Source organism: Nocardia higoensis NBRC 100133 (genome assembly GCF_000308595.1).
GTDB lineage: Bacteria > Actinomycetota > Actinomycetes > Mycobacteriales > Mycobacteriaceae > Nocardia > Nocardia higoensis.
This window is the reverse complement of record NZ_BAGA01000025.1, coordinates 1-57538: the sequence shown is the minus strand read 5'-3', so window position 1 is coordinate 57538 and position 57538 is coordinate 1. Positions and strand designations below refer to the sequence as shown.

52 protein-coding genes (1 of these 52 cut by a window edge) are annotated in these 57538 nt (G+C 69.4%); 20 read left to right on the top strand and 32 right to left on the bottom strand.

Annotation, left to right across the window (positions count from 1 at the left end; all coding sequences use genetic code 11):
- The 7 genes from ON26_RS03565 to ON26_RS03535 all read left to right on the top strand — a co-directional run.
- Positions 1–5675, top strand: the 3' portion of a protein-coding gene (locus ON26_RS03565) for a toxin glutamine deamidase domain-containing protein (RefSeq protein ID WP_157171772.1). 3253 nt of this gene lie to the left of the window's left edge; the window shows 5675 of its 8928 coding nt (coding positions 3254–8928); its start codon lies off the left edge, out of view; its stop codon occupies positions 5673–5675.
- Between the two features lie 130 nt (positions 5676–5805).
- Positions 5806–7317: a hypothetical protein gene (locus ON26_RS03560; RefSeq protein WP_245545703.1), complete on the top strand. Its 1512-nt coding sequence runs from the start codon at positions 5806–5808 to the stop codon at positions 7315–7317.
- 143 nt (positions 7318–7460) lie between these two features.
- Positions 7461–9374, top strand: a complete 1914-nt coding sequence (locus tag ON26_RS03555; protein WP_051026613.1) for a non-ribosomal peptide synthetase — start codon at positions 7461–7463, stop codon at positions 9372–9374.
- Positions 9375–9431: 57 nt separating this feature from the next.
- Positions 9432–9821: a hypothetical protein gene (locus ON26_RS03550; RefSeq protein WP_040794504.1), complete on the top strand. Its 390-nt coding sequence runs from the start codon at positions 9432–9434 to the stop codon at positions 9819–9821.
- On the top strand, positions 9818–10006 hold the full coding sequence (locus tag ON26_RS03545) for a hypothetical protein (RefSeq protein WP_040794503.1): 189 nt from the start codon (positions 9818–9820) through the stop codon (positions 10004–10006). The genes ON26_RS03550 and ON26_RS03545 overlap by 4 nt, the downstream gene beginning before the upstream one ends.
- 44 nt (positions 10007–10050) lie before the next feature.
- Positions 10051–10614, top strand: coding sequence for a DUF4352 domain-containing protein (locus ON26_RS03540; RefSeq protein WP_083883701.1), 564 nt, complete (start codon positions 10051–10053; stop codon positions 10612–10614).
- A 218-nt stretch (positions 10615–10832) separates the two neighbouring features.
- A complete protein-coding gene (locus tag ON26_RS03535) occupies positions 10833–11189 on the top strand; it encodes a DUF2834 domain-containing protein (protein ID WP_040794501.1) in 357 nt (118 codons plus the stop codon).
- A 10-nt stretch (positions 11190–11199) separates the two neighbouring features.
- Here ON26_RS03535 and ON26_RS03530 read toward each other — a convergent pair whose 3' ends face one another.
- From ON26_RS03530 to ON26_RS03505, 6 genes are all read right to left on the bottom strand, one after another.
- Positions 11200–11811, bottom strand: a complete 612-nt coding sequence (locus ON26_RS03530) for a dihydrofolate reductase family protein (RefSeq protein ID WP_040794500.1) — start codon at positions 11809–11811, stop codon at positions 11200–11202.
- 515 nt (positions 11812–12326) lie between these two features.
- Positions 12327–12512, bottom strand: a complete 186-nt coding sequence (locus ON26_RS03525) for a type Z 30S ribosomal protein S14 (protein WP_011207308.1) — start codon at positions 12510–12512, stop codon at positions 12327–12329.
- A 3-nt stretch (positions 12513–12515) separates the two neighbouring features.
- The gene (gene rplE / locus ON26_RS03520) at positions 12516–13079 is read right to left on the bottom strand and encodes a 50S ribosomal protein L5 (RefSeq protein WP_040794499.1); all 564 of its coding nucleotides are present in this window, start codon (positions 13077–13079) and stop codon (positions 12516–12518) included.
- 2 nt (positions 13080–13081) lie between these two features.
- The gene (rplX, locus tag ON26_RS03515) at positions 13082–13396 is read right to left on the bottom strand and encodes a 50S ribosomal protein L24 (RefSeq protein WP_040794498.1); all 315 of its coding nucleotides are present in this window, start codon (positions 13394–13396) and stop codon (positions 13082–13084) included.
- Position 13397: 1 nt separating this feature from the next.
- Complete coding sequence (gene rplN, locus ON26_RS03510; RefSeq protein ID WP_014981702.1) at positions 13398–13766, bottom strand: 50S ribosomal protein L14; 369 nt, start codon at positions 13764–13766, stop codon at positions 13398–13400.
- A gap of 241 nt (positions 13767–14007) precedes the next feature.
- The gene (locus tag ON26_RS03505) at positions 14008–15861 is read right to left on the bottom strand and encodes an ABC transporter ATP-binding protein/permease (protein ID WP_040794497.1); all 1854 of its coding nucleotides are present in this window, start codon (positions 15859–15861) and stop codon (positions 14008–14010) included.
- 197 nt (positions 15862–16058) lie between these two features.
- Between ON26_RS03505 and ON26_RS03500 the strand changes: the two genes are divergently transcribed.
- The 5 genes from ON26_RS03500 (at position 16059) to ON26_RS03480 (ending at position 21879) form a co-directional block, all read left to right on the top strand.
- Positions 16059–17036, top strand: a complete 978-nt coding sequence (locus ON26_RS03500) for an ABC transporter substrate-binding protein (protein WP_051026611.1) — start codon at positions 16059–16061, stop codon at positions 17034–17036.
- A 38-nt stretch (positions 17037–17074) separates the two neighbouring features.
- Positions 17075–18508 carry a nitroreductase family protein gene (locus ON26_RS03495; protein WP_040794495.1) on the top strand — a complete coding sequence of 478 codons (1434 nt, stop codon included), beginning with the start codon at positions 17075–17077 and terminating at the stop codon, positions 18506–18508.
- Positions 18509–18618: 110 nt separating this feature from the next.
- A complete protein-coding gene (locus tag ON26_RS03490; protein ID WP_040794494.1) occupies positions 18619–19998 on the top strand; it encodes an alpha/beta hydrolase family protein in 1380 nt (459 codons plus the stop codon).
- 60 nt (positions 19999–20058) lie between these two features.
- Positions 20059–21018 carry an RluA family pseudouridine synthase gene (locus ON26_RS03485; RefSeq protein WP_040794493.1) on the top strand — a complete coding sequence of 320 codons (960 nt, stop codon included), beginning with the start codon at positions 20059–20061 and terminating at the stop codon, positions 21016–21018.
- A 117-nt stretch (positions 21019–21135) separates the two neighbouring features.
- On the top strand, positions 21136–21879 hold the full coding sequence (locus ON26_RS03480) for a CPBP family intramembrane glutamic endopeptidase (protein WP_040794516.1): 744 nt from the start codon (positions 21136–21138) through the stop codon (positions 21877–21879).
- Between the two features lie 66 nt (positions 21880–21945).
- Here the strand turns inward: ON26_RS03480 and ON26_RS03475 are convergent, their stop codons facing one another.
- Together ON26_RS03475 and ON26_RS03470 are read right to left on the bottom strand one after the other, a co-directional pair.
- Positions 21946–22383 (bottom strand): type II toxin-antitoxin system VapC family toxin, encoded by a 438-nt coding sequence (locus ON26_RS03475; RefSeq protein WP_040794492.1) that lies wholly within the window; start codon positions 22381–22383, stop codon positions 21946–21948.
- Complete coding sequence (locus ON26_RS03470; protein ID WP_040794491.1) at positions 22380–22604, bottom strand: ribbon-helix-helix domain-containing protein; 225 nt, start codon at positions 22602–22604, stop codon at positions 22380–22382. Before ON26_RS03470 ends, ON26_RS03475 begins: the two co-directional genes overlap by 4 nt.
- Positions 22605–22755: 151 nt before the next feature.
- Between ON26_RS03470 and ON26_RS03465 the strand changes: the two genes are divergently transcribed.
- The gene (locus ON26_RS03465) at positions 22756–22986 is read left to right on the top strand and encodes a hypothetical protein (protein ID WP_040794490.1); all 231 of its coding nucleotides are present in this window, start codon (positions 22756–22758) and stop codon (positions 22984–22986) included.
- Positions 22987–23092: 106 nt separating this feature from the next.
- On the opposite strand, the gene rpsQ is transcribed toward ON26_RS03465, so the two are convergent.
- The 11 genes from rpsQ to rpsJ are packed head-to-tail and all read right to left on the bottom strand — an operon-like array spanning position 23093 to position 28360.
- Positions 23093–23368, bottom strand: a complete 276-nt coding sequence (rpsQ, locus tag ON26_RS03460; RefSeq protein WP_040794489.1) for a 30S ribosomal protein S17 — start codon at positions 23366–23368, stop codon at positions 23093–23095.
- Complete coding sequence (gene rpmC, locus ON26_RS03455; protein ID WP_040794488.1) at positions 23365–23604, bottom strand: 50S ribosomal protein L29; 240 nt, start codon at positions 23602–23604, stop codon at positions 23365–23367. Before rpmC ends, rpsQ begins: the two co-directional genes overlap by 4 nt.
- Positions 23604–24020 carry a 50S ribosomal protein L16 gene (gene rplP, locus ON26_RS03450; RefSeq protein ID WP_040794487.1) on the bottom strand — a complete coding sequence of 139 codons (417 nt, stop codon included), beginning with the start codon at positions 24018–24020 and terminating at the stop codon, positions 23604–23606. Before rplP ends, rpmC begins: the two co-directional genes overlap by 1 nt.
- 3 nt (positions 24021–24023) lie before the next feature.
- Entirely contained in the window at positions 24024–24818 is a 795-nt protein-coding gene (gene rpsC / locus ON26_RS03445; protein ID WP_040794486.1) for a 30S ribosomal protein S3, read from the bottom strand.
- Positions 24819–25220 carry a 50S ribosomal protein L22 gene (gene rplV / locus ON26_RS03440; RefSeq protein ID WP_040794485.1) on the bottom strand — a complete coding sequence of 134 codons (402 nt, stop codon included), beginning with the start codon at positions 25218–25220 and terminating at the stop codon, positions 24819–24821.
- Positions 25217–25498, bottom strand: coding sequence for a 30S ribosomal protein S19 (gene rpsS, locus ON26_RS03435; protein WP_014349056.1), 282 nt, complete (start codon positions 25496–25498; stop codon positions 25217–25219). The genes rplV and rpsS overlap by 4 nt, the downstream gene beginning before the upstream one ends.
- 15 nt (positions 25499–25513) lie before the next feature.
- A complete protein-coding gene (gene rplB, locus ON26_RS03430; RefSeq protein WP_040794484.1) occupies positions 25514–26350 on the bottom strand; it encodes a 50S ribosomal protein L2 in 837 nt (278 codons plus the stop codon).
- Positions 26351–26383: 33 nt separating this feature from the next.
- Positions 26384–26689 (bottom strand): 50S ribosomal protein L23, encoded by a 306-nt coding sequence (gene rplW, locus ON26_RS03425; RefSeq protein ID WP_040794483.1) that lies wholly within the window; start codon positions 26687–26689, stop codon positions 26384–26386.
- A complete protein-coding gene (rplD, locus tag ON26_RS03420) occupies positions 26686–27378 on the bottom strand; it encodes a 50S ribosomal protein L4 (protein WP_040794482.1) in 693 nt (230 codons plus the stop codon). The genes rplW and rplD overlap by 4 nt, the downstream gene beginning before the upstream one ends.
- Entirely contained in the window at positions 27375–28040 is a 666-nt protein-coding gene (gene rplC, locus ON26_RS03415) for a 50S ribosomal protein L3 (RefSeq protein WP_040794481.1), read from the bottom strand. The genes rplD and rplC overlap by 4 nt, the downstream gene beginning before the upstream one ends.
- Before the next feature lie 14 nt (positions 28041–28054).
- Positions 28055–28360 (bottom strand): 30S ribosomal protein S10, encoded by a 306-nt coding sequence (gene rpsJ, locus ON26_RS03410; RefSeq protein WP_003938093.1) that lies wholly within the window; start codon positions 28358–28360, stop codon positions 28055–28057.
- Between the two features lie 480 nt (positions 28361–28840).
- Here rpsJ and ON26_RS03405 point away from each other — a divergent pair, with 480 nt between their 5' ends.
- The 3 genes from ON26_RS03405 to ON26_RS03395 all read left to right on the top strand — a co-directional run bounded on the left by ON26_RS03405 (position 28841) and on the right by ON26_RS03395 (position 31477).
- On the top strand, positions 28841–29866 hold the full coding sequence (locus ON26_RS03405; protein WP_040794480.1) for a DUF2804 domain-containing protein: 1026 nt from the start codon (positions 28841–28843) through the stop codon (positions 29864–29866).
- Between the two features lie 53 nt (positions 29867–29919).
- Positions 29920–30396, top strand: a complete 477-nt coding sequence (locus ON26_RS03400; protein ID WP_040794479.1) for a hotdog fold domain-containing protein — start codon at positions 29920–29922, stop codon at positions 30394–30396.
- Positions 30397–30598: 202 nt separating this feature from the next.
- Positions 30599–31477 (top strand): sulfurtransferase, encoded by an 879-nt coding sequence (locus ON26_RS03395; protein WP_083883700.1) that lies wholly within the window; start codon positions 30599–30601, stop codon positions 31475–31477.
- Positions 31478–31529: 52 nt separating this feature from the next.
- Here ON26_RS03395 and ON26_RS03390 read toward each other — a convergent pair whose 3' ends face one another.
- The 7 genes from ON26_RS03390 to ON26_RS03360 are packed head-to-tail and all read right to left on the bottom strand — an operon-like array spanning position 31530 to position 40541.
- Positions 31530–32543 (bottom strand): aldo/keto reductase, encoded by a 1014-nt coding sequence (locus ON26_RS03390; protein WP_040794477.1) that lies wholly within the window; start codon positions 32541–32543, stop codon positions 31530–31532.
- Positions 32543–33916 carry an NtaA/DmoA family FMN-dependent monooxygenase gene (locus ON26_RS03385; protein ID WP_040794476.1) on the bottom strand — a complete coding sequence of 458 codons (1374 nt, stop codon included), beginning with the start codon at positions 33914–33916 and terminating at the stop codon, positions 32543–32545. Before ON26_RS03385 ends, ON26_RS03390 begins: the two co-directional genes overlap by 1 nt.
- Before the next feature lie 17 nt (positions 33917–33933).
- The gene (locus ON26_RS03380; protein ID WP_040794475.1) at positions 33934–35385 is read right to left on the bottom strand and encodes an NtaA/DmoA family FMN-dependent monooxygenase; all 1452 of its coding nucleotides are present in this window, start codon (positions 35383–35385) and stop codon (positions 33934–33936) included.
- 19 nt (positions 35386–35404) lie between these two features.
- Positions 35405–37072: a dipeptide ABC transporter ATP-binding protein gene (locus tag ON26_RS03375; protein WP_040794515.1), complete on the bottom strand. Its 1668-nt coding sequence runs from the start codon at positions 37070–37072 to the stop codon at positions 35405–35407.
- A gap of 7 nt (positions 37073–37079) precedes the next feature.
- Entirely contained in the window at positions 37080–37997 is a 918-nt protein-coding gene (locus ON26_RS03370) for an ABC transporter permease (protein ID WP_040794474.1), read from the bottom strand.
- A complete protein-coding gene (locus ON26_RS03365) occupies positions 37994–38935 on the bottom strand; it encodes an ABC transporter permease (protein WP_083883699.1) in 942 nt (313 codons plus the stop codon). The genes ON26_RS03370 and ON26_RS03365 overlap by 4 nt, the downstream gene beginning before the upstream one ends.
- 7 nt (positions 38936–38942) lie before the next feature.
- Positions 38943–40541: an ABC transporter substrate-binding protein gene (locus tag ON26_RS03360; protein WP_157171770.1), complete on the bottom strand. Its 1599-nt coding sequence runs from the start codon at positions 40539–40541 to the stop codon at positions 38943–38945.
- 562 nt (positions 40542–41103) lie between these two features.
- Here ON26_RS03360 and ON26_RS03355 point away from each other — a divergent pair.
- Positions 41104–42294 carry a lycopene cyclase family protein gene (locus ON26_RS03355; RefSeq protein WP_040794472.1) on the top strand — a complete coding sequence of 397 codons (1191 nt, stop codon included), beginning with the start codon at positions 41104–41106 and terminating at the stop codon, positions 42292–42294.
- 151 nt (positions 42295–42445) lie between these two features.
- Here the strand turns inward: ON26_RS03355 and ON26_RS03350 are convergent, their stop codons facing one another.
- The 3 genes from ON26_RS03350 to ON26_RS03340 are packed head-to-tail and all read right to left on the bottom strand — an operon-like array spanning position 42446 to position 45155.
- Positions 42446–43342: an ABC transporter permease gene (locus tag ON26_RS03350; protein WP_040794513.1), complete on the bottom strand. Its 897-nt coding sequence runs from the start codon at positions 43340–43342 to the stop codon at positions 42446–42448.
- Complete coding sequence (locus tag ON26_RS03345) at positions 43339–44151, bottom strand: ABC transporter permease (protein ID WP_040794471.1); 813 nt, start codon at positions 44149–44151, stop codon at positions 43339–43341. The genes ON26_RS03350 and ON26_RS03345 overlap by 4 nt, the downstream gene beginning before the upstream one ends.
- Complete coding sequence (locus tag ON26_RS03340) at positions 44148–45155, bottom strand: ATP-binding cassette domain-containing protein (RefSeq protein WP_085998942.1); 1008 nt, start codon at positions 45153–45155, stop codon at positions 44148–44150. Before ON26_RS03340 ends, ON26_RS03345 begins: the two co-directional genes overlap by 4 nt.
- Positions 45156–45569: 414 nt before the next feature.
- Between ON26_RS03340 and ON26_RS03335 the strand changes: the two genes are divergently transcribed.
- Positions 45570–47096, top strand: a complete 1527-nt coding sequence (locus ON26_RS03335; protein WP_083883697.1) for an aldehyde dehydrogenase family protein — start codon at positions 45570–45572, stop codon at positions 47094–47096.
- A gap of 254 nt (positions 47097–47350) precedes the next feature.
- Here the strand turns inward: ON26_RS03335 and ON26_RS03330 are convergent, their stop codons facing one another.
- Positions 47351–48667, bottom strand: coding sequence for a TetR/AcrR family transcriptional regulator (locus ON26_RS03330; RefSeq protein WP_083883696.1), 1317 nt, complete (start codon positions 48665–48667; stop codon positions 47351–47353).
- Positions 48668–48802: 135 nt separating this feature from the next.
- On the opposite strand from ON26_RS03330, the gene ON26_RS03325 reads away from it, so the two are divergent.
- The gene (locus tag ON26_RS03325; protein ID WP_040794468.1) at positions 48803–49615 is read left to right on the top strand and encodes an enoyl-CoA hydratase-related protein; all 813 of its coding nucleotides are present in this window, start codon (positions 48803–48805) and stop codon (positions 49613–49615) included.
- Positions 49616–49793: 178 nt separating this feature from the next.
- On the top strand, positions 49794–50963 hold the full coding sequence (locus ON26_RS03320) for an SDR family oxidoreductase (RefSeq protein ID WP_051026606.1): 1170 nt from the start codon (positions 49794–49796) through the stop codon (positions 50961–50963).
- Between the two features lie 83 nt (positions 50964–51046).
- On the opposite strand, the gene ON26_RS03315 is transcribed toward ON26_RS03320, so the two are convergent.
- On the bottom strand, positions 51047–52069 hold the full coding sequence (locus tag ON26_RS03315) for an alpha/beta hydrolase (RefSeq protein WP_040794510.1): 1023 nt from the start codon (positions 52067–52069) through the stop codon (positions 51047–51049).
- A 169-nt stretch (positions 52070–52238) separates the two neighbouring features.
- Positions 52239–57538 (bottom strand): non-ribosomal peptide synthetase (locus ON26_RS03310; RefSeq protein ID WP_157171769.1); only part of this gene is annotated, 5300 nt, incomplete at its 5' end.

The window sequence follows — 57538 nt, the reverse complement described above, 5'->3', positions numbered from 1 at the left end:
CGGGTCAGCCGGTATCGGCGGGCGGGCACGCCAACGTCATCGTCTTCCCCGAAGGCGCCGACGCCCCACTCTGGTGGGACCCGCAGAGCGGTACCGTCAGCAGCTCGTACTCGCCGGACGAGATCGACAGGACCGTGTCCATCAGTTTCCTGCCGATCCCGCCCGGCCGGGAGATCGGCGACGGATTCTTCGGACTCGACCCCGACAACCCGCGCATCGCCGCCGAACCGTCCGTTCCGGTGCCGACCGAGGCGATCACTCTGCCGCATCCCAGCGGCAGCCGCACCTTCGGCCCCGGCCACCTCGCACCACTGGAGAACCCCGCATACCAACAGCGCCTCGAACAAGCGCTCGACGACGGCAACGGCGGCTACCTCCGCTACGCCGACCCACGCAGCAACGAATACGGCCGCCTCGTCAACGGCGACGGCCACACCGTACGCGGCCGCAACAACAACCCCATCGACGCCACCATCGCCGCGATCTCCTCCTTCCACGGCGTCCCCCAGGTAGCCATGCCCCGCTACCCCGACATCATCGACGGCCACCTCCTCACCACCGGAGAAACCGACGGCCTCGCACGCATCGACACCTGGGTGGGCCGCGAATCCTCGAACTTCGTATTCGAACACGACAGTCTGACCATCGCCGAACAGATCTGGTCGGTACACGAATTCGTCCGCGATCTCGGACCGGGATCCGCGGCGATCGCCGCCGTGCACAACGGGGTGATCGACCCGGCGACCGGGAACCCGACCGTCGACGAGAACGGGAATCCGGTGCAGGGGTCCACCACTCTCCTCGCCGTCGTCTTCCCCGTCGGCGAGGGCATCGACGGTCCGGTGTGGTGGTCACCGGCTCGCGCCATGGTCACCGAAACTCCCACCCAGGTACTCGGCACCGCCATCGGCATCGAGTTCTGGCCGATCCCGGCGGGCAGTTCGGTCGCCGACGGTCCCGTGGTCACGCCGCGTCCATCGGCCCGACCGGCCACTCATGTGCCCGGCAGCCATCCGCCGGCTTCCGCGGCGGACACAGCGGCGCAGAGCGGACCGCCGAAGCGTTCCGCCTCTCCCGCCGACGACGGTCCGGCCAAGCGAGCTCGTCTCGATTCCCCCGAGGATCTCGATGTCTCCTCGACACCCAGCTCGCCGGCGCCGCTCGCACCGTCGCTGGACCCCCTGCCGACGAAAGCGCATCCGGTCCCCGCAGATCGCGAACTGCCGCCGCTGTCGAGGACCCGCCCGCTCGGTCCGGGCGACTACGCGCCCGTCGAGAACCCCCGGCACCAGAGACAACTCGAACAGTTCCTCTCCGACGGCAACGGCGGTTTCCTCCGTCATGTCGACCCGACCAGCACAGACGACAACGGTGTCGTCGACTACGCCGATCTCATCAATCCCGACCGCGACAGCCACCCAGGACGAGCCACCAACCAGCTCGAAACCACGCTCGCCGGCCTGGCCACCTACCTCGGCGCCCCCACGGTCGCCGCACCCCGCTACCCCACCATCACCGCCGACGGCAGCGCATTCCACTACCCCACCGAACCCACCGGCCGGAGCGTGCAGCGCATCACCGACTGGCTCGGTGTCGATTGGCACAGCTATCGCGGCGTGCCCGTGGCGGATCAATACCGGAACTTGTTCGCCGCAGTCGAGGACATGGGAGAAGGGTCGGCGGCGCTCATCGTCAGCATCCATCCCCGCCTCGACGCCACCGGAGCCCCGCTACACGATCCCGGCACCGGTCGCCCGGTCCGCTACGCCAAGTACTCGCTGGCCCTCTACCCGCCCGACAGGTACCACACCATCTGGTGGAGCCCGCACGACAATCGCGTGTCCGACGAAGGGCCACCACCCGATATCGTCGCCGACACAGAGGGTTTCAACTTCATCCCCATTCCGTCCGACTGGACCGTGTCCGTGGATCCCGCCCTGGACGGGCAGTCCCCGAAGCCGGGTACCTCCACCACAGCCACGCGTCTGGGTCCCCCCGTAGCCGTGTCCTCCACCGGACATCCGAAAATCTCGGCTTCCCCCGTCGCCGACCGCGCAACCGACAGCGCCCCGGGCGCCCGCGACACCGGCCCGGCGGCCCCGGAGCCGAGAACGAGCCGGCGACCGCCGCTGTCGGGAGCTCCGATGCTGCGCCCGCCGGCGAGCAGCGCCCCCGTCGACGCCTCGACGGCCGACGCATCGGCCTCCCCCGCTACCAGCCCGGATCGGGATTCCGAGCCGGGATCGACGCCGGACCGCTCGGATACACCCGAAACGCCCGAGGTCACGCTCACACCGGTGATCCCGCTGACCGATCCGCCGATGCGCCTCATCGATCCCTCGACTCTGCGCGCGTTCGGGCCGAACTTCCTCGCCGGCGTCGAGAACGCCTCCTACCAGCGGGATCTGGAGGCCGCACTCAGCGACGGCCAGGGCGGGTTCCGACGCTACGTCGACCCGCGCACCGTGCCACCGGGCGGCGACAAGCCGATCGCCGAACTCGTCAACGGCCCCGGCATCCAGGCACCGGGCCGCAACACCAACTGTTTCGACGCCAGCCTGTCGGCCCTGTCGACCTTCCTCGGCAAACCCTTGGTCGCCGCACCGGCCTACAACTCGCATTTCGGGCTGGAAGGTCCCGCCGGGGACACGCTGCTGAACCGGGCGACCGTCTGGCTCGGAGTCGAGGAGCCGTCCTACTTCCACGACGGGCACGCGACGATGGCACAGGAATACGACGCCATCTACCGGCATGTCGCCTCGCTCGGTCCGGGCTCGGCGGCGTATGTGCAGTACCGCTGGGCGGCAATCGATCCCGAGACGGGCGCGAAGATCATCGACCCGGACGGGCTGCCGAGGATGGCGGGCGGGCACGCCAACGTCATCGTCTTCCCCGAAGGCGCCGACGCCCCACTCTGGTGGGACCCGCAAACGGGTGAGGTGCGCACTTCGCCCGCACAGGCCGATATCGACAAGACCGCGTTCATCAGATTCATCCCCATCCCGCCCGGCCGGGAAGTCGGCGACGATTTCTTCGGACTCGACCCCGACAACCCGCGCATCGCCGCCGAACCGTCGGATGCCGTATCGACCGAGGCGATCGCCCTGACACATCCCAGCGGCAGCCGCACCTTCGGCCCCGGCCACCTCGCACCACTGGAGAACCCCGCATACCAACAGCGCCTCGAACAAGCGCTCGACGACGGCAACGGCGGCTACCTCCGCTACGCCGACCCACGCAGCAACGAATACGGCCGCCTCGTCAACGGCGACGGCCACACCGTACGCGGCCGCAACAACAACCCCATCGACGCCACCATCGCCGCGATCTCCTCCTTCCACGGCGTCCCCCAGGTAGCCATGCCCCGCTACCCCGACATCATCGACGGCCACCTCCTCACCACCGGAGAAACCGACGGCCTCGCACGCATCGACACCTGGGTGGGCCGCGAATCCTCGAACTTCGTGTTCGAACGGAACGGTCTGACCATCGCCGAACAGTTCTGGTCGGTACACGACTACATCCGCGATCTCGGGCCCGGATCGGCCGCGATCGTGGTCTTCGACAGAGGAATCGTCGACCCGGCGACCGGCTCGCTGGTGGTCGACGAGGACGGCGATCCGGTGACCGGCTCCACCAGCATCCTCGCCGTCGTCTATCCGGTGGCCGAGGGCGTCGACGGGCCGGTGTGGTGGGACGCGACCCATGCCACGATCACCGCGACACCCGCGCAATTGCTCGACTCGGCGATCGGTATCGAGTTCTGGCCGATCCCGGCGGGCAGTTCGGTCGCCGACGGCCCCGTGGTCGCGCCTCGTCCGGCGCCGCCCGTCGCCGACCGACCGGACACGCCATCGGAACCGGCGGACCGGCCGTCCAAACGTTCCGCCGATTCCCCCGACGACGCCGGTCCGGCCAAGCGCACCAGGACCGATACGGCGGCGGCCGACGCGTCGGCAGGACCGAGCAACGCACCAGCCCCGGCCGCGGCACCCGGCGCGCAGCAGCAGCAGATGGCGCCCGCCCTCGATCCCCCGCCGGTGGTCCCCATCTCGCTTCCCGCCGACAGGGAACTTCCACCGCTGTCCACGGTCCGCCCACTCGGCCCGGGGCATTTCGCGCCCCTGGAGAACCCCCGGTTCCAGCGGGACATCGAGAAGGCGCTCGCCGACGGCAGCGGCGGATTCGCCCGCCATGCCGACCCGTGGGCCCATACCGGCGCGGCCGAGCACGCCTACGCCGATTACCTGAATCCCGGCCGCGACACCATCGCCGGCCGAGCAGGCAATACCGTCGACACCACCCTCGCGGGCTTGTCGTCCTATCTCGGCCGGCCCACCGTCGCCGCACCGCGCTTTCCCGGCATCAGCGCCGACGGCAGCGCATTCGCTTACCGGCCGGAGAGTTTCCCGGAGGGATACCAGCGGATCAGCACCTGGCTGGACACGCCGTGGCTCAGCTACGCCGGACCGGAGACCACGATCGGCGAGCAGTACGACTCCGTCACCACCGCCGTGGAGAACATGGGTGAGGGGGCTGCCGCCGTCATCGTCAGCATCCACAGTGTCGGCGACGGCGATCCGTCGCAGAATCCGCGAGGCGAAGTCCGGTACTCGCTGATCCTGTTCCCCGAAGGTGGCGACGGGCTCGTGTGGTGGAGCCCCCACGAGGATCGGCTGGCCTACGACGGCCCCCCGGACGAGATCGTCGACAGCACCACGGATCTGCGATTCATCCCGATCCCGCCGGGATGGACCGTCGCGGCCGACCCCGCCCCCGCGGACAACGCCGGGCACATCCCACCGGACGCCCCCACCGGCAACCCGAGACGCGAACATCCGACGCCACCGACCGAAGGAGGAACTCGTGACCGCTCCCCTGGAGACCAGCGATCAGGTCAGGCAGTACATCGAGGAGGTCCTGCCGACCGAGCGGACCTTCCACATCGGCCGGATGCCGGTGGGAGCCTGGCTGCTCCAGCCGCTCACGACACCACAGGAGCGGGACAGCGGAGCGGCGATCGGCCTGACCACTCTGGTGGTGATCCCGGACAGCGGCGTGGTCCTCGAGTACCCGAGTTGGCCGGGGAACAAGGTGATGGACGACTACACGAGGTCGGTGCGGGAGGGCACGCCGCCCCGCGCCCGACAGATCCATCCGCCCCAGCACCGGATAGACCTGCAACTGATCCGCGAGAACCCGGACCGGATCGAGTACCGGATGATCGCGACATCCCCGCTGCATCCGACGATCGAGTACGCGGTGGAGATCCGGAAGCAGCCGCTGAGCTACACCCCGGTGAACACCGACGTGACGATGGCCGTGGCGTGGGCCCACTGGAAACAGGAGCAGGACGGAGGGACCTGGCCGAGCACGGGGACGACCTGGTACTGACCCCCGAGGACGCTCCCGCAGCCTCCTCGCCCGCAACCCCGCCGGTCTTCCGGCATGTTCCCGGCACGCCACGACCGCAGCGCTGGTGGCCGTCCGACGACCGGTCGCAGGCGCCCGGCTACCGGGCCCCGGTCGACACGGGACATTCCTGGCTGCCCGGCGAACAGGCGCCGACCACGGGCTCCCCGCGGGACGACGATCAACAGGGTGACCAGCACGGGCCTGACGAGCGGCCGGGCGACCGAGCGCCTGATGTCGACGTGCCCTTCACCCTGCGCTGAGCCCATCGCACGCGCCGGAACATCCGGCGGCGCACGGGCCGGTCGGCCCTCCGGCAGCGTCGGCGCGCCCGATGTGGCACACTCGGCGAGCACACGGCCCGGACCGCCGTGTCGGAAGGTGTAGCGAGAGTTGAAGATCGCGATGGAACTGAGCGCGATCGAGCGCCAGGTGGCGGTGGATCGCAGCGCGGCCAGGGATCGCACGGCCGAAAGCGAACTGGCGCTGGCGGCCTCGCTGTGCGAGCTGGCCAAGGCACTGATCGCGACCAGGACCAACGGCGCGCCGCGCGACCGCACGTCCGAGGCGATCGCCCCGGCTCAGGAGTCCGTCGGCATCCGGCTGCACTGGCTGATGAACGGCTATGTCACCGCCCAGCACGCCGGAGCCGTGCAGGAATCGCTGCGCGTCTTCGAGACCGTCACCCGTCAGACCGGTCATCGCGAACTGGCGGTCAACACCATTCGCAATGCCTGCCACACCTACCGTGAGGTGGCCCAACACTATCCGCACGTGGCGGGCACCTGCGCCGACGGTCTCGGCAAGTGCGGGGTGTGGCTGGGCAGGCTCGATCAGGACTCCGCCGTCGCCGCCACCGTGGACGCCGCGCGCATCCGGGCCGAGCTGGCCGCCGCCAATCCCGAACTGGCGGGCAAGTACCTGGCCAGCCTCAGCACGCTGCTGCGCACCCTGATGGTCGGACGCTCGCGTAAGCAGGCGATCTCGATGTACCGGGAGCGGTATTCGGCGTTCACCCCGATGAGCCTGCAGATCCGGTTGCGCGCCTGCGGAATCCGCGACCTCGATCTGACCCCGAAGTCGCTCGCCGCGCTGACCGAACTGGAGTGCCGCACCCTCGAGGCGGCGGGCAGGCTGACCCAGCAGCAGATCCTGCGCAAGACCTCCGGCGATCTGTCGACCGTCGAGGAGATCAACTGGCGGCTCGCCCTGGTCGGGCTGCGACCGCTGGTCCCCGGCTCCGATCCCGAGCCGCCGTCCATGCCCGTGGAGATCGGCCCCACCTTCGGCGCGCTCGGCGTGCGCTGCGCCGATCGCGACGCCGTCGACCAGATCAAGAAGGCCATCGTGGCCGCCTACGCGATGGACGACGCGCGGCCGGTGGACTCGAGCACCTTCCGCGCGGAATCCGACTCGTACTGGGCGATCGGCGAGGCACAGATCAACCGCGCCACCGCGCTCGGCGACGATATCGTCCTCATCGAGATGTCCTACGGCGGCTGGGTCACGGTGATGAGCCTGAACTGGGAACTCACGCCGGTCGGCATGCATCCGCTGGCGCTGCGGCTGTCCACCCAGTGGCCGGTGGTCAGCGTCTGCGCGACCGAGAACACCACCTACGAACTGTGCCGCTACGACCAGGGCAAGCCCATCCAGTACGCCGCGCTGGGCCGGGTGCCCGGCGGCGGCACGACCGAGCCGCTCGGCCCGCTGGATTTCGAGTGGCTGGCCACCTACGGCGCGCATTTCGCCACCGAGAACAAGCTGCGGGTGGCCTTCGGCAACACCCAGAGCTTCGCCAACCTCACCTACCTGCCCGGCAACGGCCTGCGCCAGATCCGCAAGACCATGCCGCTGATCGACCACGACCACGTGCTCTTCTTCCGCACCGATCCCGTGAACTGAGTTCCGCCACAGGCGAATTCACCGCACGGTCACCTCCGGTTCGACTTCCCGCCCCCAGCGGGTCGCCCGTCGCGGCGACGCTGGTCGCCAGGCCGGGCGATGCGCGCTGTCCGGCATCCGTTGCCGCGCAGAGGAGGAACGGCGTGCTCGGTGGGCCGCGGACACTGACCGAACTGCTGGAGACACTGCACCACAGCGAGCACACCGTCACCTTCGCCGACAGCGGGCTCACCCTCGCCCACCGGGACCTGCCCGCCGGGGCACGGCAGGTCGGATCGCGGCTCCGCGCCCTGGGCGCCGGTCCCGGCGACATCGTCGGTCTGCTCATGCCGACCTGTCCGGCCTGGGTGACCGGGTTCTTCGGCGCGGTCACCGTGGGCGCGGCGGTCACCGGATTGCCACTGCCGCCGGTCGCGCCCGCGGCCGCGACGGCGCAGCTCATGGCGATCGTACGGGCGGCCGGTGTGCGCTACCTGCTCGCCGCGGGGGCGGGTGTGCCGGTGGCCGTGGCACTGGTCGAGCAGGTTCCGGGACTGCGCTACATCGACCTCGACGAGCCCTTCGACGGGACCCACGATCGCGGTGCCGAGCCCGCCGCGATCGAGCCGGACGCCCTCGCGGTCGTGCAGTTCAGCTCCGGCAGCACCGCCCGCCCCAAAGGTGTGCTGCTGACCCACGCCCAGTTCCTCAGCGGCGTCACGGCGCTGATCGAGCACACCCTGCTCACCGGCGACGACGTTCTCGTGCAATGGGTCCCGCTGTTCCACGACATGGGCCTGGTCTCGCTGATGACCTCGCTGCTCACCCCCTACGACGCCCACCTGTTCATCGCGAAGACCTTCATCACCGATGCCGCCGAGGTGCTGCGGTACACCGCGCGGGTGGGCGGCACGCGTATCTCCGGGCCGAATTTCTCCTACGACCGGTTCATCGCCGCCGCGGCCGAGGCCTTCGACGGCACGACCGGCGAGCCGTTGGCACGCTGGCGGACGGCGGTCAACGGCGCCGAGCCGGTGCGTCCGCACACCGTGCGCGAATTCGCCCGCGTCTTCGGGCCACTCGGGGTGTCCGAGGCCGTGATGACTCCCTGTTACGGCATGGCCGAGGCAACGCTCGCCGTCACCATCCCGCACCCGGACACCCCACCACGCATCCTGAGCGTCGACCGCGACGCCTTGGTGCCCGGCCACCCGTACCGACCGGTGGCCGCGGACGCGCCGAACGCGCGGGAACTCGTCGGCGTCGGTGTGCCGGTGCCGGGTATCTCGTTGCGTATCACCGACTTCGACGGCGCGCCGCTGCCCGACGGGTACGTGGGCGAGATCCGCGTCCGAGGGCAGGCGGTCACCTCCGGATATCTCGGTGACGACGAGACCACGGCGGCCACCATCGTCGACGGCTGGCTGTGCACCGGCGACCTGGGCTTCCTCGCGGACGGCGAACTCGTCGTCGCGGGCAGGCTCAAGGAGATGATCATCGTCGCGGGCCGCAATTTCTTCCCCGATGACGTGGAAGAGGCCGCGCGTGTGGTCCCCGGGGTCTTCCGAGGCCATTGCGTCGCCGTGGCCGATACCGAGGCCGAACGCATGATCGTCGTCGCCGAGACCGAGGCCGGGCCGGGCAGCCCGGAGGCCGACGCCGCCGCCGAGGCGATACGGCGCGCGGTGTCCGGCGCACTCGCGCTGTCGGCGGTCACGGTGCTGGTCGTGCCCGCCCGGGCGCTGCCGCGCACGACCAGCGGTAAATGGCAGCGCGCCGTGATCGCCGAACTCGCTCTCACCCATATGGCCGACCGTTCCCCCGCCGAGGTCACCCGCGTGCTGCGCGAGGAGCTGGCGCGACGATTCCACTGCCGGGTCGACCGGATCGATCTGGGCTCGCCCCTCACCGATATGCCCGGCGCGGATTCGATCCGGATCCTGGAGACGGTAGTGGCCTGCGAGAAGCGCTGGAAGATCCGCTTGGACGAGGACGCACTGGCCTTCGTGCACACCGGCGTGGATCTGCGCGATCTGCTCGTCCGCACCCTGGCCGCCGCGTCCTCGATGCGGATGTGAACCGAACTGTGACCGGCTCGTCGGAAAGGACCGGCCTGTCGAGAGAGGAGGGCGGCAATGGCTGATCGCATCGAGGTGGACCCCGAGGAACTGGGCAAGGCAGCCGAGGTGACCGGCAGTGTGGCGCGCGGAGTCGAGGCGGTGGGAGCTCGGCTGCGCAGCCGGCTCGACGCGCTCGAGAATCCCGCCTCGGGGCAGCCGTGGGGCGACGACAAAATGGGCAGGTCGTTCGTCGACGGCAAGAACGCCGACGGCTACGGCGCGGCCAGGACCAACCTACTGACCGGCCTGGACAATGTGGGCGCCACACTGACCGCGTTCGCCGAGGGTCAGAGCGACGCGGTCAGGACGCTCGTCGATCTCGAGGACGGCTCGACCGTCAACTTCGACACGCAGGTCGGCAATCGTGGCGGCCGCCGCCACGGGGCCGGCACGCCGTCGGAGTGACCGGCCGGAGTCTCCCCCTCGCGCTGCTGTCGATGAAGCGCGCCATCGACCGCTCCTCCGCGGACACGACCGAGGAACTGCGCCACCGCGTCGCCCATCGAACCCTGATCGGAAGGTACGGCGGCGAATCCGGTGTGCGCGCCCATAAGGGCGGTTACAGTGCTGTCGCGGCCGACCCGTGGTGACCGGGAGGCCGTGCCGTAACCGCTACAACAGTGAGAAATGTGTGATGAAGCCGCGCAACACAGTTCCCGGAGCCCTGCGAAGAACCGACGGCAGGCTTTTCCCCCGGCTCGTGCCCACCTGGATCGTGCTCGTGCTCAGCGCGGTGTGCCTGTTCGGTGCCGGCTGCGGCAGCGACTCGAACGCCGCATCCCAGGGCAAGCCCACCCAGATCCCGGTGCCGGCTCGCAGCAGCTTGCCGATCAGCGACGGCCAGTTCGAATTCATTCTCGCCCGCACCGAAATCGGCGTGGGCAAGATCGGCGGACCCACCTCCGGGCGCGAACCCGACGGCCAGTTCGCCGTCGTCCATGTCCAGGTCACCAACACCGGCGCCACCCGCAGCGTCTTCGACTACTCCTATCAGGAACTCGTCGACGACAAGGGCGCCACCTACGCCCCCGATCTCGTCGGCAACATGTCCCTCAACGGCGAATTCCGCCACGAGTACAACCCCGGCGCGGCCACCACCCTGCAACTGGCCTTCGACATCCCCGCGGACGCGACCCCGGCCACCCTCGTCATGCACGCCACCGAGAGCTCGCCCGGCGCCCGCATCGCCCTGTCCTGACCCGGCCCCGCGCCTGCCTCGCCCCGCCGGGCGGGCGCGGTCGGCCCGGCGCCACCGGAAATCGTGACGACGATCGGTGAGCGGGAGATCCTGAACCCGCCGCCGTGATCTGCTGTCGAGCCCGATTCCGTCGCATCGGGCACCGGCCGTGTCAGTCTTGCGAGACAGTCTGTTCGACGACTGCTCACTCACCGCGAAACGAATCGGGAGAACACACGATGCCGACCCTCGACGTCGCGCCGGCCTGGCGCGAACGCGCACTGCTGGTCATCTTTCTGACCGCCTTCATCGGCCAGAACGCGATCGCCATCCCGTACGTGCAGAAGAACGGCCCGCGATCGGTCGCCGACTTCTTCGTCGGCGACATCCTCCGGACGACGCCGGGCCGCTTCGCGATGACCGACCTCGGCTTCGTCGTCGTCGGCTTCCACACCTGGGCCTTCGGCGAGGCCAAGCGCCTCGGCATCCTCCGGTGGTGGGCAGCGTCGATGGTGCTCACCTTCGGTGTCGGCATCGCGACGGCGATCCCGTTCTTCTTCCTCGCCAGGGAACGCGCGCTGACACGGACCGTGTGAGCCCGATCCGCTACCGCGAGGCCTCGGCCAGGTGGACGCGGGCGTCCTCGTAGCTCCCGTCACCTGCCGCGGCGCGGGTGTAGACCAGGTTCAGCACGCCGGTGCCGAAGGTCCGCGACGACAGCAGCCGCAACGGCATGGTAGAGGTCCCGTCCTCGAACAGCCGCTCCCCCTTGCCCACCACGATCGGATGCACCAGCAGGTGCAATTCGTCCAGCAGCCCGGCGGCCAGTAGTTGCCGCACCACCGACACCGACCCGCTCATGGCGATATCGCCACCCGGCTCGTTCTTCAACGCGGTCACGGCCTCGATCAGCTCGCCACCGATGACCTCGGAGTTGCGCCAGTGGAACTCGAGGTTCTGCCGAGTGACCACGATCTTGCGGGCATCGCCGAGCTTCGCGGCGAAGGCGGCATCGTCGCCGCCCGCCGCCTCCCGCTCCGGCCACGCACCCGCGAAACTGTCGTAGGTCTTGCGACCCAGCAGCAACGTGTCGGCACTGCCGAGCTGGGCGTCCACCGCGGCCCCCATGTCGTCGTCGAAATAGGGGAAGTGCCAATCCTGCGGGTCCTCGACCACGCCGTCGACCGCAATGAACAAGCCCGCGGTGATCTTCCGCATCGTCTACTCCTCTGTCGGTGAATCGCTGTCGAGAGTTCAGACGAAGCGAGCGACAGGGATTCATCGGCGCCGGGAACGCGATATCGGCCGCGGCCGTGCCTGCCCTTCGTCTCGGTTGGATGGCGAACGGAATCGGCTGCGCGGGTTCAGAACTCGAGTTCCGACCAAGGGATGCGGATCGGGAAGGGAATGTCGAGGTCGATCCCGTCCGACGCCCCCATGTCCATGTGCCGACCAGCAGATAGTCGGCCGGATACAGCGGACGCACGCCCGCGGGCAGCCGCCCGTGGGTGGTCTCCAAGGCATAGGCGTGGACGTAGCGGAGGGCACTGCGCTCGCGGTCCAGCGCTACCTCCCAGTACCAGGGGATGCCGTCCTTCGCGTAACACCGCGCGCAGGCTGCGCACCTGCCGGCTGCGGCGCGGATCGCTCCACCGACGCACGAGGGCACGGACTTGTCGAAAGTCCGTGCCCTCGTGGATGTTCAGTTGGTGACGCCCGGTCCGGGCGTCAGCTCACCAGGAGCTCTTGTGCACGCCGGGCAGCTCGCCCTTGTGCGCCATGTCGCGCAGGCACACGCGGCACAGGCCGAACTTGCGGTAGACCGCGTGCGGCCGGCCGCAGCGCTGGCAGCGGGTGTAGGCGCGAACCGCGAACTTCGGCTTCCGGTTGGCCTTGTTGACCAGAGCTTTCTTCGCCATGGCTCAGTTCTCCTTGAACGGGAAGCCGAGGTGCTTCAGCAGGGCACGGCCTTCTTCGTTGTTGGTCGCGGTGGTGACCACGGTGATGTCCATACCGCGCGGACGGTCGATGGAGTCCACGTCGATCTCGTGGAACATCGACTGCTCGCTCAGACCGAACGTGTAGTTGCCGTTGCCGTCGAACTGCTTCGGCGACAGGCCGCGGAAGTCGCGGATACGGGGCAGCGCGATGGAGACCAGGCGGTCCAGGAACTCCCACATGCGGTCGCCACGCAGGGTGACCTTCGCGCCGATCGGCATGCCCTCACGCAGCTTGAACTGCGCGATGGACTTGGTGGCCTTGCGGACCAGCGGCTTCTGGCCGGTGATGAGGGCCAAGTCCTCGACGGCGCCGTTGATCAGCTTCGCGTCACGGGCGGCGTCGCCGACACCCATGTTCACGACGACCTTCACCACGCCCGGGATCTGCATCACGTTGGCGTAGTCGAACTCGTTGTTCAGCGCGTCCCTGACCTCTTCGCGGTAGCGAACCTTCAGGCGCGGCTGGGTCTTCTCAGTCGTAGTCATGCTCAGATGTCCTTCCCGTTGCGACGGGAGATGCGGACCCGCTTGCCGTTCTCGTCTGTCCGGTAGCCGATGCGGGTCGGCTTGCCGTCGGAGTCGACGACCATCACGTTGGACACGTGGATGGGGGCTTCCTGGGTCACGATGCCGCCGGAGGAGGCGCCGCGCTGGTTGGCGGAGTCCGCGACATGCTTCTTGATCCGGTTGACGCCCTCGACGAGGACGCGGTTGTCCTGCGGGTAGGCCTGGATGACCTTGCCCTTGGCACCCTTGTCCTTACCCGAGATGACGAGCACGGTGTCGCCCTTGTGCACCTTCATGTCAGAGCACCTCCGGAGCCAGCGAGACGATCTTCATGAACTTCTTGTCGCGCAGCTCGCGGCCGACGGGGCCGAAGATACGAGTGCCGCGCGGATCGTTGTCCGCCTTGATGAGAACGGCGGCGTTCTCGTCGAACTTGATGTAGGAACCGTCCGGACGGCGGCGCTCCTTGACGGTGCGCACGACGACGGCCTTCACCACGTCACCCCGCTTGACGTTGCCGCCGGGGATGGCGTCCTTCACGGTGGCGACGATGATGTCGCCGATACCGGCATAGCGACGCGACGAACCACCGAGAACGCGGATGCAGAGGATTTCCTTCGCACCCGTGTTGTCGGCGACGCGCAGTCGCGACTCCTGCTGAATCACTTCAGCCTCCTTGACCTGGACGTAAAAGCACGCCGGATTTCCGACCCGACGGGCATGGTCGTGTCACCCTCCGGGCGCGCGCCTACCAGCGGTATTCCTGGATCCGAACGATTACTCCGGAGCCCACCACCGGGGGTTCGCGGCCGAATTGCGGGCAGAGCTCCCGCAGGCAACCGGTCAAGTGTAAACGAGGGCCCGGGCCGACCCAAATCCGGTATCGGCCCGGGCCGAGGTCATCGGGCTAGGCGTCGACCGTCACCGACTCGAGGGTCCACGCGCCGTCGCCCCGGAGTTCCAGCTTCCGGGTGTGGTGCTGGTCCACGGTACTGCGATGGGCCACGCTGACGACCACGGTCTCCGGCAGCTCGGTGCGCACCAGCTTGTACAGCGAATACTCGAGGCCCTCATCGACCGCCGAGGTGGCCTCGTCCATGAACACGACCTTCGGCTTCAACAGCAGCACGCGCCCGAACGCCAGTCGCTGCTGCTCGCCCGGAGACAAGATCTTGGCCCAGTCGGCTTCCTCGTCGAGCCTGTTCACCAGGTGTCCGAGATGCACCTTCTCCAGCACGGCACGCAGCTGATCGTCGCTGATGTCCTCCGGCTTGCCCGGATACTCGGCGGCGACGCGCAGGTCACCCAGCGGCAGATAGGGGACCTGCGACAGGAACAATGTGTCGTCCCCGGCCGGCCGATCGATCCTGCCGTCCGCGTAGGGCCACATCTGCGCGAGCGCCCGCAGCAGCGTGGTCTTGCCGCTACCCGACGGCCCCTTCACCACGAGCGCGTCGCCGGGGTCGAGGGTGAGGGTGAGGTCGTCGATGAGCACGTAGCCGTCCGGCTTGCGCACATCGACCTTGTCCAGCCGCACACCGTCGGCGATATCACCCGCGGCCATCGCGGGCAGTTCGCGGGACTCGTCGCCGGCGACCAGCAGGCCGTCGAGGCGGATCAGCGAGGCCCGGTAGGCCGCGAAGTCGTCGTAGGCGTTGCGGAAGAACGACAGCGAATCGTGGATGTTGCCGAAGGCCGAAACCGTCTGGTTCACCCCGCCGAGGCTGACCGCCCCGTCGAAGAAGCGCGGAGCCTGGATCAGATAGGGGAAGATCACCGCGGCCTGCGAGACGGTGAAGTTCCAGCCCTGGAACTTGAGGTAGCGGAAGACGTACTGCCACTGCACCCGGATCACATCGGCGAATCGGGCGAGCAGACCGCGGCGCTCGGTCTCCTCACCGCGATAGAACGCCACGCTCTCGGCGGAATCGCGCACGCGCACGAGCGCGTAGCGGAAGTTGGCGGTCATCCGCTCGAGCAGGAAGTTGATCCGGATCAGCGGGCGGCCGATCCAGAAGGCGATGAAGGTGGTGAGCAGGACGTAGATGAGGACGCAGAAGACCGCATCGCGCGGAATCGTCACACCGAAGAGCGTCATCGGCCCGGACAGATCCCACAGGATCTTGGTGAACGACACGATGGAGACCACCGCTTCCACCGCACCGAGGGACAGCACCCGCGACTGGGTCACGAATGTGGTGATGTCCTGCTGCACGCGCTGGTCGGGATTGTCGATGGTGTTGTCGATGAACCGGGACCGGTAGAACGCGCGATCACGCAACCAGTCGGTGGTGACGTGCTCGGTCAGCCACACGCGCCAGCGGATGTCGAAGGCCAGCGAGGCATAGAGGTTCAGCAGCTGGTTGACGATCCAGATCGCGATGAGCACCGCGAACACGATCATCGACTTCCAGAAGGCGTCCTCGGCCTCGGACAGGCCGGCGGAATCGCCCGAGGCGAGAGCGGAGCCGCCCGCCTGCAGCGAGCTGAACATGTCGTTGCCCCAGTAGCTGAGCAAGACGTTCAATCGGACGACCACCAGCGTCATGAACAGCAGCGCCGCGACGAACAGCAGCGTCCGCCAGGCACCACTGCCCCGGAAGTAGCCTCCGGCGACCGACCAGAACTGCCTGCCCCACCTGGTCAGCGTGAGCAGCAGCGCCACCACGACAGCGAAGCCGACGGCGGTGATGGTGAAGGCGATGCCCAACCACTTCAGGGATTCGAGGAGCTCGTTGCCCCAGTCCCTTGACGTTTCCAACCGAGTTCCCCATCCCGCGACGAGCACAAAGTCGGCGAAGTCTAACCCGCGCCGCGACTGCGCGCTCCTCGTCGGTCCATCCGGAAAAGAGCAGGTGACCACCTGGCGGGCAGGTTGGATAGGTTAGCCTCAACTCAGTTGGTTTCGGAACTGCCGGGCCGTCGAGCGAGGTTCTCGGAATAAGGAGAGTGCAAACGATGAGGTCTGTCGGTAGAACTCGGGTGTGGGCACGCGCCGCGGTCGCCGCGGTGGCCGGCGCGCTCGTGCTCGGCGTGGCGGCGTGCGGATCGTCCGAGGACAGCGGCGCCGGAGCGGGCACCACCATCACCCACGGGCGCGGTGAGACCGTCATCGAGGGCACCCCGGGCAAGATCGTCGCGCTGGGCAACCAGTGGCTCGACACCGCGCTGGCGCTGGGCGTCACCCCGGTCGGCTATATCGACAATGTCGCGGTCACCGCGCAGAACGCCTCGCCCTGGCAGCCCCCGGGCGCGCTGAACTCCGCGACCGAGATCAGCACCACCGGCAATATCGCCGAGCAGGTCGCCGCGCTGGAGCCGGATCTGATCCTGGCCGATCCCTTCATCGCCGATCAGAAGACCTACGACGACCTCAGCAAGGTGGCCCCGGTGCTGCCCGGCCTGTCCGACTCGATCATCACGCCCTGGCAGGATCAGGTGAGCACCCTCGGCCGGGTGCTCGGCAAGCAGGACGAGGCGAGCAAGGTCATCGCGGACGTCGACGAGAAGATCGCCGCGATCACCGCGGCCAACCCGGATCTGGCGGGCAAGACCTTCGTCAGCACCTGGCTGGCCAGCCCCTCGCAACTGATGGTGCTCACCGACCCGAAGGACGGCTCGTCGAAGCTGTTCGCCGATCTCGGCATGACCATCCCGCAGAACCTGCAGGCGCTGCCCGCCAGCCAGGGACGCGTCGCGCTGTCGCCCGAGCGGGTCGACGAGCTGACCGCGGATCTGCTGCTGGCCGGCTACTCCCCCGGGATGGACGTGCGCTACCGCCAGCTGCCCGGCTACAACGAGCTCCCCGCGGTGCGGAAGGGTTCGGTGGTGTACCTGACCACCCAGGAGATCAGCGCGGTGAATCAGCCCACGGCACTGTCGGTTCCGTACATCCTGGACAAGCTGGACCCGGCGTTCGCCGCCGCGGCGAAGTAAGAGTCAGAAAGTTCAGTTCCACACGCGGAGGTCAGCGGTTGCCCACCGTCACATATTCCGAACAGACCCGATTCGCACTCTGCGACGGCGTCACCCTCAGAGCTACCTCCGCGGGTGCCAGCCTGCACGCCCCACCGCGCAATGTGGAACTGACCGACCTGGCCGACGGCCAGGTGCGCGCCCTGAGCACGCTGAACCAGGGCCCGAAGACGGTCTCGGAGATCGCCGCGCAGGCCGGCGGCGCGGACGTCGCCACGCTGATCGACCGCCTGGCCGACGGCGGCTGGCTCGCGGTCACCGTGCGCGACGCCGGGCGCGATCTCTACACCATCCGTCCGTTCGCCCAGCCCGTGCCGCGACCCGACCACCCGCTGCCCTCGTGGTCGGCGACGCTGTCGAAGTTCGCGGTGCTGCACCGTGATTCCGAGGGCTTCGTGCTCGAGCACCCCCGGTCCTGGTGCACCCTGCGCATCCACGATCCCCGGCTGCTCGCCCTGCTGGACGGTCTCGGTTCGGCGGACGCGAACCTGCCGATCGCGGTCAAGAGCCAGTTCGCCGAGGATCTGCACTGGTGCGGGTTCCTGGTCGCGGACGGGTGGGCCGAGGAGAACGAGCCGGGCGCACGAAACTGGAGCGCCGCCGACCTGTGGTTGCACCGGCGTAGCACGCTCGGCGCGCACGCCGGGACCATCGCGGCGAGCGAGAACACCGCGCCGCCCGCCCGCAGGCAGAACTACCTGGGTGAGCCGGTGCGGCTGCCCGCGCCCGATCTCGCGGCGGCGCGCGCGTCCGACCCGACTCTTGCCGCGGTGATGGAGGATCGGGTGTCCACCCGAGCCTTCGACGACGCGGCGCCGATGACGATCGAGCAGCTCGGTGAGCTGCTGTACCGCACGGCGCGCAGCCGCGCGGTGGATGCGCAGTCGCCGTCGCGACCGTATCCGTCCCGGGGCGGCGCCTACGAACTCGAGCTGTATCCGGTGGTGCGCGAGGTCGCCGGGCTGGCGGCGGGCATGTACCACTACGACTCGTTCGAGCACGTGCTGCGACCGGTCGCGCCCGCGGATTCGCCGTCGGTGCGGCGGATGCTGGCGTCGTCCGCCGCGGCCCTGCACACCGACGCCGCGTCCCCGGGCAGTTCGGCGCTGTCGGGCAGCGCCACCGCGCAGGCAGCGGACACCCGGCAGATGGGTGACGCCGCGCCTGTGGTGCGCGAACCACAGGCGCTGATCGTCGTCGGCGCGCGTGCCGGACGGGTCATGCGCGACGGCGATCAGGCCGGGTACGCGACGATCCTCCGGCATGTCGGCGTGCTCACCCAGACGCTGTATCTGGCGGGCACCGCGATGGGCCTGGGAGTCTGCGCGCAATCGTTCTCCGGCACCGAGGCATTCGCGACGGCGACGGGCAACGACGAGCTCGAGGAGTGCGGCGTCGGCGCGATCGTCGTCGGGACGCCCGCGCGCCGGTAGGGTGGCGTTCGACCGACCGGACGGGGGCGGTCAGTCGATCAGGGGCGGTTCCGGACGGGCTGTGGCAACGCGCGGCCGGCGCGGCGCCGTGACCACGAAACGAGCCGGTGATGTCGACCTTCGACGTGATTCTCGTCGCCCTCACCCTGGCCCATGCCGCCGCCACCGTGGCGACGCCGCGGGTGGCGATGTTCGCGCTGCCGGTGGTGGCGCCGCTGCTGTTCTTCGGCTGGGTGGGCCAACTGCTGCTCGAGCGCTTCTACTGGCAGTTCCTCCCGCTCTACCTGGTGTTCCCGCTGAGCGCGGCGGTGGCCGTCGTGCTGGGGATCCGGCCGCGAACCGGTGTGGGTCCGGTCGCCGCGCGGGTCGCGGTGGCCGTCCTCGCGGCGCTGGCGGTACCCGCGCTCGCTCCCGTCCCGGTGCCACGACTGCCCGAACCCACCGGCCCCTACGCGGTGGGCTCACAGATCTTCCGGTGGGTCGACGACGCGCGCGCCGAGCCCGCGGATCCGGCCGAGCGACGCAATGTCGTCGTGCAGGCCTGGTATCCGAGCAGCGGAATGTCCGGGCGGCGGTACGTCTACCTGGACGGCGAGGGTGAACTTCCCGGCAGCGTCGCGGGTATGCCCGGCGCGCTGATGCGCGGATACGAGTCGATCGACACGCACACCTTCGCCGATGTGGCCGTCAGCGGCGATCGGGAACGCTGGCCGGTCGTGCTGTTCTCCCCCGGCTACAGCGCGCCCCGCGCCTTCTACACCGCGCTGCTCACCGACCTGGCCTCCCGCGGTTTCGTGGTCCTCGCCGTCGACCACCCCTACGACTCGGCGGTGGTGCGCCTGGCCGACGGCCGGGTCGTGACCGCAGAGCCCGACGTCTCCGCCGACGACACCGAAGCCGCCGCGGCGATGGCCGACCGGCAGCGCATCCGCGCCGCCGATCTGCGCTTCGTCGTCGACCAGCTCGCCCGCCCCGACCTGCTCGGCACCCTGGCCGACCGTCTCGACACCGACCACATCGCCGCTGTCGGCCACTCCCTCGGCGGCGCGAGCGCGCTGGCCGCCCTCGCCGACGACGCGCGCATCGTCGCCGCGGTCGACATCGACGGCACCCCCTACGCCGAACTCCCCGACCGCGCCCTGTCCCGCCCCGTCCTACTGCTGGAAAGCGACCACGACCGCACCGGCCACTCCCGGCGCTACCTCGACGGCAACCGCACCCTGCTCGGCAATCTCACCGCGCCGGGCCATCGCTACGAAATCGCCGGCACCGACCACTACGGCTTCACCGACGCGCCCTTCTTCCTCGCCCGGCCCGCCCGCTGGGCGCTCGCCGGCTTCCTCGGCGGCCCACGCGACCCCGCCGATACCCAGCACACCACCAACGACCTCATCGAAGCGTTCCTCCGCGAACCGCTCGGCGGCCCGCCCGCCGACCTCGCCGCCACGGCCGCAGGGCTCGACGGCGTCACCGGCGGCTCGGTCCGATAGCCCCTGCCGATCCGACCTGGGCGGGTGGCCGGGGCGGCGCGGCCGATAGAGTTCGGGTCGATGAGACGCAGGCAGCAGCCGCCGTTGCCCAAACGGCACGGCCTGGATCCCGCCCGGCTGCGGATGCCGGAAGCGGGCGATTGGGCGACGATCCGCGACCATCTGGTGGAGCGGTTGCCGCGCGTCTCGCCCGACCGCATCGACGAACTGCTGCACGCCGGGGCGATCGTCGATCTGGCCGGCCCGATCGCGCCGGACGCCCCGTACGTCCCCGGCGGCGCCGTCTGGTTCCACCGTGATCTACCCGACGAGGTCGACGTCCCCTTCGAGATCACCGTGGTGCATCGCGACGACACCGTGCTCGTCGTCGACAAACCCCATTTCCTCGCGACCATTCCGCGCGGGCAACACATCCGCCAGACCGCGCTGGTTCGCCTGCGCGAACAACTCGGGCTGCCCGACCTGATCCCGGCGCACCGCCTCGACCGGGTGACCGCCGGGCTGATCTTGTTCGTCGTCGACCCGGCCCGCCGCGGCGCGTATCAGACCATGTTCCACAAGCGCACCGTGCGCAAGCAGTACGAGGCGATCGCCCCCTACGACCCGCAGCTGTCGCTGCCGCGCACTGTGCGCAGCCGCATCGTCAAGGAGAAGCACGTGCTCGCCGCCCAGGAGGTCGAGGGCGAACCGAATGCCGAGACACTGGTCGAGCTGATCGAACATCGCGACGGCCTCGGCCGCTACCGCCTCAGCCCGCACACCGGCCGCACCCACCAGTTGCGCCTGCACATGAACGGCCTCGGCGTGCCCATCCTCGGTGACGACTTCTATCCGGTCCTCACCGACAAGCCGGTCGACGACTTCACCCGGCCGCTGCAACTGCTGGCCTCGGTGCTCGAATTCACCGACCCTGTCACCGGCGCCACGCGTCGCTTCGAGACCACCCGCTCCCTCCAGGCCTGGACCGACCACGCGGGCTGGGCGGGCGCGGGTCCCGCTCGACCAGCGCCGTCGTCCTGACCCGACGATTCGCGTCCTGCCCCTCGCGGCCGCCGGCGCCGTGGCGAACGCCGCAGTGCGCGCGACCGTGCGCTCCGTACACTGGAGCCAATGCACGTACCCGACGCCGTGGCCGTGATGGAACCCCGAGCCGTGACCGCGCCCGAATCCGGTCGCCGTCGCCCGCACGCCTATATCGATGTGGCCGTGGTGGTCGTCGTGCTGACGGGCACCAACCTCATCGCCCACTTCACCACCACCTGGGCGAATATCGTCAGCGTCCCGATCGCCGCCGTCATCCTGCTCGCGATGGTCCGCAGACGCGGCCTGGGCTGGGCCGAACTCGGCCTCTCCCCCCGGCACTGGCGACGTGGTTCGCTCTACGCGCTCGCGGCCGTCGGCCTGGTCCTCGCGGTTGTGGCCATCGGCGCGCTGCTGCCGGTCACCAGGCCGTTCTTCCTCGCCGACCGGTACGCCACGGTCTCCGGCGCCCTGATCGCCTCGATGATCGTCATCCCGCTGCAGACGGTGATCCCCGAGGAACTCGCCTTCCGCGGCGTTCTGCACGGCACTCTCGACCGGGCCTGGGGCGCCCGCGGCGTCTTCGCGGCGGGTTCGCTGCTGTTCGGTCTCTGGCACATCGCGTCTTCCTTCGGCCTCACCAGCGGCAACCAGGGCCTGAGCGGCATGCTGCCCGGCGGCGTCGTCGGTCAGGTGGTTGGCATCGGGCTCGCCGTGCTGGCGACCGCCGGCGCGGGCGTGGTCTTCACCTGGTTGCGCCGGCGCAGCGGCAGTTTGCTCGCGCCCATCGCGCTGCACTGGTCGCTCAACGGGCTCGGCGCGCTCACCGCCGCTGTGGTCTGGCACGTCACCCTCGCCTGACCGTTCAGGACGTCACCGGCTCCCGAACCGGTGGGTCCCGATCCGGACGGAGCCCGATGCCGCCCTTCAGTGGGAGTCGTCCGGCAGGATACGAAAGGCCGGGTACCGGCTCAGCGGGCGAATGACCCGGAAGTCACGACGATCGAGCGTCAGGATCGCATCCGTATCGAACTCGTCCGCCAACGCGACGCACACGGCGTCGACGATGTCCAGATTCAGGCCGTCGTACTTCGCGCGTACATCGACCGCCGTTCGGAGCTGGGACGCGGTCGTCTCACCGAGGACGATGCGGGTCGACGCGATTCGGTCGGCCAGCAGCCCGAGGATGGCATCGGCAGCTCCGCGACCGGCACGGACGCTCGCGACGTGATGGACTTCGGTCAGCGCGAGCGGGCTGACCACGAGCGCTCCGGCTCCATCGGCGGCCCTGCGCACGGCGAGATGCTCGGGATCAGAGCGATTGAACAGGGCCAGCATTCCCGAGGTGTCCGCAACGACGATCATGCGGGTCGGTTCATCGCGTCGCGAATGTCGTCCTTGCCTATGGGCCCACCCAGATCGAAAGTCTGGTCGTCGCTCAGCAGCGGGGTCTCCCAACGCCGATGGCGCATCAAGTAGTCACGGACGGCATCGCGCGTGATCTCCTGCTTCGAGCGCCCCTCCGAGTCGGCTTGTGCCGTCAGCGCCGCCTCTTCCTCTTCCGACAGTCGCATGGTCCAGGCCATGCCACGATGATACCAGTACCGATACCACACCATCCAGTCCCTGCCGGGCGCAGACCGCGCCGCCCTCTGCGTAAACGTTCGCGGGTTGCTGCTCGATCAACATGCCCCACCGTGTCGACGGTCCGTACGAGCCGACCGAGGAGCCGCCCGAATGAATTTCACGATGAAACGCGCACCGGGGGTAGCCCTCGGCGCCGCAGCGGGTTTCACCGCATACGACCTCTGGTCGCGGGCCCGGGACGACATGTGGCCCACCGACGCCGGGACATGGCTGACAGTGGTGCTCGCCGCGGTGGTCGTGGGCACCGTCACCGCGATCGTCTACCGCCTGGTCCTCGGCCTGCGTGGGCGCCGGGCCCGCCGCGGCACTCCGGGGTCGTGACGGGTGGAGTTCTTCCGGCACGACGAAGGCCCGCCTCCCCGAGGGGAAGCGGGCCTTCGTGTTTCGACGTGTCAGCCGAAGGATTCCTCAGTCGAAGAGCGAGGCCTTACTTGGCCTTCTCCAGGACCTCGACCAGACGCCAGCGCTTGGTGGCCGACAGCGGACGGGTCTCCATCAGCGCAACGCGGTCGCCGACACCGGCGATCTCGTTCTCGTCGTGCGCCTTCACCTTGGAGGTGGTGCGAATGATCTTGCCGTAGAGCGGGTGCCGGTGACGGTCTTCCAGCTCGACGACGATCGTCTTGTTCATCTTGTCCGAGACAACGTAGCCGCTACGAACCTTGCGGCTGTTACGGTCCTGTCCCTTCACGTTCTCGCTCATGCCGCATCTCCCTTGTCAGCGGGTCCGGTGGCCAGACCGAGCTCACGCTCACGCATGACCGTGTAGATGCGCGCGATCTCGTGACGAACGACGCGCAGACGACGGTTGTTGTCCAGCTGACCCGTCGCCATCTGGAAGCGCAGGTTGAACAGCTCTTCCTTCGACTCACGCAGGCGGGAGACGAGTTCGTCTTCGGTGAGCTCGCGGAGCTCTGCGGCCGGTGTTCCGGTAGCCATCAGAACTGCTCCTCCCTGGTCACGATCCTGCACTTCATCGGGAGCTTGTGCATCGCGCGGCGCAGGGCCTCACGAGCGATCTCCTCATTGGGGTACGACATTTCGAACATCACGCGACCGGGCTTGACGTTCGCGACCCACCACTCCGGCGAACCCTTACCGGAACCCATGCGGGTTTCGGCCGGCTTCTTGGTCAGCGGGCGATCCGGGTAGATGTTGATCCAGATCTTGCCGCCACGCTTGATGTGGCGGGTCATCGCGATACGAGCGGACTCGATCTGCCGGTTGGTGACGTAGGCGGGCTCGAGAGCCTGGATGCCGAACTCACCGAAGGACACGGCGGTGCCGCCCTTGGACATACCGGAGCGACTCGGGTGATGCTGCTTGCGGTGCTTGACCCTACGAGGCATCAGCATGCGTCAGCCCTCCTGATTCTCTGCCGGAGCCTCCGCCACCGCAGTGGCGGCCCGTCCGGCCTCAGTGCTGGTCGCGGTGGTGCCGGTGGAACCGGAACGACGCGGGCGGCTCGGACGCTCCCGGCGCGGACGCTCGGGGGCCGACGCGGCGGCGGTGAGCTCACGCTTGCCACCGACGATGTCACCCTTGTAGATCCAGACCTTCACGCCGATGCGACCGAAGGTGGTCTTGGCCTCGTAGAGGCCGTAGTCGATGTCGGCGCGCAGCGTGTGCAGCGGCACCCGACCTTCGCGGTAGAACTCCGAGCGCGACATTTCGGCGCCGCCGAGACGACCCGAGCACTGCACGCGGATGCCCTTGACGTTCGGCGAGCGCATGGCCGACTGGATGGCCTTGCGCATCGCGCGACGGAACGCGACACGGTTGGACAGCTGCTCGGCCACACCCTGGGCGACGAGCTGGGCATCCGATTCGGGGTTCTTGACCTCGAGGATGTTCAGCTGCACCTGCTTGCCGGTGAGCTTCTCCAGCTCGGCGCGGATGCGGTCGGCCTCGGCGCCACGACGGCCGATCACGATGCCGGGACGCGCGGTGTGGATGTCCACACGCACGCGGTCACGGGTGCGCTCGATCTCGACCTTCGAGATGCCCGCCCGCTCCATGCCGGTGGCGAGGAGCTTGCGGATTGCGACGTCTTCCTTCACGTAGTCCGCGTACTGCTTGTCCGCGTACCAACGGGACTTCCAATCGGTGGTGATACCGAGGCGGAAGCCGTGGGGATTGATCTTCTGTCCCATTTACTTTGCCCCTCCCTTCCGGCGGCTGCGAGCAGCACCGGCGGTGGGCACGCTCTCGACCTCGATGGTGATGTGGCTGGTGCGCTTGCGGATCCGGAACGCGCGGCCCTGGGCCCGCGGCTGGAAACGCTTCAGGGTCGCGCCCTCGTCGACGTACGCGGTCGAGATGACCAGCGTGGCCGGGTCGAGGCCGAGGTTGTTCTCGGCGTTGGCCGCGGCGCTGGCCACGACCTTGGCGACCGGCTCGCTCGCGGCCTGCGGAGCGAACTTCAGGATCGCGAGGGCGTCCTCGACCCGCTTGCCGCGGACCAGGTCCACGACACGACGAGCCTTCATCGGGGTGACGCGCACGTGCTTCGCGGTCGCCCGGGCAGTGGGGTTCTGAGTCTCAGTGGTCGTCATCGCCGCTTGCTCTTCCGGTCTTCCTTGACGTGGCTCTTGAACGTCCTGGTCGGCGCGAACTCACCGAGCTTGTGCCCGACCATGTTCTCGGACACGAACACCGGCACGTGCTTGCGGCCGTCGTGGACCGCGAAGGTGTGACCGATGAAATCCGGGGTGATGGTCGAACGACGCGACCAGGTCTTGATGACCTGCTTCGTGCCCTTGTCGTTCTGCACGTCCACCTTCGCCTGGAGGTGGTCGTCGACGAACGGGCCCTTCTTGAGGCTGCGTGGCATTTCTTACCTCCTCCTTCAGCGCTTCTTGCCGGTCTTGCGACGGCGGACGATGAGCTTGTCGCTCGGGCGGTTGGGCTTGCGGGTGCGGCCTTCCGGCTGACCCCACGGCGAGACCGGGTGGCGACCACCGGAGGTCTTGCCCTCACCACCACCGTGCGGGTGGTCGACGGGGTTCATCACGACACCACGAACCGTGGGGCGGCGGCCCTTCCAGCGCATGCGGCCGGCCTTGCCCCAGTTGATGTTCGACTGCTCGGCGTTGCCGACCTCGCCGACGGTGGCGCGGCAGCGCACGTCGACGCGACGGATCTCACCGGAGGGCATACGCAGCGTGGCGTAGGGGCCTTCCTTGCCGAGCAGCTGGATGCTCATGCCGGCGGCACGAGCCAGCTTGGCGCCGCCACCGGGACGCAGCTCCACGTTGTGGATCGTGGTACCGGTCGGGATGTTGCGCAGCGGCAGGTTGTTACCCGGCTTGATGTCGGCGGTCGGGCCGGACTCGATCGGGGTGCCCTGCGCGATGCCCTTCGGCGCCAGGATGTAGCGCTTCTCGCCGTCCACGTAGTGCAGCAGCGCGATGTTGGCGGTCCGGTTGGGGTCGTACTCGATGTGCGCGACCTTGGCCGGGATACCGTCCTTGTCGAGGCGACGGAAGTCGATGATGCGGTAGGCCCGCTTGTGCCCGCCACCACGGTGACGAGTGGTGATGCGGCCGTGCGCGTTACGTCCACCGGTCTTGCTCAGCGGACGCAGCAGCGACTTCTCGGGAGTGGACCGGGTGATCTCGGCGAAGTCCGAAACGGACGACCCACGCCTACCGGGGGTTGTCGGCTTGTACTTGCGAATTGCCATGAGTTCTTCTCTGCTTTCTGGAATCCCGTCCGCTTACGCGACCGGGCCTCCGAAGATCTCGATGGGCTTGCTGTCGGCCGAGATGGTCACGAGCGCGCGCTTGGTGTTCTTGCGCTTGCCGTAACCGAAGCGGGTCCGCTTGCGCTTGCCCTGACGGTTGGCGGTGTTGACGCTGGTGACCTTCACACCGAAGACCTTCTCGACGGCGATCTTGATCTGCGTCTTGTTGGAGTCCGGGTGCACGATGAAGGTGTAGGTGCCTTCCTCGATCAGTCCGTAGGACTTCTCCGAGATGACCGGCGCCAGCAGGATGTCGCGGGGGTCGGCGATGGTGGTCACTTGCTCTCCTCCTGAGCCGCCTCGGCCGGGCCGTGAACGAAGCTGTTCAGAGCCTCGACGCTGAAGACCACGTCGTCGCTGTTGAGCACGTCGTAGGTGTTCAGCTGATCCGGGGCGATCGGCTGCACGTTCTGCAGGTTCGCCACGCTCTTCCACGCGGCGACGTCCTCGCGGCCGACGACGACCAGGAACTTCTTGCGGTCCGACAGCTCGGACAGGAAGCTCTTGGCGGTCTTGGTCGACGGGGTCTGGCCGGCCACCAGCTCGCTGATCACATGGATGCGATCGTTGCGGGCCCGGTCGGACAGCGCGCCGTGCAGCGCGGCACGGATCATCTTCTTGGGGGTGCGCTGACTGTAGTCACGCGGCTGCGGGCCGTGGACGGTGCCACCACCGGCGAACTGCGGCGCGCGGGTCGAGCCCTGACGGGCGCGGCCGGTGCCCTTCTGCCGGTACGGCTTCTTGCCGCCGCCGGAGACCTGGCCACGCGTCTTGGTCGCGTGGGTGCCCTGACGGGCCGCGGCCAGCTGCGCGGTGACGACCTGGTGCATCAGCGCGATATTGGCGGTCACGTCGAAGATCTCCGCGGGGAGATCGACGGTGCCGTTGGTCTTGCCTCCGGCCTCCTTGACAGGAAGCGTGAGGTTCGCCTTCTTCTCGGCGTCCTTCTGAGTGCTCACCGCGCTCATGCGTGCGCACCACCCTTCACGGCGCTCTTGACGATCACGACGCCGCCCTTGCGACCCGGGATCGCACCCTTGATCAGCAGCAGGCCGTTCTCGGCGTCGACCTTGTGAACCGACAGGTTCTGCGTGGTCACGCGGTCGTTACCCATACGGCCCGACATGCGCATGCCCTTGAACACGCGACCGGGGGTGGCACAGCCACCGATGGAGCCCGGACGACGGTGCACGGCCTGCGCACCGTGCGAGGCACCCTGGCCACGGAAGCCGTGACGCTTCATGGTGCCCGCGAAGCCCTTGCCCTTGGAGGTGCCGGTGACGTCGACGTAGCTGCCCTCTTCGAACACGTCGGCGTTGATCTCCTGGCCGACCTCGAAGGCGGAAGCATCGGCGACCCGGAGCTCGGCGATGTGACGGCGCGGGGTGACACCGGCCTTGGAGAACTGGCCGGAGACCGGCTTGTTCACCTTGCGGGGGTCGATGGCGCCGAAAGCGACCTGCACGGCGCTGTAGCCGTCGCGCTCCTCGGTGCGGATCTGGGTGACCACGTTCGGGCCCGCCTTGATCACGGTGACCGGGACGACGCGGTTCTTATCGTCGAAGACCTGGGTCATGCCGAGCTTGGTGCCCAGGATTCCGGCGGCAGGCCGGTTCTTGTTGTCAGTCATATCTCGAGTCCCCGTCACTGAATGTTGACGTCGACGCTGGCCGGCAGGTCGATGCGCATCAGCGCGTCGACCGTCTTCGGCGTCGGGTCGAGGATGTCGATGAGACGCTTGTGCGTGCGCATCTCGAAGTGTTCGCGCGAGTCCTTGTACTTGTGCGGCGAACGGATGACGCAGTACACGTTCTTCTCGGTCGGCAACGGCACCGGTCCGACCACGCGGGCCCCGGTGCGGGTGACTGTCTCCACGATCTTGCGCGCAGACGCGTCGATCGCCTCGTGGTCATAGGCCTTGAGCCTGATGCGGATCTTTTGTCCCGCCACGCTAAGTGTCCTTTTCTCCGCTTTCCTTCGTGGCCCGGAAACCGTCAGGCATCCGTACCACCCTCATTTGCTACAGCCCGAACACACGAAAGACGTCTCAGGGAGACCACCGACCGGGTCCATGCCCGATCTTCGCCGCTGTTCATCTGTCATGGTTCTCCGGTCCACGCGGTCGGGCGTGTCGCCCTTTCGCTCATTCTTCGGCCCGGATCAGAACTTCATCTCAGGCTTGCAGAACAATGTCCCGGACGTACTCACACCGGAATCCCGGTGAAGTACACGATTGGGTACTGCTCTCGCCCCCACCCGATCGCGCTCGGTTTCACCAGGAAACGACCGCAACCCCGTGCAAGGCAACCCGAACAGTATGCATGACCCCCGCCAGCGACTTCAAATCGCCCCCGCTACGGGTGCGCCCACACCTATCGGCCCAGGTAGCAGACCCGCCCGCGCCGATCGAGCTGCTGTCATGATCGGCGGATGAGCGAACGTGAGTTGACCGGACCCGTCGATCTGTGCGACGAGCGCGGACGCCTGAACTCCGAGGCGGTGGGCTGGTCGCGCACGCCAGTGCACCGCGCGAATCTGTCCCGCGCATGGGGCAGGAAGAAGAGGTGGGACTACTGGTGCGTCACCGCCCCGGACCTCTATCTGGCCATCACCTGCGCCGACCTCGACTATCTCGGTAACGCCTCGGTCTGGATCTGCCGGCCGTCCACCGGACTCTCGGTGTCGGTGGACCGCATCGTGCCCGGCGCCCGCGGCTTCGCCCTGCCGGACCCGCCCGGCACGGGCCTGATCTCGGTCGAGGCCGGCGGGCTGCGCGTGGAGATCGACGAACGATCGGCCGGGTCCACCCGGCTGCGCGCCTCGTGCGACTCCACTCCGGAAGGGCCCCTCTATATAGATGTCGAGGTCACGGAGCCGGCCGGGCACGAGTCGCTCAATGTGGTGATCCCCTGGTCGCCCCGCCGCTTCCAGTTCACGAGCAAACAGAACACCCGCCCGGCCACCGGAACCGTGCGCCTGGGCGAACGGCGGTGGGAGCTCGGCACCGCCGAACTGCCCGCTTTCGGCACGCTCGACCTCGGTCGCGGGGTCTGGAAGTACCGAAATCGCTGGAACTGGGCCGCCGCCTCGGGCGTGTCGCGCGACGGCCGGACGGTCGGATTGCAGTTCGGCGGAAAGTGGACGGAGGGCACCGGCTACACCGAGAACGGGCTCTGCGTCGACGGCAGGCTGACCAAGATCGGCGAGGAACTGCGGTGGACCTACGACTGGGACCAGCCGATGCGGCCCTGGCGGGTACGCGACAGCGCGGGCCTGGTCGACGTCGAACTCGTCCCCGACCACGACCGGTACGCCCGCACCAGCGCCGGTGTCATCTCGATGGAGGTCCACCAGTGCTTCGGCCGCTGGGCGGGTGCGATCGTCACCGACTCCGGCGAACGCGTCGAGTTCGACGATGTGATCGGCTTCGCCGAAGAGGCCCGCAACCGCTGGTGACCGGTTCGGCCGGCCACTCCCCCAGATAACTTACCGCGAAGTAAGATAACTGCATGACCACCGGCACCTCGACCTACCGAAACTGGAAGAAGCTGCCCGACAACACGTTCGGGCACGCCTTGTTCTCACTGGGGATGGTGGCGCGGGTGCCGTACTTCGGCACCGTGCTGCCGACCGTGCGGCGGCTCGAGCCCGGACTGTGCGAGGTGAGCGCACCGAAGTGGTTCGGCGTCCTCAATCACCTGGGCACCTTCCACGCGATCGCGGCCTGCAATCTCGCGGAGGTGGCGATGGGGATGCTGTGCGAGGCGACGGTGCCCGCGACGCATCGGTGGATTCCCAAGGCGATGAATGTGCGCTATCAGGCCAAGGCGGAGTCCCGGCTGCGGGCGGTGGCCTTCCTGTCCGAGATCCCCGACTTCGCGGCGATCACCGAAGGCCGGGAGCTGGTCGTGCCGGTGTCGATCTACGACCGGGACGGCGTGGAGGTCGTGCACGCCGACATCACCACCTGGGTGACGCCCCGGTAGCCGGTCGGGCGGGACGGGCCGCCGATCGCCGGCAGCGGCGGCTCGGGCCGATCACGCGTCACGCGTCCGGCTCGCCGTCGGATCTCCCGGTGCGGGCGTGGTGTTCGCGTCCTTGGGTTCCCGGTGAGTGCAACCGTTCTCGCCGGGGCGAGGGCGCATTAGCGTCGGCCGTGTCGTAGCCCGGACCTGCGCAAGGATCGCAATGAGCTCTGTTCCCCCGGTACTGCCCGCTTCCCCGGTGACCGCTGCCTCCCCGGTCATCACCGCCGACGAACTCGGCGCGGCCCTCGACGCGGGCGCCGATGTCGTCGTGCTGGAGATCCGTCGTGACCGCGGTGACGGGCCCGCGGGGCCCGACCCTGTGGAAGAACCGCCCGCCGGGCATCTGCCCCGGGCACACGCGGTGGACTTCGCCGAACTCATCGGAGCGAAGACCGCGACCTCCGGTAACGGGCCGCTGCCCACCGCGGACCAGCTGACCGCCCTCGTGCAACGGTGGGGAGTGCACGAGGACAGCCTGGTCGTCGTCTACAGCCCCGACCATCCTTCCAGCGCAAGCCGGGTGTGGTGGGTGCTGCGCTGCGCGGGCCTGGCCGATGTGCGCTATCTCGACGGCGGAGCGCACGCCTGGATCGCGGCCGGCCGGGAACTCACCCGGGAGCGGCCGGGCACCGGCGGCGGCACGGCGCCGCTCCGGCTCGGCGCGCTGCCCACCCTCGACGCGGACACCGCCGCCGGGCTGGCCCGCGACGGGCATCTGCTGGACGCCAGGGGCCCGGAGGCCTACGCGGGCTCGGCCGACGACCCGGCCACCGGCCACATCCCCGGCGCGCACAGCCTGCCCGGCCTCGCCAATCTGCGCGCGGGCTATCTCGCCGACAGCGACACCCTGCGCTCGCTGTACGCGCCCTTCCTCACCGGAGCCCCGGTCGGCGCGTACTGCGGCGGCGGAGTGGCCGCGACCCTGGACGTACTGGCGCTGAGCACCCTCGGCGTGACCGCGGCGCTGTACCCGGGCTCGTGGTCGCAGTGGATCAGCGATCCGTCCCGGCCGATCGCCACGGGCGACGCGCGCGGCTGAGCTCACGGCTCACACACGCGCATCGGCGTTTCCGGCAACCGGTGGAAGAAGGTCAGCCCTTGTCGACGACGCCGGGTCCGCCGGACAAGTCGCCGGTGAACAGCTCGCGCAGTTCGAGTTCTTCCTCGGGCGTGGGCACCCAGCGGCTGGCGGCGAGGTTCTCGTCGAGTTGCTCGGGCACGGTGACCCCGGCGATGACGCTGGTCACCGTCGGCTGGGCGAGCAGCCAGCCCAGCGCCAGCGCCGACGGGGTGACTCCCCGCTCGGCGGCGAACTGCTCGTACCTGGCCAGCGCCTCCCACGGCGCGGTGCCGAGCAGATAGCGCTTGAGGTTGGTGATCTTCGCCTCCGCGGGCGCTTCCCCGGCCCGGTACTTGCCGGTGAGCAGGCCGTTCTGCAACGGGAAGTAGGGAATGAAGCCGAGTCCGTAATGCCGCAGCGCCGGAATCAGCTCCTCCTCCGGCTTGCGCCAGGTGAGGTTGTATTCGTCGGTGCTGGAGACGAACCGGCTGTAGCCGTTGCGGGCGGCGACGTGCTCGGCGTCCGCGATCTGCCACGCCTTGAAGTTCGAGGCGCCGATGTAGCGGACCTTGCCCGAGGTGACCAGGGCGTCGAGCGCGGCGAGGGTCTCCTCGATCGGGGTGTGCGCGTCGGGGAAGTGGATCTGGTACAGGTCGATGTAGTCGGTGTTCAGCCGCCGCAGCGAGTCCTCCACCGACGCGACGATGTACTTGCGCGATCCGGTCAGCGCGTAGGACGGGCCACGATCGGCCAGCAGCGAGCGGCCGAACTTGGTGCCGATGATCACGCTCTCGCGCCGGGAGCCGACTGCCTTCGCGAACAGTTCCTCGCTCAGGCCGGTGCGATCGCCGTAGCCTTCGGCCAGATCGAAGTAGGTGACGCCGAGGTCGATGGCCCGGTCCACGATCGCCTGGACCCGCTCGGGGTCGACGGCGCGCATCCCGGAACGGCCGAAGGTGCTCGCGCCGATGCCCAGTTCCGAGAGCACCAGCCCGGAGCGGCCGAGCGCGCGGTAGCCGGCGGGGATCGCCGGTGCCCCGGCCATCAGCCGTTGTCCGTATCGAGCAGACCCTGCAGGGTGTCGGCCTCGTACTCGGTGCGGAAGATGCCGCGCCGCTGCAACTCCGGGACCACGTTGTCGACCAGCAGGTCGACCGGGCCGCGGTGGTAGGGCGGGAAGAACTGCACGCCGTCGAGCACGCGTTCGACGAAGTTCTCCTCCACCCAGTCGGCGATGGTGTTCGCGTCGCCGACGAGGGCGGGCTGGCCGGCCTGCCGGGACCGCTGTACGTGGTGGTACAGCTCCCGCAACGTCAGGTCTTCGCCGACCGCGCCGAGCAGACCGCGGATGATCTCGCGGTCGTCGCGGCCGCGGACGTGACGCTTCTCCGTTCCCAGCGAACGACGGAAGCCGTCGAAGACGTCGGAAGGCACGGTGTCCAGATCGATGACGTCGACGACCTTCTCGTTGTCCCGCACCCGGGACAGGTCCACGCCCAGGGCCAGGGAGAACTGTTCGGGGATCTCCTCGGTCAGCTGGAAGTTGGTGACCTGGCGGTAGATCGCCTGTGCCTCGCGCTTGGTGCCCGCGAGGTAGAAGGTGGCGCCCGGGATGATCTTGAACTTCTCCGGGTCGCGCCCGTTGGCCGCCACCCGCTCCTTGAGCTTGCGGTACTCCTCCTTGCCCTGCTCGATGCCGAGGTAGGGCGAGAAACGCACCTGTGCGAGGTCGGCGCCGTACTGCAGCGACTCCTCCGAGGTGCCCACGTGCACATTGGGAATGCGCCGCTGCACCGGCGGCGGCACATTGAGCGGGCCGCGTACCTCGAAGTGCTCGCCCGCGTGCTCGATCCGGTGCCAGGAGCCCGGCTTGATCAGGACGTCCTTCTCGCGGTCGTCGAGCAGGAAGTCGTCGTCCCAGCTCTCGTACAGCAGCCTGTTCACCACCTCGGTGAACTCCCGGGCGCGGGTGTACTTGGTCTGCTCGTCGGGGACCGGGTTCTTGCCGTAGTTGCGCGCCGGATCGCCCTCGCGGTCGACGCCGAAGACCACGTTCAACGCGGTCCTGCCCTTGGCGAAGTTGTCCAGCGTGGCCAGCTGGCGGGCGATGCCGTAGGGATGTTCGAACGAGGAGTTCACCGACACCAGGAACCCGACGTTCTTCGTCACCGCGGCGGCATACCCGGCGAAGACGAAATTGTCCCAGCGGTAGATGCGCTGGAGGTGGTCCGGTTCGCTGCCCAGCGCGCTGCCCGAGAAGACGTAGTCGAGTTTGCCGCGTTCGGCCGCGCGCGCCACGTCCAGGATCACGCTGGGATCGCGCAGCCCGGAGTTGGTGGCCTGCGGCAGCCGCCAGGCGTCGGCGTCCCAGCCGGTGCCGTAGGCGGCCAGGCCGAGCCGGAGTTTTCTGTCGCTCATCGGAATCTCTGATCTCGCTAGGAGTTGGTGGCGAACTGGTTGGGCGGCACCGGCAACCCGAAGTGGCCGCGGAAGGTGTCGGTGGTGTACTCGGTGCGGAAGACGCCCTTGTCCTGCAGGATCGGCACCACCTGAGAGGTGAACCGCTCCAGCTGGTCCCACATGTAGGGCGAATTGATGTTGAAGCCGTCGGCGGCGCCGCGGTCGAACCACTCGATGAGCCGGTCGGCCACATCCTGCGCGGTGCCGATGACCTGGGGGAAACCCCCGCCGATGGCATTGCGCAGCAGATCGCCCGCGCGCACCGCGCCCGCGGCGACGGTGCGATCGGTGCGCGCCTCGACACCCGCGAGCAGCGTGCGGCCGAACTCGTTGAACTCGGCCGCGGTCTCGGCAGTGATGACAGCGTCGAGGCCGCCGGGGCGCAGATCGACGCCGATCCGCTCCGACAGCGAGCGCAGGCTGCGCACGCCCAGCGGCAGGGGACCGCGCGGGGACTGCTGGATCGCGGTCCACGCCTCGCTGGTCCAGAACTGCTCGTCCTGATCGCCTTCCACCGGGTCGTCGTCCAGCGGCAGCCCGGCATTGAGCCGTTCGAAGATGTCCACGGCGTCGGCCCTGGTCTCCCCGATGATCGGCGAGATGCCGGGCAGGAAGAAGATCGGGACATCGCGGCCGTGGATGCGGCGAGCCCTGGCGCGCACATCGGTGTTGAACTCGATCGAGTCCTCGATGCTCGCCGGACCGGTGAAGTTCAGTTCGCAGTGGCGGGCGGTCAGTTCCCGCGACAGTTCGGACGCGCCCGCGTACAGCAGCGGAATCTGCCCCTGTGGCGGCCGCGCCATCGGCAGGGTGCCCGCGACCTGGAAGAACTCGCCCTTGTGCTCGAGCCGATGGACCTTGGTCGGATCGAGGTAGCTGCCGGACTTCTTGTCCTGGAGGTAGGCGCCGTCCTCGATGCTGTCCCAGAGCCGCCGGATCACCCGGATGAACTCGTCGGCCCGCGCGTAGCGGCGTTCGCCGCCCAGGTCGGGCAGGCTGAAGTTCTGGGCGGCCAGGTCGGACGCGCCGAGCACGACGTTCCAGGACAACCTGCCCTTGCTGAGGTGATCGAGCGAGGCGGTGAGTCTGGCCAGGATGTAGGGCTCGTAGTAGGTGGGGTGCGCGGTGACGACCAGACCGATCTTGGAGGTCTGCAGCGCCAACTGCGAGGCCAGTGTGAACGGCTCGAGCCTGCCCGCGTTGTGGGTGGTGCTCCAGTGTTCTTTGAACACGTCACCGGGCAGCGTGTCACCGAGGAAGAAGAAGTCGAACTTCGCGTCCTCCACCAGTTTCGCCGCTTTCGCCGCGTAGTCGAGTTCGAAGGCGTTCGCGGTGGGCGCCTCGGGCAGTCGCCAGCCGCCCCAGTGGGTGCCGTTGAGCCAATACATGTAACCCAGGTGCAGTTCGCGTTTCGCGGGGGAGCCCACGTGAATTCCTTTCGACGGATCAGACGGAGACGGTCGCGGAGCCCGCGCCAGGAATGGAGGCGAGCAGTTCCTTGACGTAGTCGGTCTCCGGAGAAGCGAGAATGTCCGCGGCGTCGCCGCGCTCGACGATGTCGCCGTGGTGCAGGACGAGGATCTGGTCGGATACCTCGGCGATCACCCCCAGGTCGTGGGAGATGAAGACATAGGTCAGCGAGAACCTGCGCTGCAGCGAGGCCAGCAAGTCGAGGATCTGGCGCTGGACCGTGACGTCGAGCGCCGAGACGGGCTCGTCCAGGATCACCAGCTCCGGATCGGGAGCGAGCGCACGGGCGATCGCGACCCGCTGCCGCTGACCGCCGGACAGTTCGGCGGTGTAGCGGTCGGCGATCTCCGCGGGCAGACCGGTGACCTCGAGCAGTTCGTCGACACGCCTGCGGCGTTGCCCGGCATCGCCGATCTTGTGGCCGCGCAACGGTTCTTCGATGATGGCGCGCACGGTCGCGCGCGGATTCAGTGAGGCGAACGGGTCCTGGTAGACCATCTGCACCTTGCGGTACAGCGCGGCCTGGCCCGCGCCGCGGCGATGGTGGACCACCTTCTCCCCCGCCACCTCGATGGTGCCGGAGTCGGGGGCGGCCAAGCCGGCCAACAGGCGCACCAGAGTGGTCTTGCCGGAACCGGATTCGCCGACGATGCCCAGGGTGGTGCCACGCCGCACCTCGAAGGAGGCGTCGGCGACCGCGGTCACCGTGTCCCGGCCACGCTGTGCGGGAAACGTCTTGCGGACATCCACCGCGCGGACGACCACCGGTGGTTCGCCCTCGGACGGGTCGGCACCGCTGTCCTCGGCGCGCAGCCGCTGTCGCTGCGCCGCGGCCTCGGTTCCGGAGAAGCCGAACGACGACGAATTCAGCAGCGCGGTGGTGTAGGCGTCCCCCGGCGCCGCGATGACTTCGGCGGCCCGTCCCGAGCGCACCAGCCGTCCGTCCTTCAGCACCGCGATCTCGTCGGCACGCTCGGCCGCGACGCCCAGATCGTGGGTGATGAGCAGGATCGCCAGATCTTCCTCGGCCACCAGGTGGCTCAGCAGGTCCAGGATCCGTTTCTGCACAGTCACATCGAGCGCCGTGGTCGGCTCGTCCGCGACCAGCAGTTTCGGTCCGGTCGACATGGCCGCGGCGATGAGCACGCGCTGGCACATACCGCCGGACAGCTCGTGCGGGTACGAGCGGAAGATCTTCTCGGGATTGCGCAGCCCGACCTTGCCGAACAGGTCGACGACGCGCTCGCGCCGCTCGGCCTTGTTCGCCAGGCCGTGCGCGCGCAGCGGCTCGCCCGCCTGCACGCCGACCGGCAGCAGCGGATTCAGGCCGAGCAGCGCGTCCTGCGGGATGTAGCCGATGTCCCGGCCGCGGATCGCCCGGTACTGCTTCTCGGGCAGACCGTTGAGCCGCCTGCCGTCGAACTCGACGCGGCCGGCCGCGACCCGCCCGTTCTCGGCGAGCGTGCCGGTGACCGTGCGCGCGAGAGTGGACTTGCCCGAGCCGGATTCGCCCACGAGCGCGAGCACCTGACCCGCGCGCAGGCTCAGGCTCACCCCGTCGACGACGCGGGCCGAGGGACGGCCGGGCACGTCGAAATCGACGGCGACCTCGTGCAGGTTCAACAGCGCGCCCTTATCGGACACGGTCGGGTCAGGCGACGACACTTGTTCTCCCGCGGTTCAGTGATCGGCCGATCCGGTAGACCGCGACGACCGAGAGGGTGATGACGAGTCCCGGCAGCAGGCTCAACCACCACTGGGTGGCGATGAACGTGCGGCCTTCGGAGACGAGCAGGCCCCATTCGGGCGTGGGCGGCGGGGCGCCCAGGCCGAGGAAGCTCAGCGCGGCGACGGTGAGGATCGCCGAGCCGATCTCCATGGTGGCGGCGGCCAGGACCGACCGCGACGCGTTGGGCACCACGTGCCGGAGCAGGCGATAGGCGTAGCCGTGCCCGGCGAACACCGAGGCCTCGACGTACTTCGAGCCCGCCACCTTCAGCACCTCCGAGCGCATCAGCCGGGCGAATCCGGCGGTGCTGTTGATGCCGATGGCCACCGCGATGTTGACCACGCCCTGCCCGAGCGCGGAAATGATGGCCAGCGAGACGATGAGGCTGGGGACCGCGAGCATGATGTCCATGACGCGCATGAGCACGCTGTCCACCCAGCCGCCCACCGCTCCGGCGACGAGCCCGATCAGCGCGCCGCTCACCAGCCCGATCAGCACCGCGATCACCGCGGCCTGGACCGAGAGCGAGGTGCCGTGCACCATGCGGGTGAACTGGTCGCGGCCGAGATCGTCGGTGCCGAAGGGATGCGACAGGCTCGGGGCGACCAGCAGCGCGTCGGCGTCCTGGGCCAGCGGGTCACGTGAGGTGAACAGGCGAGGCGCGACCGCCGCCGCGAGCATCAGCGCCACCCACACGTAGGCGAGCAGCAGGCTCGGAGATCCCGCGATGTGCCGCAGCCAGAGCGCGGCTCCGGCCGCCCTGCCGCGCCACGGGCGCACGGCCGCCGCGCCGTCGGTCCGTACCGCGGGTGCGGCGGGACGGGCATCGAGAAGACTCATCGGGCGTCCAATCGAATTCGCTTGTCGATGACCGGGTAGATCAGATCGACGACCAGGTTGACCGTGACGAAGATCAGTGCGCTCGCGGTCACCGCGACGAGCACGATGGGCATGTCGCGCCCGTCGACGGCGTCGACGATGAGCCTGCCGACGCCGAGCCGGGAGAACACGGTCTCGGTGAGGACGGTGCCGCCGACCATGACGCCGATGGTGGTGCCCAGCGCGGTCACCACCGGCAGCGCCGCGGCGCGCAGTGCGTGCCGCACGACCAGGTCGAACCGGCTCAGGCCCCAGTTGCGCGCGGTCTCGATGTAGGGCGAGGTGAGCGCCGCGCGCAGGTTGACCGTCAGCAGCTGGGAGATCTGACCGCCGCCCGCGACGGCGATGGACAGCGAGGCGATCAGCAGCCCCAGCCAGGTCTTGTCGCCGAATGCCTTGATCCAGTGCAGCTGGAACGCGCAGACCTGCACGAGCACCAGCGCGACGATGAACGGCGGAAGCGAAACCGCCACCGGCGGAAGCGAGATCAGCAGTTCGCGCGCCCACTTCCAGTCGATCAGCTCGATCACCACCGACAAGGTGACACCGATGAGCACCGCGAGCAGCAGCCCGAGGAACGCCAGTTGCAGTGTCTGGCCGAAGGATTCGAAGAAGATGTCGGTGGCGGGGCGGCGCTGGTAGATGCTGTCACCGAAGTCGCCGCGCAGCGCCCCGCCGAGCGCGTCGAAATATTGCACGTACAGCGGCCGGTTCAGGCCGAGCAGCTCACGCTGCTCGGCCAGCACCTTCTCGACGTCACCGCCGTCCGCGCCCAAGGTGAGGCCGCCCGCGGCATCGCCAGGCACGATATACAGCAGGAAGAACGCTCCTGTGAACGCGCCCCAGACGACGACCACCGCGTAGGCCAGCCGCCGCAGGGCGTACCTCACCATCTCCATCGCACGCCTACTGTTCGAGCCAGGCGTTGTACAGGTACTGGTCCAGACCGACGGCCTGGATGCCGTGCAGGCTGGGCTGGTACGCCCAGATGTCGACGTCGTTGACCACGGGGATCACGTAGGCCTGCTCGACGAGCTCGCGAGCCGCCTTGTCGACGATCTGCTGGCGAGCCGCCTTGTCCAGCACGGTGTTCTGTTCCTGGAGCAGCTTGTCGACCTCGGTGCCGTCGGGCAGGAAGGATCGGTTGGAACCGGTCGTCTTGCCGTAGTTGGCCCGCAGCACATCCGGGTCGGGCGTCGAGTGGTACCAGTAGGCGATGTCGTACTCGCCGGAGAGCAGCTTCTGATTCGCCTCGGCGGCCAGCGGTGGATCGAGCACCAGGTCGACGCCGATCTCGCGCCACTGGCTCTGCAGCACCTGCCAGCCCGCGGTGTCCTGGGGACCGCGCAGGCTGAGCCGCTCGCCCGCGGCGTTGACGCGGATGCCGTCGGAACCGACGGTGTTCCAGCCGGCCTCCTCGAGCAGCTGCACCGCGCGCTCGGGGTCGTACTTCAGGTATTGGCTGACATCGGTGAAGTACGGGTTCGACTCGCTCAGCGGGCCCTTGGCCGGACGATCATGGCCGTTGGAGACGATCTTGACGTACTCGTCCCGGTCGACACCGATCTGCAGCGCCTGCCGCACGCGCACGTCCTGGAGGAACTTCGAGGAGGTGTTCACCGGCAGCTCGGTGCCCGTGGCGGGATTGAGCGTCTCGGAGATCGTCAGGCCGGCCGCCTTCAGCTGGTCCACGTACTTGCCGTTGACCCAGTAGATGAACTGCAGTTCGTCGCCGCCCATGACGGCGCCGTTGCGGACCGAGTCCTCGGGGATGATCTTGTAGACCACCTCGTCGACGTAGGCCGGTCCCGAGCGGCCGAAGAAGGCGGGCGCCCAGTTGTACTCGGGGCGCTTCTTCAGCACGATCTGCTGGTTGGGGACGTATTTTTCCAGGTAGAACGGGCCCGAGCCGTCGATCCACTTCTGCCGCTCGGCCACGGGCAGCGCCGCGGTCTTCTCCGACACGATCCCCGCGTGGGCGCGGGACAAGCTGGTCAGGAAGGCCGCGTTGGGCTTCTCGAACTCGACGACGACCTCGTACTCCGAGGGCACGGTGATCTGGCGGATGCCCTCGACGATCGTCTTGGCGCTGGAGTGGATGCCCGGCCGGTTGAGGCCTTCGAGATTCTTCTTCACCACGTCACCGGTCAGCTTGGTGCCGTCGTGGAAGGTCACGTCCTGACGCAGTTCGAAGTGGTAGACGCGGGCATCGGTGACATCCCACCTGGTCGCCAGCCACGGCTCGAGTTCCTTGGTGTCGGGGTTGTAGAACACCAGCGAGTCCGACAGCGCCCGGGCGACGGTCCGCCACACCTGGTTGACCACGGCCGCATCGATGCCGTTGTTGTCGGCAGACAGCCCGATGTTGAGTGTTCCGCCGGATTGCGGCTCACCGGAACCGTTTCCGGCGGATGATCCACCGCCGCCGCAGGCGGTCGCCAGCAGCGCCACCAGCGTGGCGGCCACCGCGACCCGCCAGCCCCCTCTCCTACGCCCGACTGCCACTACCGACTCCTTTCGCACACGACCTGCCGAGTGCAGGCACGGGTCGACGACTCGAACTGCGTCGACACGGCCGTGAATCCATCTCGGTCGCACCGTTTTCCGGGTTTGGCAGAGGTAATGCACGAACCGTCGAACACATCCGGGTCGACGACGACCGGCACCGCTTCCGACGCAACGCGGTTCGTCCGCGTGCCCGGGGCAGCGGGGCTCGATCGCTCGAATCGAAGGTAGCCAGGCGATACCTCATCATGAATGTTTTGCCTCAGTGCAGTTTTAAATCGAGGGGCTCTTGACTCCTGAGCTGCGATCTGTAGATGAGCTGGACAAATCCCGGTCCGGAGTGACCGTGATCCCCCGAACCCCTGTTCCGTTCCGCAGAAGCCCGAGCCGAACCGCGCGACTGCGGCCATCGACGCCGAGCCGCGCGGATGCGCACCGGGGGCATCGTGAATGTGGGGCACGGCGAACTCGCCACCCGGTGACGCCGGCGTCTCCGTCGGGGCTGACGCCCACTCGCGGGAGCGTGTTTGCGCTCGGACGGTGTGTCCGATTTGATGCATTCATGAGCAATGGCGACAGGGAAGTCGACATCTGTGTGGTCGGCCTCGGTCCGACCGGCCGGGCGCTGGCGCATCGGGCGATGCGGGCGGGGATGACCGTGACCGCGATCGACCCGCGGCCCGAGCGGCTGTTCCCGCCGACCTTCTCCTGCTGGATCGACGAACTGCCGGACTGGCTGCCGCGAGAGGTGATCGCCAGCCGGATCGAGACGCCGGTGGTGTGGACGAAGACCGAGCACCGGATCGAGCGGCCCTACGCGGTGCTGTCCAAGCAGGGCTTGTTCGACGCGCTGTCGCTCGAGGACGCCACCGTGGTCGCCGGGCGCGCGACGCGAGTGGACGCGCACGAGGTGGAACTCGGCGACGGGACCGTGGTGCGGGCGGCGACGGTGTTCGACACCAGGGGGCTGCCGACGACCGGGCAGCGACGGGCGGCCAGCGCGCACGGGATCTTCGTCGACGAGGAGACCGCCGCGCCGATGGTGGCCGCGGGTGAGGGACTGCTGCTGGACTGGCGGCCGGAGAACGGGGCGGGGCCGGACGAGCCGCCCTCGTTCCTGTATTCGGTGCCGCTCGGGGACGGCACGGTGATCTTCGAGGAGACCAGCCTCGGGTTGCGGGGCGGGATGCCGCAGCACGTGCTGCGCAAACGCACGCTGGCCCGGCTGGCGGCGCACGGGATCCGGCTGTCCGGGGACGAGCCGACCGAGGCGGCGCACTACCCGCTGGATCAGCCACCGCCGCGCAGGGGCACCGCGCGGGCGGTCGAGTTCGGGTCGCGCGGCGGGATGATGCACCCCTGCACCGGCTACAGCGTGGCCGATTCGCTGGCGCTGGTGGATACCGCGGTGCGGGCGGTGCAGCAGGGGCGGGATCCGGTCGCGGCGCTGTGGCCGTGGCAGGCCAGGCTTGTGTACTGGATGCGGATGCGCGGACTCTACGGGCTGGGCCGGTTGACCACCGAGCAGTCGATCTCCATGTTCGAGGCCTTCTTCACCGAATCCGAGCGGGGGCAGCACGCGCTGCTGTCGGCGCACGCCGACTACACCGCGCTGGGTGCGGTGCTGTTCAACACCGTCGCGCACACCTGGCCGTTCCGCTGGCGCTACGACCTGGTCGGGTGGACCAACCGCGATCGCTGGGTCGGGTACGGATTCGAGCCCGCCCGGGAGAAGGCGCCGGAGCTGGACTGAGCCGCACGTCGAGCCGGTGCGCTCGGGCCGGCGCGGGGCCGGGTGGCGCCGGGCCGGCCGAGGTCCGGGAAACGTCGAGCCCGGCCGACGCACCTGAATGGTGGTGCGTCGGCCGGGCTCGTTCGGTCCGGGCCGGTGTCCGGCGGAGAACTCAGCTGGACTCGGCGGCGCGCCGGTAGCCGCGTATCGCGGGCCAGGCGAAGACGACGATCAGACCGATCGTCCAGGCCAGCGTCTTCAGCAGCGGCTCGGCGACCGGACCGCCGTAGGAGAGCCCGCGCATGGCATCGATGGCGGTGCTCATCGGCTGGTTGGCGACCACGTCCTGCAGCCAGGTGGGGTAGGCGAAGACGGGGACGAAGCCGGTGTTGAAGAACATCAGCAGCGTGTTGATGATGCCGATGACGCTCACCAGCAGCACGCCCTCGGTCAGCGTGGCCAGCGCGGTGACCAGCACCGCGAAGCCGACGCCGAACAGCACCGGGATGCCGATCAGCGCGATCGCGGCCACCGGACCCTGCTCGAACCGGAAGCCGAGCGTCAGACCGACGGCGAGGACGAACACCGTGGTGATGAGCACACGGACGGCTTCGGCCAGCAGTCGGCCGGTCAGGCCCGCGGCCCGGTTCATCGGCATGGTGTGGAAGCGCGCGAGCAAGCCGGTGGCCTTCTCCTCCTTGAAGCCGAGCGCGCTGACCACCGCGCCCGACATGGCCGCGACCAGGCAGATCATCGGCACCTGGCCGTAGACGGAGGGCATACCGGTGGCCGAGGAGATGGCATTGCCGAGCACGATCTTGAACATCAGCAAGGTGGCGGCCGGATAGACCAATGTCTGAATGGTGGTCGCGGGATCGCGCATCCAGCCGATCAGCAGTCGTTTGCACTGCAGCAGACTGTGCCGAGCCCAGGTGGCCGGCGAGTTCTCCGGCCGCGCGGGCACCGAGGGCAGCCGCTGGAAGCCCTCGGTCCGCGGCTGCTCACTCGTCGCGCTCGCCTCCTCGGGTGCTGTCGCCGCGATCGTCGCTGTGGTCTGCACCGAACTCATGCCCGCCTCACACTCGCCCACACCGCGAACGGGGTGAACACCACTGCCAAACCGATGACCCACGCCAACGGCACCCAGAACACGCCCCAGCTCACACCGTCCGCGGCCATATCGCGCAACGCGAAGGAGAACTGCGAGATCGGCTGGTTGCGCACGAACGGCTGGATCCATTCGGGGAAGTTGCGTTCCGGGACGAACCCGCAGGAGAGCATGCCGAAGATCAGCGTGGGCAAGGTGAGCGCCTGGCTGAGCTGCTGAGGACTCTTGGTCAGGCTGCCCAGACCGTCGGCGCCGACCGCGAGCACGGTGCCGACCGCCACCGAGAAGGCGCAGAAGAGCACGGCCTGCCCTACGCCGGCTTCGAACCGGAAACCGATGAGGTGACCGAAAAGCAGGGCGCCTACCAGCGAAGTCAGCGAGCGCACGAGACCGGCGCTGATGCGCGAGACCAACGGCACCAGCGTGCCGATCGGCATGGTCTGCAAACGCGTGCTCAGCCCGGTCAGCGCCTCGAAAGCGGCCAGCTGGGCATTGGAGAGCATGGTGACCGACATGGTCTGCAGCACGATGATCGGCATCACGAACTGCGCGTAGTCGATGCCCTGGAACTTCATCACATACCGCAGCGGCAGATAGAAGCCGAGGGTGAAGACCAGCGGGGTGATCAACGCGACGGCCAGTTCGCCCTTGGTGGCCATCGTCCACACCACACGGCCGGTGAGCGCACGCCACTGGGCGAACGACGAGGGCTCGGCCTGCGGCAGTTCGGCGAACAGGTCGGTGCGGGCGGACTCGGCGACGGCGGTCACGCGTGGCCGCCCGAATGGCCGGTGATGGAGAGGAAGACGTCGTCGAGGGAGGGCCTGCGCAACGCGATGTCGGCCAGTTCGATGCCGGCCGAGTCGAGCCTGCGCAGCGCTTCGGCGAGAGTGGCCGCGCCGTCGGGAGCGGGGATCGACAAGCGCTCGCCGCCGGTGCCGGACTCGGCTTCGGCCAGCACCGCGGCGGGCACCAGGTCGCCCAGCGCGTAGGCGGCGATGCTCAGCTTCTTCGGGTCCAGCGGGACGACCTCGCAGTAGCTGCCGCCGATGCGCTCCTTGAGCTGGTCGGCGGTGCCCTCGGCGATGACCGTGCCCTTGTCGATGACGATGATGTTGTCGCTGAGCACGTCGGCCTCTTCGAGGTACTGGGTGGTCAGCAGGACGGTGATGCCCTGATCCTTGAGGACGGTCACCAGATCCCACACGCCCTGGCGGCTGCGCGGGTCCAGGCCGGTGGTCGGCTCGTCGAGGAAGACCACCTCGGGGCGGACCACCAGGCCGCAGGCGATGTCGACGCGCCTGCGCATACCGCCGGAGAAGGTGCGCACCGCGCGCTTGCCCGCCCCGACCAGGTCGAACTCCTCGAGCAGGGTGTCGGCGCGCTTGCGGGCGGCGGACTTGCCCAAGCCCATCAGCCTGCCGAACAGCTCGAGATTCTCGCGTCCGGAGAGGTTCTCGTCGAGCGCGGCGTACTGGCCGGTCATCATGATCGAGCGGCGCACCCCCGCCGGGTCGGTGCGCACATCGTGACCGGCGACGATCGCGGTGCCCGAGTCCGGGCGCAGCAGGGTCGACAAGACCTTGACCGTGGTGGTCTTGCCCGCGCCGTTGGGACCGAGGATGCCGAGCACACTCGCCTTGGCCGCGGTGAAGCTGATACCGCGCAACGCGTGCACCTCGCCGAAGGACTTGTGGACGTCCTCCACGACGACGGCGGGGTCGATCACCGCGGGCACGCCTGCGGGTGATTCGGCCTGGGGGGAACTCGGCATCAACTCTCCACTGTCTACGCCTTCGGCGAGGGATGTCGCCGAACGGGCTGCTCGAACACGTCGCGGTGATGATCCCTACCGCCCGGCCAGATGTTACCGGCATCCGCTTCAAACGTCGGGCGAGCGGTGAACCCCGCGCGCGTATGGCCACGGCTCACAACATATGCCTCACTATGGCGTTGATCACATTTTGTCAGTAAGGTTCGGGCCCCGGGGAATCACCGCTGGTCGCACCGTTCGCGCACCTCGCGCGGGCGCCGCGGCCGTCCTTGTCGGGTGGGTCGCGGCGGCCATAGTGTGGTTCCCAGGGGACAAGGTCACTCACTCGTCGGTGGGACAGCCGGTATTTCGTCCCGCGAAATCGGCTCGATTCGAGTGGGGTGTCAGCGGGACGACATTGCGAAGAGGTGATCGATGGCCGAGTCCGCGCAGCCACGCCTGGCGGCGCATCCGGGAGGCACTGGCCGAACGAGTGTGTTGACTTCCTACGACCCGCGCACCGGCGAGGCGGTCGGTGAGTATCCGGTGCAGCGCACGGCGGAGCTCACCCGCGCGGTCCGCGCCGCCCGCAGCGCCGAGAAATGGTGGGGCGGACTGGGATTCGGCGGGCGCAAACGCTGGTTGCTGGATTGGAAGCGCTCCATCGCACGCCGGGCGGACGAGCTGGTCGAGCTGATCTGCACCGAGACCGGCAAGCCGGAGGCCGACGCCACCGTCGAGGTGGTGCTGGCGATCGAGAATCTGGACTGGGCGGCGCGCAATGCCGCCCGCGCGCTGGGCAGACGCAACCTGGGCCGGAACTGGCTGACCCGCAACCACAAAGCCACCGTCGGCTACCTGCCGCTCGGCGTGGTGGGGGTGCTCGGTCCGTGGAACAACCCGGTCTACACGCCGATGGGTTCGATCACCTACGCGATGGCGGCGGGCAACGCGGTGGTGTTCAAGCCGCATGAGCTGACCACCGGCGTGGGCGTATGGCTGGCCGAGACCTGGCGCGAGCTGGCCCCCGAGCAGCCGGTGCTGCAAGCGGTGACCGGTACCGAGAGCACGGGCCTGGCACTGTGCCGGGCCGCGGTGGACAAGATCGCCTACGCCGGGTCGGAGAAGGGCGCGCGCCAGGTGATCGCCTGTTGCGCGGAGACCATGACACCGGTGGTCGTCGAGCGCCACGACAAGGGCGCGATGATCGTGCACGTCGACGCGAAGCTCGACGATGCCGCCGAGGCCGCGGTGTACGGGGCGATGGCGAACGCGGGCCAGAATCCCAGCGGCATCCAGCGCGCGTACGTGGCCGATTCGGTGTACGACACCTTCCTGCACCTGGTGGCCGACCAGGCCCGGCGGTTGCGGCCGGGGGCCGACCGGCGCGCGTCCTACGGGCCGATGATCGTCGAATCGCAGACCGAGGTGGTGCGCAGGCAGGTCCGTGACGCGCTGGCCAAGGGCGGGCGGGCGGTGGTCGGCGGGCTGGAATCGATCCGCGAGCCCTACATCCAGCCGATCGTGCTGGCCGAGGTGCCCGAGGACAGCCTGGCCATCACCGGCGAGGCGATCGGTCCGGTGCTGGTGGTCAATCGGGTGTCGAGCATGGAGGAGGCCGCCGAACGGGTCGACGCGGGCGGCAACGCGGTCGCGGTCGCGATGTTCACCCGGGATGTGCACAACATCGAGACCTTCGCCGAGCGGCTGCGCGTCGGGGTGGTGACGATCAACTCCGCCACCGCCTACACCGGCATCCCCGCGCTGCCCTACGGCGGCGTCGGCGAGTACGGCCAGGGCCACAGCCACGGCGACCAGGGGCTGCGCGAGTTCAGCCGCACGCTCTCGATCGCCCGCAAGCGGTACCGGGGCACGGTCAACCTGACGACCTTCGACCGCCATGAGCGCGACCTGCGCCGCGCCACGACGATCTTCCGGCTGCGGCACGGGCACCGCCTGTGACGGTCAGCGGCCGGAGGCGGCAGCGCAGCGTCACCACGCAGGCCGCCCGTCACAGGCACATCGAGCACCGCCTGTGACGGTCAGCGGCCGGAGGCGGCAGCGCAGCGTCACCACGCAGGCCGCCCGGCACAGGCACATCCGACACCGCCTGTGACGGTCAGCGGCCGGAGGCGGCAGCGCAGCGTCACCACGCAGGCCGCCCGGCACAGGCACATCGAGCACCGCCTGTGACGGTCAGCGGCCGGAGGCGGTAGTCAGCTGGGCTCTCGCGTGTTGGCGCCGAGCAGGACCGCTTCCATGAGGGCCGTGACGCGGGCGAGCTGGGCGGGACGGGCGTCGAAGCGCATCAGCCTGCCGACGTCGATGACCTGACCGATCGCGGCGTGCACCCGGAAGCGCGCCTCGATCGGGTCGCCGTCGAGCAGGTTGGCCCATTCCAGGATGTTCTGCCGCTGGATGGCGCGCAGCTTGTGTTGTTCGGCCTGCGGCAGGTTGGAGAACTCGGCGTAGTAGACCGGCATGATCTCCGGCATACCGAAGGTCAGTTTGGCCTGGCGTTCGGCGATCCGGCGCGCGGCGTCGGGCCTGCTGGCGGATTCGGCCAGCGCCTCGGTGATGGCCACCGAGACGCGGTCGCCGGTCCGGTGGAAGGCGGCGGCGAGCAGGTCGGCCTTGCTGGAGAAGTACCGGTAGACGCTGGAGGCGTTGATGCCGACGGCCGCGCCGATCTCCTCGATGCTGGCCTCGTGGTAGCCCTGACGACCGAAGATGCGGATCGCCTCGGTGAGCAGTTGTTCGCGCTTGGAGGTGATCGGCAGGCCGCGGGGCGCCGGCTCCTGCTCGACCGGGGGCGGCGCGGGCGGCAGGTCCACGCGCAGCACGGCCCAGCACATGTCGCGCAGCAGCGGCAGCAGCCGGGCGCCGGACAGGGCGGTGCGGTGGTGGGCGATGCTGGCGATGGCGCTCATCATCGAGGCCGCCAGAATGCGCAGGTCGGCCTGGTCGAGGCCGGGGCGCAGCCGGGCGATGGGGGCGGCGACGGTGTCGTTGAGGTCGTCGTAGACGCGGCGGATGCGGCGGCGGTCGGCGACCTCGAGATAGCGGCGTTCCCAGCGGTAGAGCCCGGCTTCACGGCGGATGTCGATGGTGTGCTCGCTGAGCGCTTTGATCAGCGCGTCCAGCCGGGGTTCGGGATCGAGATTCGGGTCGTCGGCGGCCTGCGCGACCTGCAGCAACTGCTGGGCGCCGTTCTCGGCGGCGGCCACGAGCAGGGCGTACTTGTTGGCGAAGTGCCGGTACAGCGCGGGGCCGGAGATGCCGACCTCGGCGGCGATCTCGTCGACGCCGACAGGGTAGTAGCCGCGTTCGCTGAACGCCCGGGCCGCGGCGCGCACGATCTGGGCTTTACGATCCTTGGGCCTGCGACGCACGCCGGATTCGCCGTTCGCCCGATTCGTGCCGTTGCCCGTGACCACCGCTGTCTCCGTCCCCGCGGATTTCGCGGCCGTCGTTCTCCTGCCCTGGCGCGGCCGCGTGGTCGCGAGTTCGACCTCGCCGTGTTCCGCGACCATGCACCTCTCCCGTTCCGGACCGGCGCCACGTGGTTGACAGCGCCGGACATGTCAACTTAAGTTAACCACAATTCGCAAAGTTAACCACTATTCGATGACCGGCGCCCGCCGAATCCCGTATGAGGAGCGCACCACATGAGCAATACCGATTCCGCGACCGAGGCTCCGGCCGCGGGCCGCTTCTCCGCGGTCAAGGACGGCAAGATCCTGCGCGTGACGATCACCAATCCGAAGCGCAAGAACGCCCTCAGCTACGACACGCTGGTCGCGCTCGGCGACACCTTCCTCGAGGTGGCGCAGGACAAGTCGGTGCGCGCGATCGTCATCAGCGGCGAGGCGGGCGACTTCAGCACCGGCGCCGATCTGTCCTCCTCGGCGGAGGAGGCGCAGCGCGGCATCACCCCCGATCAAATCATGGACGCGGCCAACCGCCTCGTGCGGGCCATCGTGGACGCGCCGGTCCCGGTGATCGCCAAGGTCACCGGCGCGGCCGCGGGCGTCGGCGTCGGCATCGCGCTGGCCGCCGACCTGGTCTACGCCGCCGACGACTCCTACCTGCTGCTCGCCTTCATCAACATCGGCCTCATGCCCGACGGTGGCGCGGCCGCGCTGGTCGCCGCCGCGGCCGGTCGCCCGCTGGCCGCGCGGCTGGCCCTGCTGGGCGAGCGGCTGCCCGCGACGGAGGCCCACAAGGCCGGCCTGTTCACCGCCGTGCTGCCCGCCGCCGAATTGGACGCGGCGGTCGAAGCGGTGGCCGAGAAGGTCGCCGCGGGCCCGCGCCGCGCGCTCGAGCTCACCAAGCGCGCGCTGAACCTGGCCACCCTGGCCGCGCTGGACGAGACGCTGGCAGCCGAGAAGACCGGTCAGGTGGAGTTGCTGCAGTCGCCGGACTTTTTCGAGGGCGCGACCGCCATGCTGAGCAAGCGCAAGCCGGTCTTCGGCGACTAGTTTCCCGTCGCGACACCCGTGCGGGAGCCGCCCGCACGGCTCCTCTTCCGCCCGCACGGCGGATCGGTGGTTCGCGGGCCGCCCACGGGTAGCTCGGGCCCGCGAACACCCGCCGACCATGTCACATTTGTGACACCGGACACACGCATGCCGCGCCGGATGGCTATGTTGATCGGCTATGACATATCTCGTCACCGGCGCCACCGGCTTCATCGGCCGCTTCCTGATTCCGGAGTTGCTGCGCCGCGACGGCGACATCCACGTCCTGATCCGACCCGGCGCCGATGCCGCGGAGCGCTTCGCCCGCTGCGCCGCCGGATGGGACGGCGGCGAGCGCGTCCGCCCGGTGGTCGGAGATCTCGCCGGGCCGGGCCGGGTGATCGAGCCGGCCTGGGTTCGTGAGCACCGTGGAACCGTCGAGCACGTCTTCCACCTGGCCACCACGATCGATCACGCCGACGCGGGCACGGGCGAGGCGGACAGCGTCACCGCGGCTGCCGACATCGCGACCGCCGGCCCCATCGACACTGCCGCCCGATCGCGGACCGCCCTCCCGGCGCCCGGCGCACAGGCCGGTCCCGAGCGGCGCGCCGCGCTCGATCCGGCCGCGACCCGGCGCGTGGTGGAGCTGAGCCGGGCACTGAACGCCACCCGGCTGCACCATCTGTCGACCGTGGACGTCTCGGGTGATCACCGTGGCCGTTTCACCGAGCACATGCTCGACACCGGCCAGCACCTGACTCCCGCGCAACGCGGGCGCTTCGAATCGGAGCGGGTCGTGCGCGCGAGCGGGCTCGATTGGCGCATCTACCGCCCGGCCATCGTGATCGGGCATTCCCGCACCGGCGAGGTCGACGAGTCCGACGCGGGCACCCGCAGGTTCTTCGGGCTGCTGCGCCGGGCCGGGCAACTGCCGCGCCTGCTGCCGGTGCTGGTGCCGCAGCTCGGCGAGACCAACATGGTCCCGGTCGACTACGTCGCCGAGGCCCTCGCCCACCTCGCCCACTCCCCCGCGCCCACCCACAGCACCTTCCATCTGACCGATCCGGCCCGGGTCCGGGCGGTGGACGCGCTGAACCTGTTCGCCGACGAGGCGGGCGCCCCGCACCTGGTCGAGGTCATGGGCAAGAACACCTTGCGCAAGGTGCTGCGGATGCCCGGTATGCAACGGATGCTGCCGAGCGTGGGCCTACCGGAGGACGCGCTCGAGCACAGCGAATTCGGCTGCTGGTTCGACTGCGCGAACACCACCGCCGCGCTCGCGGGCACCGGCATCACCGTGCCGCCGCTGGCCGACTACGCGCCGCGCATCTGGAAGACCTGGAGCGAAGTCGTCGCCGTGCCGTGAGCGCAGAGTGCCCCGCCCGGAAACGCCGCAGCCCCGCTCACGGTCGGTGAGCGGGGCTGCGGGGGATCGAACGGACGCAAGGCTCAGAGGCCGAGGCCCTTGGCCAGCACCGGCCAGGACTTGGGGAACTCCTCGTTCCAGTAGCCCCACGAGTGGGTGCCGTTGGGACGGAAGTTGTAGGTGGCCGGGATGCCGAGCGAGTCCAGCCGGTTCTTCAGGTTGTTGGTGCAGTAGTTGGTGCCCGCTTCGATGACGCCGCCGATGATGATCTGGTTGGCCAGGCCGTAGGAGCCGGGCAGGGCATAGGGGCCGTCGAGGGTGTCGTACGGGCCGGGCACGCCGTTGCCGGTGGAGATGTAGAGGTCGAGGCCGCGCAGACCTTCGGCATTCACGTAGGGATCGTTCTTGACCCACTCCTCCGAGCCGACCGGGCCCCACATGTTCTCGACGTCGCCGCCGCCCCAGGTCTCCACGGTCAGCTTGATGAACTCCGAGCCGACCGGGTCACTGGTCTGGGCGCAGCCGCTGTAGGCGGCGGCGGCCTTGTACAGGCCGGGCTTGGCGATCGGCAGGGCCAGCACAGTGGTGCCGGAGGTGGACAGGCCCGCGATGGCGTTCACGCCGTTGGTGCCGAGCGCGCCGTCGACCAGCGGGGGCAACTCCTCGGTGAAGAAGGTCTTCCACTTGTTGCGGCCCAGCGTCGGGTCGTCCTTGATCCAGTCGGTGTAGTAGCTCCACTTGCCGCCGATGGGCTGGATGACGTTGACGTTCTTGTCGGCCAGGAATTCCAGGGCGTGGGACTTGGCGACCCAGGACGCCGAGTCCTCGCCGCCGCCCGCGCCGTTGAGCAGGTACAGCGTGGGCCGGGGCGCCGAGGCGTCGGCGGGGCGCTGGACGTCGATGATGACGTCCTCGTCCATCGCGGCGGAGTGGACGTAGAGCCGCAGGTTGCGATCGTCCTTGACCTCGGCGCGGGAGATCCGCGACCCGTCGGGAGCGACGGGATCGGCCAGCAATGCGCCGGACTCCATGATCGGATCAGCCGTCGCGGAGGAGACGCCGAGACCGGAGATCAGTCCGGCGAACACCGCGGTGGTCGCGATCAGCGCGGCGGCTCGCGAGCCGCGGCGCCGGGTCTGCCGACGAATCAATTTCGCACCTTCACTTCGTATCGGATCACGGAGCGGATCACGGGCATCCCCGATCGCTCGCGGCCGTACGGGTGTGCCGCGCCCGCCCCTACGGCCTGTGTCGTCGTCACGTCGGGGGGAACCGTTACCTTGCGGTGCCATCATGCCTGATGGGACCGTTACCCGATGCCCGCACCCCCAGGGCGAGTCGCGCGGCCAGCGTCGGCCCGATCTGAGCCAGGGCGTGCGCGGAGGTCATCTCGTCGTGAGTGGCGTGCACCGGATGGTCGACGACTTCCCCGGCGACGTACGCCCGCCACTTGGTGGCCGAGGTCTCCGGATCGATGCCGCGCACCAGGTTGGCGCCGAGGATGCGGGCGCTGAAGTAGTCGACCCGGCCCTTGAACACACCCGGACGGTAGTCGGAGATGAGCTCCGCCGAGCGGACCGCGCTGCGGTAGACCCGGCCGAGGCGCTCGGGGGTGAGCGCGGTCAGGTCGGCCGGGATGGCCGCGTGCAGGGCGGCCAGCGAGTCCTCGCTCAGGTACGGGGCGGGCGCGTCGCCGAGCAGGTTGTCGGCCTGGATGCCGATCTCGGCGAGCGCGCCACGCAGCGCGTCGTGGAAGTCCGCGGCGGAGATGTCGTGGTGGCTGTCGAGCAGCGCCAGCACCGCGACCTCCTCGCCTGCCTCCTGCAGCGAGACGGCGACCGCGTGCGCGAGCAGACCACCCAGCGACCAGCCGACCAGGTGGTAGGGACCGAACGGCTGCACCGAACGGATCTCGGCCAGGCAGCGCGCCGCCATCTCCTCGAGCGACTTGGGCAGGTAGTCCGGTTCCGACAACGCGGGCGACTGCAGGCCAAGGACCGGGCGCGTCGGCTCGACGTACGCGAGCAGGCCCGCGTACCCCCAGGACAGGCCCGCCATCGGGTAGAAGCAGAACAGCGGCGGCAGATTGCCCTCGCCGCGGATCGGCAGCAGCGGGCCGAGCGCGTCGGCGGTGCCGGGTTCGTAGTCGACGCCGCAGGCGCGGGCCTGCTCGATGCGCCTGGCCAGGGTGGCGACCGTGGAGTCGGTGAAGAACCACTGCACGCGGGTCTCCAGTTCCGCGTCCTGGCGCAGCCTGGCCACCACCTTGGTCGCGGCCAGCGAGTTGCCGCCGAGTTCGAAGAAATCGTCGTCGAGGCCCACGCCGGGGCCGCCGTCGATCTCGAGCACCTCGGCGAACACCACGGCCAGCAGCTTCTCGATCTCGGTCGCGGGGGCGCGATAGGGGCGCACCGGAAGTTCGGGCACCGGCAGGGCGTTGCGGTCGAGCTTGCCGCTGGCATTGAGCGGCAGTTCCGACAGCGGCACCACGGCGGCGGGAACCATGTACGGCGGCAGCGCGGCCCGCGCGTGCGAGAGCAGCGCGCCGGGCACGACGACCGATCCCTCGTCCGGGACCACGTAGGCGACCAGCCGTTCGCCCGCGGGGGCCTGCACGACCGAGACCGCGGCGTGGCGCACCGCCTGGTGGCCGAGCAGCACCGCCTCGATCTCGCCGAGCTCGATGCGCTGACCGCGCAGCTTGACCTGGAAGTCGGTGCGGCCCAGGTATTCCAGCACCGCCCGGCCGCCGGGGCCGCGACGCCAGCGCACCACGTCGCCGGTGCGGTACATCCGCTCGCCGCCGTTGCGGGCGACGAAGCGCTCGGCGGTCAGACCGGGGGCGCCGTGGTAGCCGCGCGCCAATTGCACACCGGCGACATACAACTCGCCCGCGGTGCCGTCGGGCACCGGGCGCAGCTGACGGTCCAGCACGTGCACGCGGGTGTTGGCGACCGGTGCGCCGATGGGCACGCTCGCCCCACCCTGGGCCGGGTCGGCCAGGTGCTCGGTGACCACGGTCGCCTCGGCGGGGCCGTACCAGTTGAGCAGGTCGACGCCGGGCAGCCGCTCGGCGAACATCGCGGCGGTCTCGGTGGACAGCACCTCGCCCGCGGCGAACACCCGCCGCAGCGAGGTGCGCCTGCCCGGCCGGATGTCGGCGAGGAAGGCGTCGAGCATGGACGGCACGAAATGCACCGTGGTGACACGATGTTCGGCGACCACCCGGGCCAGGTAGGCCGGGTCGCGGTGGCCGTCGGGTTCGGCGATCACCACGGCGGCGCCGGCCTGCAACGGCCAGAACAGCTCCCAGGCGGAGATGTCGAAGGTGATCGGCGTCTTGTGCAGCACCACGTCGCCGCGGTCGTGCGGGTGGGTGAGCTGGGCCCAGCGGAACTGGTTGGCCATCTGGCGGTGGGTGATCGCCACGCCCTTGGGTCGTCCGGTGGAGCCGGAGGTGTAGACGACATAGGCCAGGTCGTCGGCGAGCACCCGGACGCCCGGATGCGGCGGCGTGCCGGCGAGCTCGAGGGTGTCGACGTCGACGACGGGGATCGGGGTGCTCGTGCCGAATCCGTCGCCGGACCTGGTCAGCACGCAGACCGGTGCGGCACCGGACAGCACCTGCTCGTTGCGGTCGTCGGGATGGTCCGGATCCACCGGCACGTACGCCGCGCCGGCGCGCAGCACCGCGTAGATCGCGACCACCAGGTCGATGCTGCGGCGCATGGCGACCGCGACCAGCTGCCGCGGTCGCACGCCGAGATCGGCCAGCTCGGTGGCCAGCACGCGGGAGCGACGGTCGAGATCGGCGTAGTCGAGGACAGTGTCCGCGTCGATGAGCGCCCGCGCGCGCGGGGTGCGGGCGACCTGTTCGTCGAACAGACGCAGCAGGGTCGCGTCGTCGAGGAGTTCGGGCACCACGGTCGAGTTGCGGGCGAACAGCGCGGCCCGCTCGTCGGCCAGCAGCGCGTCGACCTCGCCGACGCGGGCATGCGGCACGGCGACGAACTTGCCGATCAGGGCGGCCAGCCGGGAGGCGAGCGTCTGGGCGGCCTCGGGTTCGAACAGGTCGCGCAGGTACTTCACCTGTACCCGCAGCTGGTCGCCGAGCGCGACGATCACCGTCACCGGGTAGTGCGTGCCGTCGGTGACATGCACGCCGCTGACCCGCATGCCGTCGATCTCACTGATCCGGCGCAGGCCCTCGGCGTCGACCGGATAGGACTCGAACACGACCAGCGAGTCGAACAGCGACTCCAGCCCGACCGCCTCCTGGATCTCGCTGAGCCCCAGGTGATGATGGTCGAGCAGCACGGCCTGCTGATCCTGCACGGTCCGCAGCAGTTCGTCCAGGCTGCTGGTGGGATCCAGGCGCACCCGCACGGGCGCGGCATTGAGGAACAACCCGACCATCGTCTCCACACCGTCGAGATCGGCGGGCCTGCCGGAGACGGTGGCGCCGAAGACCACGTCGTCGCGGTCGGTGCTGCGACCGATCAGCAGCGCCCACGCCGTCTGCACCACGGTGTTGACGGTGACGCCGACGCGCGCGGCCAGCCGGGTCAGCGCCTCGGTCTGGGCGGTGGACATGGCGAAGCCCGCTTCACCGATGCCAGCGGAGATCTCGTGGCCGGGCCTGGGGGCGAGCAGGGTTGGCTCGGTGACGCCCGCCAGCGCCGTCCGCCAGGCCGCCAGCGCCGCCTGGCGGTCCTGACGGGACAGCCAGAGCAGGTAGTCGCGGTAGGGCCGCACCGGCGGGAGTTCGCGCGCGTGCGGTCCGAACGCGTAGCCGGTGAGCAGTTCCCGCAGCAGCAGCGGCACCGACCAGCCGTCGATCAGGATGTGGTGGCTGGTGACCACCAGGTGGTAGCGCTCGGGCGAGGTGCGCAGCAGGGTGAAGCGCAGCAGCGGCGCGGTGCTGGGATCGAAATGCTGTGCCAGCTCGGCGTTCTCGATCCGTTCGGCCTCGGCGGCGATGACCGCCGGGTCGAGGTGGTCGAGCGCGATCTGCCGCCACGGCGCGTCCACCCGCGGGGGCACCACCTGCACGGTGGTGCCGTCGGCGGTATCGGCGAAGGCCACCCGCAGGTTGGCGTGCCGGTCGAGCAGCGCCTGGGCCGCGGCGCGCAGGCGGCCCGCGTCGACGGAGCCGTCGAGGTCGAGCACGAACTGCATCATGTACGGGTCGATGGAGGCGTCGGCCAGCAGCGCGTGGAACAGCATGCCGGATTGCAGCGCCGTCATCGGCCAGACATCGGCCGGGGCGGAGTAGCTCTCGGCGAACCGGTCCAGGTCGGCCTGGGTCAGCTTCACCAGTCGGAAGTCCGAGGGCGTGTGCCCGCCCGCGCCGGGCCGGGCACCGTGCTCGGCCAGACCGCCGAGGGCACGCACCCAGTGTTCGGCGAAGCCGCGGACCTGCTCGGCGGTGAAGGCCGCGGACGCGAAGTCGAAGCGGGCCAGCAGGCCGGCGGCGGTGGCCTCGAAGAGCACGTCGAGCAGCAGATCGTCGGCGGGGGCGTCGGTGTGCACGCGGACCGGCCGCAGGTCGCGATAGCGCATCCGGAGCAGGCCGGGGCCGGGCAGGCCGATGCCGGGATCGAGGTAGCGCAGCAACGCGTAGCCGACGCCGCCCGAAGGCACCGCCCGGCGCGACTCCTTGACCCGGGCCAGCGCCTGACCCGCGGCCCGGCCGCCGACGAGAGCATCGGCGACGTCGAGGTCGCCCAGGTCGAGCACCAACGGGTAGCCGGTGGTGAACGCGCCGACCATGTCGGCATTGGCGTCGCCGCGCGCCCCGGTGTCGAAGGCATCGCGGGCGTCGGCGTGCAGGCGGACCACCGAGCCGGTGGCCCGCGCGACCGGGCTGTCCGCGGCGGTGCGCAGGGCCAGGGCGAGCGCGGTGAGCAGCACGTCGCCGACGCCGGTGTGATAGGCCGCGGCGGTCGCGGCGACCGCCGCAGCACCTTCGGCGGTGATGGTCAGCGAGACCCGGGAGCGTGCGGTGAGATCGAGCCCGCGCGGGACCTGCCTGCTCACCGGAGCGACCGCGCGCCACCAGTCGAGCTCGGCGTGCACGGCCGGATCGGCGGCGCGGGCGGCGAGATCGCGCAGCAGGATCGCCGGGCCGTGGCCGGTGGCGGGCACGGGTCGCACGGCTTCCGCCGAATGCGGCCGCGACCAGGCCGCGACCAGCTGGTCGGTGAGCACCCGCCAGGCGCGATCGTCGACCACCAAGCCGTTGGCGACCACGACGAGCTGGGCGGAGCCGTCCGCGCCGACGTGCACGAACCGGATATTGCGCCCCTCGACCGGATCGAGCGCGGCCGCGGCGGCGGCGACCACGTCGTCGAGCGGAACGCTGTCGGCGAGCCGGAAGTACGGCCGGTCCTCCGGCGCCGGGGTCGGCGGCAGTACGAAGCCTGCGGGTCGCCCGCCGGCCGCGGGACGCAGCCGCGCCCACAGCATCGGGTTGCGGGCGAGCACGAGCTCCACGGCCTGGCGCACCTTGACCGGGGTGGCGTCGACGGGCAGGTCGACGACCACGGCGCGCGGCTCGATGCCGTCGGCGCGGG

Excerpts from the sequence above, each read along its gene's own strand:
- ON26_RS03550 (WP_040794504.1), top strand. The coding sequence starts at position 9,432 with ATGGCTGATCGCATCGAGGTGGACCCCGAGGAACTGGGCAAGGCAGCC.
- ON26_RS03540 (WP_083883701.1), top strand. The coding sequence starts at position 10,051 with ATGAAGCCGCGCAACACAGTTCCCGGAGCCCTGCGAAGAACCGACGGC.
- ON26_RS03535 (WP_040794501.1), top strand. The coding sequence starts at position 10,833 with ATGCCGACCCTCGACGTCGCGCCGGCCTGGCGCGAACGCGCACTGCTG.
- ON26_RS03530 (WP_040794500.1), bottom strand. The coding sequence starts at position 11,811 with ATGCGGAAGATCACCGCGGGCTTGTTCATTGCGGTCGACGGCGTGGTC.
- ON26_RS03525 (WP_011207308.1), bottom strand. The coding sequence starts at position 12,512 with ATGGCGAAGAAAGCTCTGGTCAACAAGGCCAACCGGAAGCCGAAGTTC.
- rplE (WP_040794499.1), bottom strand. The coding sequence starts at position 13,079 with ATGACTACGACTGAGAAGACCCAGCCGCGCCTGAAGGTTCGCTACCGC.
- rplX (WP_040794498.1), bottom strand. The coding sequence starts at position 13,396 with ATGAAGGTGCACAAGGGCGACACCGTGCTCGTCATCTCGGGTAAGGAC.
- ON26_RS03500 (WP_051026611.1), top strand. The coding sequence starts at position 16,059 with ATGAGGTCTGTCGGTAGAACTCGGGTGTGGGCACGCGCCGCGGTCGCC.
- ON26_RS03490 (WP_040794494.1), top strand. The coding sequence starts at position 18,619 with ATGTCGACCTTCGACGTGATTCTCGTCGCCCTCACCCTGGCCCATGCC.
- ON26_RS03485 (WP_040794493.1), top strand. The coding sequence starts at position 20,059 with ATGAGACGCAGGCAGCAGCCGCCGTTGCCCAAACGGCACGGCCTGGAT.
- ON26_RS03480 (WP_040794516.1), top strand. The coding sequence starts at position 21,136 with ATGGAACCCCGAGCCGTGACCGCGCCCGAATCCGGTCGCCGTCGCCCG.
- ON26_RS03475 (WP_040794492.1), bottom strand. The coding sequence starts at position 22,383 with ATGATCGTCGTTGCGGACACCTCGGGAATGCTGGCCCTGTTCAATCGC.
- ON26_RS03470 (WP_040794491.1), bottom strand. The coding sequence starts at position 22,604 with ATGGCCTGGACCATGCGACTGTCGGAAGAGGAAGAGGCGGCGCTGACG.
- ON26_RS03465 (WP_040794490.1), top strand. The coding sequence starts at position 22,756 with ATGAATTTCACGATGAAACGCGCACCGGGGGTAGCCCTCGGCGCCGCA.
- rpsQ (WP_040794489.1), bottom strand. The coding sequence starts at position 23,368 with ATGAGCGAGAACGTGAAGGGACAGGACCGTAACAGCCGCAAGGTTCGT.
- rpmC (WP_040794488.1), bottom strand. The coding sequence starts at position 23,604 with ATGGCTACCGGAACACCGGCCGCAGAGCTCCGCGAGCTCACCGAAGAC.
- rplP (WP_040794487.1), bottom strand. The coding sequence starts at position 24,020 with ATGCTGATGCCTCGTAGGGTCAAGCACCGCAAGCAGCATCACCCGAGT.
- rpsC (WP_040794486.1), bottom strand. The coding sequence starts at position 24,818 with ATGGGACAGAAGATCAATCCCCACGGCTTCCGCCTCGGTATCACCACC.
- rplV (WP_040794485.1), bottom strand. The coding sequence starts at position 25,220 with ATGACGACCACTGAGACTCAGAACCCCACTGCCCGGGCGACCGCGAAG.
- rpsS (WP_014349056.1), bottom strand. The coding sequence starts at position 25,498 with ATGCCACGCAGCCTCAAGAAGGGCCCGTTCGTCGACGACCACCTCCAG.
- rplB (WP_040794484.1), bottom strand. The coding sequence starts at position 26,350 with ATGGCAATTCGCAAGTACAAGCCGACAACCCCCGGTAGGCGTGGGTCG.
- rplD (WP_040794482.1), bottom strand. The coding sequence starts at position 27,378 with ATGAGCGCGGTGAGCACTCAGAAGGACGCCGAGAAGAAGGCGAACCTC.
- rplC (WP_040794481.1), bottom strand. The coding sequence starts at position 28,040 with ATGACTGACAACAAGAACCGGCCTGCCGCCGGAATCCTGGGCACCAAG.
- ON26_RS03405 (WP_040794480.1), top strand. The coding sequence starts at position 28,841 with ATGAGCGAACGTGAGTTGACCGGACCCGTCGATCTGTGCGACGAGCGC.
- ON26_RS03400 (WP_040794479.1), top strand. The coding sequence starts at position 29,920 with ATGACCACCGGCACCTCGACCTACCGAAACTGGAAGAAGCTGCCCGAC.
- ON26_RS03395 (WP_083883700.1), top strand. The coding sequence starts at position 30,599 with ATGAGCTCTGTTCCCCCGGTACTGCCCGCTTCCCCGGTGACCGCTGCC.
- ON26_RS03390 (WP_040794477.1), bottom strand. The coding sequence starts at position 32,543 with ATGGCCGGGGCACCGGCGATCCCCGCCGGCTACCGCGCGCTCGGCCGC.
- ON26_RS03385 (WP_040794476.1), bottom strand. The coding sequence starts at position 33,916 with ATGAGCGACAGAAAACTCCGGCTCGGCCTGGCCGCCTACGGCACCGGC.
- ON26_RS03370 (WP_040794474.1), bottom strand. The coding sequence starts at position 37,997 with ATGAGTCTTCTCGATGCCCGTCCCGCCGCACCCGCGGTACGGACCGAC.
- ON26_RS03365 (WP_083883699.1), bottom strand. The coding sequence starts at position 38,935 with ATGGAGATGGTGAGGTACGCCCTGCGGCGGCTGGCCTACGCGGTGGTC.
- ON26_RS03355 (WP_040794472.1), top strand. The coding sequence starts at position 41,104 with ATGAGCAATGGCGACAGGGAAGTCGACATCTGTGTGGTCGGCCTCGGT.
- ON26_RS03350 (WP_040794513.1), bottom strand. The coding sequence starts at position 43,342 with ATGAGTTCGGTGCAGACCACAGCGACGATCGCGGCGACAGCACCCGAG.
- ON26_RS03340 (WP_085998942.1), bottom strand. The coding sequence starts at position 45,155 with ATGCCGAGTTCCCCCCAGGCCGAATCACCCGCAGGCGTGCCCGCGGTG.
- ON26_RS03335 (WP_083883697.1), top strand. The coding sequence starts at position 45,570 with ATGGCCGAGTCCGCGCAGCCACGCCTGGCGGCGCATCCGGGAGGCACT.
- ON26_RS03330 (WP_083883696.1), bottom strand. The coding sequence starts at position 48,667 with ATGGTCGCGGAACACGGCGAGGTCGAACTCGCGACCACGCGGCCGCGC.
- ON26_RS03325 (WP_040794468.1), top strand. The coding sequence starts at position 48,803 with ATGAGCAATACCGATTCCGCGACCGAGGCTCCGGCCGCGGGCCGCTTC.
- ON26_RS03320 (WP_051026606.1), top strand. The coding sequence starts at position 49,794 with ATGACATATCTCGTCACCGGCGCCACCGGCTTCATCGGCCGCTTCCTG.